Source organism: Kitasatospora sp. NPDC058162 (assembly GCF_042884005.1).
GTDB lineage: Bacteria > Actinomycetota > Actinomycetes > Streptomycetales > Streptomycetaceae > Kitasatospora.
The window spans coordinates 57,253-114,923 of the sequence record NZ_JBHVUS010000009.1; the positions used below are offsets into that span (position 1 = coordinate 57,253).

At 71.8% G+C, this 57,671-nt stretch carries 42 protein-coding genes (1 of these 42 running past the window's edge); 20 read left to right on the forward strand and 22 right to left on the reverse strand.

All coding sequences use genetic code 11. The features are described 5' to 3' along the window. Positions 1–156: 156 nt before the first annotated feature. Positions 157–600, reverse strand: a complete 444-nt coding sequence (gene mce, locus ACFVXG_RS19470) for a methylmalonyl-CoA epimerase (RefSeq protein WP_387929075.1) — start codon at positions 598–600, stop codon at positions 157–159. A gap of 268 nt (positions 601–868) precedes the next feature. Between mce and ACFVXG_RS19475 the strand changes: the two genes are divergently transcribed. Then, a complete protein-coding gene (locus tag ACFVXG_RS19475; protein ID WP_387929077.1) occupies positions 869–2,077 on the forward strand; it encodes an acetyl-CoA C-acetyltransferase in 1,209 nt (402 codons plus the stop codon). Between the two features lie 117 nt (positions 2,078–2,194). Further along, entirely contained in the window at positions 2,195–3,151 is a 957-nt protein-coding gene (gene meaB / locus ACFVXG_RS19480; protein ID WP_350504353.1) for a methylmalonyl Co-A mutase-associated GTPase MeaB, read from the forward strand. A 68-nt stretch (positions 3,152–3,219) separates the two neighbouring features. Here meaB and ACFVXG_RS19485 read toward each other — a convergent pair whose 3' ends face one another. From ACFVXG_RS19485 to ACFVXG_RS19505, 5 genes are all read right to left on the reverse strand, one after another. Further along, positions 3,220–3,735: a MarR family winged helix-turn-helix transcriptional regulator gene (locus ACFVXG_RS19485; protein ID WP_387929079.1), complete on the reverse strand. Its 516-nt coding sequence runs from the start codon at positions 3,733–3,735 to the stop codon at positions 3,220–3,222. 40 nt (positions 3,736–3,775) lie between these two features. Continuing rightward, positions 3,776–4,576 carry an AIM24 family protein gene (locus tag ACFVXG_RS19490; RefSeq protein ID WP_387929415.1) on the reverse strand — a complete coding sequence of 267 codons (801 nt, stop codon included), beginning with the start codon at positions 4,574–4,576 and terminating at the stop codon, positions 3,776–3,778. 218 nt (positions 4,577–4,794) lie between these two features. Continuing rightward, positions 4,795–5,445, reverse strand: coding sequence for an AIM24 family protein (locus tag ACFVXG_RS19495; RefSeq protein WP_387929081.1), 651 nt, complete (start codon positions 5,443–5,445; stop codon positions 4,795–4,797). Next, positions 5,445–6,083 carry an AIM24 family protein gene (locus tag ACFVXG_RS19500; RefSeq protein WP_387929083.1) on the reverse strand — a complete coding sequence of 213 codons (639 nt, stop codon included), beginning with the start codon at positions 6,081–6,083 and terminating at the stop codon, positions 5,445–5,447. Before ACFVXG_RS19500 ends, ACFVXG_RS19495 begins: the two co-directional genes overlap by 1 nt. A 75-nt stretch (positions 6,084–6,158) precedes the next feature. Next, positions 6,159–6,956 (reverse strand): DUF2127 domain-containing protein, encoded by a 798-nt coding sequence (locus ACFVXG_RS19505; protein ID WP_387929085.1) that lies wholly within the window; start codon positions 6,954–6,956, stop codon positions 6,159–6,161. A gap of 259 nt (positions 6,957–7,215) precedes the next feature. Here ACFVXG_RS19505 and ACFVXG_RS19510 point away from each other — a divergent pair, with 259 nt between their 5' ends. Continuing rightward, complete coding sequence (locus ACFVXG_RS19510; RefSeq protein ID WP_387929086.1) at positions 7,216–7,527, forward strand: DUF3817 domain-containing protein; 312 nt, start codon at positions 7,216–7,218, stop codon at positions 7,525–7,527. A gap of 102 nt (positions 7,528–7,629) precedes the next feature. Here the strand turns inward: ACFVXG_RS19510 and ACFVXG_RS19515 are convergent, their stop codons facing one another. Next, positions 7,630–9,261, reverse strand: a complete 1,632-nt coding sequence (locus ACFVXG_RS19515) for a M4 family metallopeptidase (protein WP_387929088.1) — start codon at positions 9,259–9,261, stop codon at positions 7,630–7,632. Between the two features lie 404 nt (positions 9,262–9,665). Beyond that, on the reverse strand, positions 9,666–11,285 hold the full coding sequence (locus tag ACFVXG_RS19520) for a M4 family metallopeptidase (protein WP_387929090.1): 1,620 nt from the start codon (positions 11,283–11,285) through the stop codon (positions 9,666–9,668). A 497-nt stretch (positions 11,286–11,782) separates the two neighbouring features. Between ACFVXG_RS19520 and ACFVXG_RS19525 the strand changes: the two genes are divergently transcribed. The 3 genes from ACFVXG_RS19525 (at position 11,783) to ACFVXG_RS19535 (ending at position 14,669) form a co-directional block, all read left to right on the forward strand. Next, entirely contained in the window at positions 11,783–12,319 is a 537-nt protein-coding gene (locus ACFVXG_RS19525; RefSeq protein ID WP_387929091.1) for a MarR family winged helix-turn-helix transcriptional regulator, read from the forward strand. Positions 12,320–12,395: 76 nt separating this feature from the next. After that, positions 12,396–12,734: a DUF3817 domain-containing protein gene (locus ACFVXG_RS19530; RefSeq protein WP_350504344.1), complete on the forward strand. Its 339-nt coding sequence runs from the start codon at positions 12,396–12,398 to the stop codon at positions 12,732–12,734. Positions 12,735–12,983: 249 nt separating this feature from the next. Then, positions 12,984–14,669, forward strand: a complete 1,686-nt coding sequence (locus tag ACFVXG_RS19535) for a methylmalonyl-CoA mutase (RefSeq protein ID WP_387929093.1) — start codon at positions 12,984–12,986, stop codon at positions 14,667–14,669. A gap of 200 nt (positions 14,670–14,869) precedes the next feature. Here the strand turns inward: ACFVXG_RS19535 and ACFVXG_RS19540 are convergent, their stop codons facing one another. Beyond that, positions 14,870–15,421: a TetR/AcrR family transcriptional regulator gene (locus ACFVXG_RS19540; RefSeq protein ID WP_387929417.1), complete on the reverse strand. Its 552-nt coding sequence runs from the start codon at positions 15,419–15,421 to the stop codon at positions 14,870–14,872. 534 nt (positions 15,422–15,955) lie between these two features. Here ACFVXG_RS19540 and ACFVXG_RS19545 point away from each other — a divergent pair. The 4 genes from ACFVXG_RS19545 to ACFVXG_RS19560 all read left to right on the forward strand — a co-directional run bounded on the left by ACFVXG_RS19545 (position 15,956) and on the right by ACFVXG_RS19560 (position 20,647). Further along, positions 15,956–16,948 carry a tetratricopeptide repeat protein gene (locus tag ACFVXG_RS19545; protein WP_387929095.1) on the forward strand — a complete coding sequence of 331 codons (993 nt, stop codon included), beginning with the start codon at positions 15,956–15,958 and terminating at the stop codon, positions 16,946–16,948. A 742-nt stretch (positions 16,949–17,690) separates the two neighbouring features. After that, positions 17,691–18,362, forward strand: a complete 672-nt coding sequence (locus tag ACFVXG_RS19550) for a DUF6230 family protein (protein ID WP_350504341.1) — start codon at positions 17,691–17,693, stop codon at positions 18,360–18,362. Between the two features lie 135 nt (positions 18,363–18,497). Then, complete coding sequence (locus ACFVXG_RS19555; protein ID WP_387929097.1) at positions 18,498–19,199, forward strand: DUF6114 domain-containing protein; 702 nt, start codon at positions 18,498–18,500, stop codon at positions 19,197–19,199. Beyond that, positions 19,196–20,647 (forward strand): hypothetical protein, encoded by a 1,452-nt coding sequence (locus ACFVXG_RS19560; RefSeq protein ID WP_387929099.1) that lies wholly within the window; start codon positions 19,196–19,198, stop codon positions 20,645–20,647. The genes ACFVXG_RS19555 and ACFVXG_RS19560 overlap by 4 nt, the downstream gene beginning before the upstream one ends. An 86-nt stretch (positions 20,648–20,733) precedes the next feature. Here ACFVXG_RS19560 and pyk read toward each other — a convergent pair whose 3' ends face one another. From pyk to ACFVXG_RS19595, 7 genes are all read right to left on the reverse strand, one after another. Beyond that, entirely contained in the window at positions 20,734–22,161 is a 1,428-nt protein-coding gene (gene pyk, locus ACFVXG_RS19565; protein ID WP_387929101.1) for a pyruvate kinase, read from the reverse strand. 94 nt (positions 22,162–22,255) lie between these two features. After that, positions 22,256–23,479 (reverse strand): acetate kinase, encoded by a 1,224-nt coding sequence (locus tag ACFVXG_RS19570; protein ID WP_387929103.1) that lies wholly within the window; start codon positions 23,477–23,479, stop codon positions 22,256–22,258. Beyond that, positions 23,476–25,605, reverse strand: coding sequence for a phosphate acetyltransferase (gene pta, locus ACFVXG_RS19575; protein WP_387929105.1), 2,130 nt, complete (start codon positions 25,603–25,605; stop codon positions 23,476–23,478). Before pta ends, ACFVXG_RS19570 begins: the two co-directional genes overlap by 4 nt. A gap of 254 nt (positions 25,606–25,859) precedes the next feature. Next, positions 25,860–28,355: a 1,4-alpha-glucan branching protein GlgB gene (gene glgB / locus ACFVXG_RS19580; RefSeq protein ID WP_387929419.1), complete on the reverse strand. Its 2,496-nt coding sequence runs from the start codon at positions 28,353–28,355 to the stop codon at positions 25,860–25,862. Beyond that, the gene (locus ACFVXG_RS19585; protein ID WP_387929107.1) at positions 28,352–29,842 is read right to left on the reverse strand and encodes a maltokinase; all 1,491 of its coding nucleotides are present in this window, start codon (positions 29,840–29,842) and stop codon (positions 28,352–28,354) included. Before ACFVXG_RS19585 ends, glgB begins: the two co-directional genes overlap by 4 nt. Before the next feature lie 253 nt (positions 29,843–30,095). Further along, positions 30,096–31,820, reverse strand: a complete 1,725-nt coding sequence (gene treS / locus ACFVXG_RS19590; RefSeq protein ID WP_387929109.1) for a maltose alpha-D-glucosyltransferase — start codon at positions 31,818–31,820, stop codon at positions 30,096–30,098. After that, positions 31,817–33,772, reverse strand: coding sequence for an alpha-1,4-glucan--maltose-1-phosphate maltosyltransferase (locus ACFVXG_RS19595; RefSeq protein ID WP_387929421.1), 1,956 nt, complete (start codon positions 33,770–33,772; stop codon positions 31,817–31,819). Before ACFVXG_RS19595 ends, treS begins: the two co-directional genes overlap by 4 nt. A 1,073-nt stretch (positions 33,773–34,845) precedes the next feature. Here ACFVXG_RS19595 and glgP point away from each other — a divergent pair. Then, a complete protein-coding gene (gene glgP / locus ACFVXG_RS19600) occupies positions 34,846–37,539 on the forward strand; it encodes an alpha-glucan family phosphorylase (protein WP_387929111.1) in 2,694 nt (897 codons plus the stop codon). A 103-nt stretch (positions 37,540–37,642) separates the two neighbouring features. Continuing rightward, entirely contained in the window at positions 37,643–38,542 is a 900-nt protein-coding gene (locus ACFVXG_RS19605; RefSeq protein ID WP_387929113.1) for a hypothetical protein, read from the forward strand. A 103-nt stretch (positions 38,543–38,645) separates the two neighbouring features. Here the strand turns inward: ACFVXG_RS19605 and ACFVXG_RS19610 are convergent, their stop codons facing one another. Then, positions 38,646–40,502, reverse strand: coding sequence for an ABC transporter ATP-binding protein (locus ACFVXG_RS19610; RefSeq protein ID WP_387929115.1), 1,857 nt, complete (start codon positions 40,500–40,502; stop codon positions 38,646–38,648). Then, a complete protein-coding gene (locus tag ACFVXG_RS19615; RefSeq protein ID WP_387929117.1) occupies positions 40,499–42,331 on the reverse strand; it encodes an ABC transporter ATP-binding protein in 1,833 nt (610 codons plus the stop codon). The genes ACFVXG_RS19610 and ACFVXG_RS19615 overlap by 4 nt, the downstream gene beginning before the upstream one ends. A 233-nt stretch (positions 42,332–42,564) precedes the next feature. On the opposite strand from ACFVXG_RS19615, the gene ACFVXG_RS19620 reads away from it, so the two are divergent. Next, positions 42,565–43,992, forward strand: a complete 1,428-nt coding sequence (locus ACFVXG_RS19620; RefSeq protein WP_387929119.1) for a family 2B encapsulin nanocompartment shell protein — start codon at positions 42,565–42,567, stop codon at positions 43,990–43,992. Here ACFVXG_RS19620 and glgX read toward each other — a convergent pair. Beyond that, complete coding sequence (gene glgX / locus ACFVXG_RS19625) at positions 43,985–46,192, reverse strand: glycogen debranching protein GlgX (protein WP_387929121.1); 2,208 nt, start codon at positions 46,190–46,192, stop codon at positions 43,985–43,987. The genes ACFVXG_RS19620 and glgX overlap by 8 nt on opposite strands. A 471-nt stretch (positions 46,193–46,663) precedes the next feature. Here glgX and ACFVXG_RS19630 point away from each other — a divergent pair, with 471 nt between their 5' ends. From ACFVXG_RS19630 to ACFVXG_RS19645, 4 genes are all read left to right on the forward strand, one after another. Beyond that, positions 46,664–47,890, forward strand: coding sequence for an Ig-like domain-containing protein (locus tag ACFVXG_RS19630; protein WP_387929123.1), 1,227 nt, complete (start codon positions 46,664–46,666; stop codon positions 47,888–47,890). Between the two features lie 150 nt (positions 47,891–48,040). Beyond that, positions 48,041–49,297 (forward strand): Ig-like domain-containing protein, encoded by a 1,257-nt coding sequence (locus tag ACFVXG_RS19635; protein ID WP_387929125.1) that lies wholly within the window; start codon positions 48,041–48,043, stop codon positions 49,295–49,297. Positions 49,298–49,460: 163 nt separating this feature from the next. Continuing rightward, positions 49,461–50,702, forward strand: coding sequence for an Ig-like domain-containing protein (locus ACFVXG_RS19640; protein ID WP_387929127.1), 1,242 nt, complete (start codon positions 49,461–49,463; stop codon positions 50,700–50,702). Between the two features lie 290 nt (positions 50,703–50,992). Further along, positions 50,993–51,409, forward strand: coding sequence for an ATP-binding protein (locus tag ACFVXG_RS19645; protein WP_387929129.1), 417 nt, complete (start codon positions 50,993–50,995; stop codon positions 51,407–51,409). A 268-nt stretch (positions 51,410–51,677) separates the two neighbouring features. Here ACFVXG_RS19645 and ACFVXG_RS19650 read toward each other — a convergent pair whose 3' ends face one another. From ACFVXG_RS19650 to ACFVXG_RS19660, 3 genes are all read right to left on the reverse strand, one after another. After that, positions 51,678–52,550: a hypothetical protein gene (locus tag ACFVXG_RS19650; protein WP_387929130.1), complete on the reverse strand. Its 873-nt coding sequence runs from the start codon at positions 52,548–52,550 to the stop codon at positions 51,678–51,680. A 215-nt stretch (positions 52,551–52,765) separates the two neighbouring features. Next, positions 52,766–52,957, reverse strand: coding sequence for a DUF397 domain-containing protein (locus tag ACFVXG_RS19655; RefSeq protein WP_387929132.1), 192 nt, complete (start codon positions 52,955–52,957; stop codon positions 52,766–52,768). After that, a complete protein-coding gene (locus ACFVXG_RS19660) occupies positions 52,954–53,766 on the reverse strand; it encodes a helix-turn-helix domain-containing protein (RefSeq protein ID WP_387929134.1) in 813 nt (270 codons plus the stop codon). Before ACFVXG_RS19660 ends, ACFVXG_RS19655 begins: the two co-directional genes overlap by 4 nt. Positions 53,767–53,929: 163 nt before the next feature. Here ACFVXG_RS19660 and ACFVXG_RS19665 point away from each other — a divergent pair, with 163 nt between their 5' ends. The 3 genes from ACFVXG_RS19665 to ACFVXG_RS19675 all read left to right on the forward strand — a co-directional run. Beyond that, entirely contained in the window at positions 53,930–54,385 is a 456-nt protein-coding gene (locus ACFVXG_RS19665) for an ATP-binding protein (RefSeq protein ID WP_387929136.1), read from the forward strand. 332 nt (positions 54,386–54,717) lie between these two features. Then, positions 54,718–56,685 carry an RICIN domain-containing protein gene (locus tag ACFVXG_RS19670; RefSeq protein WP_387929138.1) on the forward strand — a complete coding sequence of 656 codons (1,968 nt, stop codon included), beginning with the start codon at positions 54,718–54,720 and terminating at the stop codon, positions 56,683–56,685. A gap of 240 nt (positions 56,686–56,925) precedes the next feature. Then, positions 56,926–57,671 carry the 5' portion of a DMT family transporter gene (locus ACFVXG_RS19675; protein ID WP_387929140.1) on the forward strand. 193 nt of this gene lie beyond the right edge of the window, so 746 of the gene's 939 nt are visible here — the first part of the coding sequence; it begins with the start codon at positions 56,926–56,928; the stop codon falls past the right edge of the window.

Sequence of the window (57,671 nt, forward strand, 5' to 3'; positions counted from 1 at the left end):
TCGCGCACCTGGGCATTGTAGTGGGCCCGCACCGCGGGGGAATGGCCGCGTGGGGGTTTTCCGGCTGTCGGACCAGGTTACTGACGGGTCGCTATGGGCTCAACTCCTGTGTGCCGCCCGGGAGCGGGCGGCACCGGGGGTGGTTCCGAGGTCGTTTCAGTGCTCTTCGTGCTCGCCGGGCTGGGCCGAGGTGACCAGCTCGGTCAGGACGCCGCCGCAGTCCTTGGGGTGCAGGAAGGTGATCCGCGAGCCCATCGAGCCGATCCGCGGCTCCTCGTACAGGACCCGGATGCCCTTGTCGCGGATGGCTTCGGAGTCGGCGTCGACGTCGGCGGTGCCGAAGGCGATGTGGTGCACGCCCTCGCCGTTCTTCTCCAGCCACTTCGCGACGGTGGAGTCCGGGCGGGTGGGCTCCAGCAGCTGGAGGTACGAGGCGCCGCCGTCGTCCGTCCCGTTGATCCGGAGCATGGCCTCGCGGACCCCCTGCTCCTCGTTGACCTCGCTGTGGAACACCTCGAAGCCGTAGGTGGCGCGGTAGAACTCGACCGTCTTGTCGAGGTCTCGGCAGGCGATGCCGATGTGGTCGATACGGGTCAGCACGGCGACCTCCAGGGCGGTGGACGGAAAGTGGCACCCAGTGCAGCGTATGGCCCTCGGGCGGCGCCAGTGCCCAACGTGCGAGCCTGCTCACACGCCGCTCGCACGCCGGGAGATGTCCGGACGTTCACCCGGACCGCGTTGACACGGTGTTGACTGGACTGTGCCAGTGCGCTCGATCACACCGTCGCTCCGGTGACGGGCGGAAAACGGGTCAGTACCCTGAGCGCATCCTCACCACCTGGCCACGACGTGCGAAGGGGCCCGTCCCATGACCAACACCACCTCTGTGATCGTTGCCGGTGCGCGGACCCCGATGGGTCGCCTGCTCGGTTCCCTCAAGGGCTTCTCCGGCGCCGACCTCGGCGGCTTCGCGATCAAGGGCGCGCTGGAGCGGGCCGGCATCACGGGTGAGCAGGTCCAGTACGTGATCATGGGCCAGGTGCTGCAGGCCGGCGCCGGCCAGATCCCGGCCCGCCAGGCGGCCGTCAAGGCCGGCATCCCGATGAACGTCCCGGCGCTGACCATCAACAAGGTCTGCCTCTCCGGCCTGGACGCGATCGCCCTGGCCGACCAGCTGATCCGGGCCGGCGAGTTCGACATCGTGGTGGCCGGCGGCCAGGAGTCCATGACCAACGCCCCCCACCTGCTGCCGAAGTCCCGCGAGGGCTACAAGTACGGCGCGGTCGAGGTGCTCGACGCGATGGCCCACGACGGTCTGACCGACGCCTACGAGAACATCCCGATGGGCGAGTCCACCGAGAAGCACAACACCCGCCTGGGCATCCCGCGCGACGTGCAGGACGAGATCGCCGCCGCCTCCCACCAGCGGGCCGCCAAGGCGCAGGCCGACGGCGTCTTCGAGGCCGAGATCGTCCCGGTCGCCATCCCGCAGCGCAAGGGCGAGCCGGTGCTGTTCAGCCAGGACGAGGGCATCCGCGCCGACACCACCGTGGAGGGCCTGGCCAAGCTGCGCCCGGCCTTCACCAAGGACGGCACGATCACCGCCGGCACCTCCTCGCAGATCTCCGACGGCGCCGCCGCCGTGGTCGTGATGAGCAAGGCCAAGGCCGAGGAGCTGGGCCTGACCTGGATCGCCGAGATCGGCGCCCACGGCAACGTGGCCGGCCCGGACAACTCGCTGCAGTCGCAGCCGTCCAACGCGATCAAGCACGCGCTGGGCAAGGAGGGCCTGGAGGTCTCCGACCTCGACCTGATCGAGATCAACGAGGCCTTCGCGGCCGTCGCCCACCAGTCGATGAAGGACCTCGGGGTCTCCGCCGACATCGTCAACGTCAACGGCGGCGCGATCGCGCTCGGCCACCCGATCGGGATGTCCGGCGCCCGCGTGGTGCTCACCCTCGCGCTGGAGCTGCAGCGCCGCGGCGGCGGGGTCGGCGCGGCCGCGCTGTGCGGCGGCGGCGGCCAGGGCGACGCGCTGATCGTCCGGGTTCCTCAGGAGAGCAGCCCCAAGGCCTGACCACTCTGACGTGACCTCGGGGCTGCGGACCGCCACAAGTGGTCCGCAGCCCTTCGGCATCTGCCGATAACCGCCGGAGCTGCCGACAACCGCCGGCATCTGCGCAAGGAGATCCTGATGATCGATGTCGCCACGCTGGTCGAGCAGGCCCGGGAGGGCCGGCCGCGGGCGGTCGCCCGGCTGATCACGCTGGTCGAGAACGCCGCCCCGCAGCTGCGGGAGGCGATGGCCGCGCTCGCGCCGTACACCGGGCAGGCGTACACGGTGGGCCTGACCGGCTCGCCCGGGGTCGGCAAGTCCACCTCCACCTCCGCGCTGGTCTCCGCCTACCGGCGGCTCGGCAAGCGGGTCGGGGTGCTCGCCGTCGACCCGTCCTCGCCGTTCTCCGGCGGGGCGCTGCTGGGCGACCGGGTCCGGATGCAGGACCACGCGACCGACCCCGAGGTGTTCATCCGCTCGATGGCCACCCGCGGGCACCTGGGCGGGCTGTCCTGGGCGGCGCCGCAGGCGCTGCGGGTGCTGGACGCGGCGGGCTGCGAGGTGATCCTGGTCGAGACCGTCGGCGTGGGCCAGTCCGAGGTGGAGGTCGCCGCCCAGGCCGACACCGCCGTGGTGCTGCTGGCGCCCGGGATGGGCGACGGAATCCAGGCGGCCAAGGCGGGCATCCTGGAGATCGGCGACGTCTTCGTGGTCAACAAGGCCGACCGGGACGGCGCCGACGCCACCGCCCGGGAGCTCAACCACATGTTGGGCCTCGGCGAGGCCCGCGGGGCGGGGGACTGGCGCCCGCCGATCGTCAAGACCGTCGCGGCCCGCGGCGAGGGCGTGGACGAGGTGGTCGAGGCGCTGGAGAAGCACCGCGCCTGGCTGGAGGAGACCGGCGAACTGGCGGCGCGCCGCCGCCGTCGGGCCGCCCAGGAGATCGAGGCGATCGCGCTGGCCGAGCTGCGCGCCCGGATCGGCGACCTCTCCGGCGACCGCCACCTGGCCGGCCTGGCCGAGCGGGTGGCCACCGGCGGGCTGGACCCGTACGGCGCGGCCGACGAGCTGGTGGCGGGCCTGACCACGGGCTGAGCGTTGCGCGCAGGGCCCCGGACCGGCTGGGCGGTTTCCAGCGGTCCGGGGCCCTGCGCGTTCGGGTGCTACGAGCGGCCGCGCAGGCCGCGGAGGTGTTCGGCGACGGGGGCCAGGGCCTCGTACATGGCGTCGAGCTGCTCCGGGGTGAAGCGGTCGATGAAGTGGGCCCGGACGCTGCGCACGTGGTCCGGGGCGACCCGCTGCATGGTCTCCCAGCCCTGCTCGGTGAGGTGGGCGTAGAGGCCGCGGCGGTCGCCGGGGCACTCCTGGCGCAGGACCAGGCCCGCGTTCTCCATCCGGGTGATCTGGTGGGAGAGCCGGCTCTTGGACTGCAGGGTGGCGGTCGCGAGGTCCGTCATCCGCATCCGGTGGTCCGGGGCCTCGGAGAGCACGACCAGGATCTCGTAGTCGTTGATCGCCAGGTTGTGGGGCTGGAGTTCGCGGCTGAGCTGGTAGTCCAGCAGCTTGGCGACCTCCAGATGGGCGCGCCACATCCGCTGCTCCCGGGCGGTCAGCCAGGGGGTCTCCTCCCCGGGCTGCGGCGGTGGGTTGTCCGCAGAGTCGAGCGTGTGCGTATCCATGGGATCCAGCATAGCCGTTTTAGTTCAATCTTGTACAAGTTTACAGGCCGAAACGCCGACCGAGTTCGCCCAGGTTACCGAGGCCGGGCGCGTTGGGGTGGTCGCCGCCGTGGCCCGGCTGGTTCGGCACCCCGCCGCCCGGGACCCCGGCCTCGGCGTCCACCCGGCCGACCGACCGCTCGGCCATCAGCGTCTCGCTGGACTGCACCAGCACCTGACCCGCGCCGATGAACTCGAACTGGTGCTCCTCGCCGGAGGCGCCGCCGATCCCGGTCAGCCGACGAAGGCCGCCGACCACCCCGTGCAGGTAGTCGTGGTCGTAGTGGTGGCACGGCGCCGGGCAGTCCGCCCAGCCGACCAGGGCCTGCGGGTCCACCCGGACCGGCGGCTCCACGAAGTGCACCGGCCCGTTGGAGGCGGCGACGAACCGGCCGGTGCCGATCAGGGTCAGGAAGCCCGGGATGATCGACTGCTTGAGCCGCAGCGTCGGGTCGAAGGCGAGCAGGTTGCCGGAACGGACGGTCAGGTTGCCGTCGTCCAGGTCGTAGGAGTTCAGGTCGAAGGCGCGGTCGGCCAGCAGCAGCCGGCCGCTGCCCTGGGCGACCACCCAGTCCGACGCGTGCAGCGGCGAGTTGAAGTGCTGGCCGAGCACCCGGTCGACCATCCCGGCGCCGACGCCGCGGAAGGAGATATCGCCGTAGTAGGCGATCATCTTGCCCTTCTGCAGGAAGTAGGAGCCGTTCAGCTGGACGGCGAAGGCGTACGGGTTGACGTTGTCGTCGGCCGGCAGGGTGTACGCGTCGTACACCACCGGGCCGGTGCCGCCGTGGGTGGTCGGCAGCGGGGCCTGCGGGCCGCCGAACTGCTCCTGGGCGTAAGCCTGTTGGGACTGCTGCGACTGCGGCTGTGACTGCGGCTGGTAGGACGGCGGCGGGGGAGGCGGCGGCGGGTAGTCCGCGGAGCGGCCGTAGGACGGCGGCACCGTGAAGCCCGGCTGGGTCGGCTGGTCGTGCGGCGACTGCCCGTACGGCGGCTGCGGCGGCTGCGGCGGGTGGGACATCAGAGCTTCTCCTCGCTCGCCTGGACGTACACCGCGCCCTGCCCGGACAGCTCCAGCTGGAACGCCTCGCCCGAGCCGCGGCCGATCATCTCGCGCCAACCGATCGCCGTGGACAGCTTGTTGCGCACCTCGCCGCGGTGCGCCACGTACGCCTGCGGGTCGACGTGCACCGACTGGCCGGGGGTGATCGGCAGCTCGAAGACGCCGCCGTGGGCCATCACCGCGACCGAGCCGTGGCCCTCCAGTCGGGTGGTGAACAGGCCCTGCCCGCTGACCTGGCCGCGGACCATGCCCATCACCCCGCCCTGCGAGCCGAGGAACACGGTGGACTGGCGCAGGGTGCCCTCGAAGGCGAGCAGCCGGTCCGCCTCGACGAACAGGGTGTCGCCGACCAGGTCGATCACGTGCACGTGGTGGCCGCCGTGGCCGAACATCACCCGGCCCTGGCCCTCGACCGTCATCAGCGGGGTGTCCTCGTTGGCGACCCGCCGGCCGATCATCGACATCACCCCGCCCTGGCCGCCGGTGATGTTCGGGGTGAAGCGGACGTCGCCGGTGTACCCGAGCATCGCCCCGCGCTGGCTGAACAGCCGTTGGCCGGGCACCACCTGGGCCTCGACCATCTTGCCGTTGATCCGGGTGAAGCCCATCAGACGTCACCCCCGACGGTGACCTTCTCCGAGGGCTGGACGTACACCAGGCCCTCGCCGGTGAACTCGACCTGCACGGCCTCGCCGCCGCCCTCGCCGATCACCGTGGTCCAGCCCGCGCCCGACTTGACGCTGCGGTGCAGGTTGCCGGTGTGCGCGACGTACGCGCCCGGGTCGACCCGCAGCGGCATGTCCTTGCCGACCCGCAGGATGACGGCCGGCCCGTTGGAGGTGACGGCCGCCCAGCCGTGCCCCTCCACCTTGGTGGTGAAGAAGCCGTTGCCCGAGGAGACGCCGTTCAGCCCGGTGAAGCTGGTGCCGGTGTGCAGGCCGGCCTCGGTGCAGAGCAGGTTGTCCGCCTCGACGTAGAGCGTCTCCCCGTCGAGGCGGACCAGGTTGATCTCGGTGGCCCGGTCGGCGAAGTAGCAGGTGCCCTGCCCCTTCACCTCCATGACCGTCATCCGCTCGCCGGTCAGTCTGCGGGCGACCATGCCCCGCAGCCCGTCCCCGCCGCCGGTCAGCTTCTTGAAGGTCATCTGGCCGGTGTACGCGACCATCGAGCCGTGCCGGGCCTTGACGGCGTCCCCGCCCAGCTCGACGGCGAGTACGCGCGATCCCTGGAGTCTGAACTGTGCCACGGCCGCAATCTAGCTGGCGCGGCCGTGGCGGGGGAGAGGGCGTGGACGAACTGCTACCGGTTCGGGACAAACGGGTCAGTGCCGCGCGTGCGCCCCGTGGGCGGCGCGCGGGACGGTCCCGGCCGCCTCCTCGACCTCCAGCAGCGAGGCCGAGTGGCGCTCCGCCTCGAAGGCGACCACGCCGCCGCGCAGGCCGAACAGCCGCTTGGAGAGCATGATCCAGAGCACCGCGGCGATGTTCAGCAGCAGGGTGCAGATCTTCACCGCGCTGACGTGCTCGTGCAGCTCGTAGGCCTCCAGCGGGAGGAAGGCGGCGGTGGCGACCACGGTCAGGTACTCGGCCCAGCGCTTGCCCAGCCAGAGGCCGACCGCCTCGACGATCTCGATCAGCGCGTAGGCGATCATCGCGCCCGCGACGATCAGCAGGGTCTTCTTCTGGTAGCCGAAGGTCTTGCGGATGGTCTCGACGATCGGGGCGTGGTTGAGGTCCCAGTGGAAGTGGTCGGTGACCGGCTTGAAGATCGTGAGGTCGTCCTCGAAGATCCGCTGCACGGCCTCCTGGCTGTTGGAGAACTTCCAGACGCCCCAGGCCATCAGGATGATGATCACGCCGCGCAGTACCCGCTCGACGGCGAGGAAGCGCAGGATGAAGAGGTCCCGCAGCGCCTTGCCGCGCGGCACCAGCGGGGCGTCCGCCGCCGGGCCGGAGCCGTGCGGGGCGCCGAGCGCGAAGTCGCCGCAGCGCAGGCAGCGCCAGGCGTCGCCGACGGCGGTGGCGGCGTGCAGCCGGGTGGCCAGCTCGGGCTCGGTCGGCGCGTAGGTGATGTGGCCGCGCTTGGCGCAGGTCCTGCGGTCCCAGTCACGCTTGAACATGTGGTGGCTACCCCCGTGTGTGTTGCCCCGTGTGTGCTGCCGCGGCGCCCGGTTCGGTGGGCGCGCGGGCAGCAGGATAGGGGGTACGGGCGACGTACTGCTGCGTCCGGCGGCGTTCCGGCACGCCGTTGTGACATCCGGCACGGTGGCCACCCCCGGCCCGGGAGTCGGACATGTGCTCGGTGATAATGGCCGGAAGGCTTGTGAGTCGCTTCACAAGCGTGCCCACGCCTCCGACCCCCGTATTGAGGTATCCAACGTGAACAGCAGCGCCGTCCACCGCCTGCGCCTGATCTCCGCGCCCGAGGGGATCTCCTTCGTCCTGCTGCTGATCTGCTCGGTGCTGAAGCGGACCACCTCCTTCGACGCGGTGCCGGTGATGGGCATGGTCCACGGGGTCCTGTTCATCTTGTACGTGGTCTTCTGGATCCAGGCCTGGCAGGCGCAGAAGTGGGACGCCAAGCGCGGCGTGCTGCTGTTCGTGCTCTCGGTGCTGCCCTTCGGCGGCTTCTTCGCCGAGCGGATGCTCGGCCGGGAGGAGCGCGGCGAGCTGCAGCCCGCCACCGCCTGATCCCGCTCCGCGTGGACGGTCGACAGGCTGCCACGGCCTCCTCTCCCAAAGGGCCGCGGCAGCCTGTCGCCGTTTCTTACCGGGAGTGGCTCCAGGCTTGGGTCAGTTGACGTTGACCCCGCTCCAGGCCGCCGCCACCGCCTTGTACTCGGCGCCGTTGGCGCCGTACAGGTCGGCCGCGGCCTTGAGGCTCGCGGTGCGGGCGGCCTTGTAGTTGGTGGTGGAGGTGAAGTAGACGGTCAGCGCGCGGTACCAGATCGCCGCGGCCTTGTCCCGCCCGATGCCGGTCACCTTGGCGCCGTTGGAGGTCGGGCTGTTGTAGCTGTAGCCGTTGATGCTCTTGGCGCCGCTGCCCTCGGCGAGCAGGTAGAAGAAGTGGTTGGCGACCCCGGACGAGTAGTGGACGTCCAGGTTGCCGACGCCGGAGTACCAGGAGTCCGCGGACCGGCCGTCCAGTGAGGGCTTGTCCATGTAGCGCAGCGGCTTGCCGTTGCCGAAGATGTTGATCTTCTCGCCGATCCAGTAGTTCGGCGGGTTCGCCGGCAGGTTGGCGTACCACTCGACCATGGTGCCGAAGATGTCCGAGGTGGCCTCGTTGAGGCCGCCGGACTCGCCCGAGTAGTTGAGGCCCGCGGTGGCGGAGGTGACGCCGTGGGTCATCTCGTGGCCGGAGACGTCGATCGCGGTGAGCGGGTTGGTGTTGCCGTTGCCGTCGCCGTAGGTCATGCAGAAGCAGCCGTCGTCCCAGAACGCGTTGACGTAGTTCGAGCCGTAGTGCACCCGGCTGAGCGCACCCACGCCGTTGTTCTTGATGCCGTTGCGGCCGAAGGTCTTCTTGTAGAAGTCCCAGGTGGCCGAGGCGCCGAACTGGGCGTCCACGGCGGCCGACTGGCGGTTGGAGGTGAGCCCGTTGCCCCAGCTGTTGCTGGTGCTGGTGAACAGCGAGCCGTTGCCCGAGGTGCCGCCCTTGAGGTCGGTGGTGGACTGGCCGCCGCGGGTGGCGTCCTTGAGCGAGTAGGTCGAGCCGCTCTGGGTGGTGGTCAGCGGGACGGTGCCGACGTGGACGCCCTTGCCGCTGCCGACCGCGGTCTCGACCTCCTCGTGGGTGGCGAGCAGTTCGCCGGTGGCCGCGTCGGTGACCACCTGCTGGCTGCTCGGGGTGCCGTCGGCGCGCTCGCCGCGCACCACCGTGCGGTGGGCGAGGCGCGGGCTGCCGTCGGCGGCCCAGACCACCAGCTCGGTGCGGTCGGTGCCGTCCACCCGGCTGAGCGCGGCCTCGTCGTCGTCGGCGGCCAGGCCGACGGTCGCCCGCACCGCGTCGGTGGCCCGCTCGGCGGCCTGGTCGGCGGAGAGTCCGGGGGCCAGGCCGTCCGGCAGGGCGAGCCGGCCGGTGAAGGCCCGGTCCACCGAGGCCACCGAGCCGTCGGGGCGCTGGTGCACGACCAGGTCGCCGCCGAGGACGGGGAGTCCGGCGTAGGTGCGCTCGTAGCGCAGGTGCCGGGTGCCGTCGGCGTCGACCACGGCGTCCTTGACGACGAGCCGCTCCTGGGCGCCCAGGGTCAGGGCGGCGGCGAGCGGGGCGCTCTGGTCGGCGGCCAGCGCGAGCGGCGCGGTCTGCGGCGCGGTCTGCGGCCGGTCCGCCGCCTGGGCGGCGGGGAGGGCGGCGATCTGGACGACGCCGGCCAGCAGGGCGGTGGCGGAGAGTACGGCCGGGAGGGTCAACTTTCGCTTCACGTGGGGCTGTTCCTTCCACGAGACCCGCGGGTGCCTGCGGGTGCGCCGCGTACCGGGGCGCCGGGGGTGGCGCCGTTGGGGCGGTAGGGCGCGGACGTGCGGCTCCCGTGCGGCTGCTGACGCCCTGTCGGTCGGGTGGGGGGAGACAGGGGATCGGACGAGAGCTTGGTCATAAGCATGACAATCCAGGGCAGCGAAGGACAGGGCGCCTCCGCGGATTGGCCAGGAGTCGCCAGCGCCGGTGCGGATGGTTCGGCTGCCGTCCACTGTCCGGAATCCGCGGTTCGTCCCGGCTGGCGGAACCTCGCCATTCGGACCCGCTTGACAGCGGTAGGACGCGGACGGACGCCCGGGGCCTGCCCTCCAACGGGGCCCCGGGCGTCCAGCTCACCTTCCGCCGTACGTCAGTTGACGTTGACGGCGGACCAGGTCGCGGCGACGGCGTTGTACTCGGTGCTGCCGGAGCCGTACAGGTCGGCCGCGGCGCTGAGGGTGCCGGCGCGGGCCGCCGAGTAGTCGGTGGTGGAGGTGAAGTAGACGGTCAGCGCGCGGTACCAGATCTGCGCGGCCTTGTCCCGGCCGATGCCCGCGAGGGAGGAGCCGTCGAAGGTCGGGCTGTTGTAGCTGAAGCCGTTGACGGTCTTGGCGCCGCTGCCCTCGGCGAGCAGGTAGAAGAAGTGGTTGGCCACGCCGGACGAGTAGTGGACGTCCAGGTTGCCGACGTTGGCGTCCCAGTAGTCGGCCGAGCGGCCGTCCTTGGAGGGCTGGTCCATGTAGCGCAGCGGCTTGCCGTCGCCGCGCAGGTTGATCTTCTCGCCGATCAGGTAGTTCGGCGGGTTCGAGGGCAGGTTGGCGTACCACTCGACCATGGTGCCGAAGATGTCCGAGGTGGCCTCGTTGAGGCCGCCGGACTCGCCCGAGTAGTCGAGGCCGGCGGTGGCGGAGGTGACGCCGTGGGTCATCTCGTGCCCGGCGACGTCGATCGCGGTGAGCGGGTGGGTGTTGCTGGCGCCGTCGCCGTACGTCATGCAGAAGCAGGTGTCGCTCCAGAACGCGTTGACGTAGTTGGTGCCGTAGTGGACCCGGCTGACGGCGCCGACGCCGTCGTTCCTGATGCCGCTCCGGCCGAAGGTCTTCTTGTAGAAGTCCCAGGTGGCGGCCGCGCCGTACTGGGCGTCGACGGCGGCGGACTCCGGGTTGGAGACCAGGCCGTTGCCGAAGCTGTTGGTGGTGTTGGCGAACAGGGTGCCGGAGCCGGAGGTCTTGTTCTTCAGGTTGTAGGTGGCCTGGCCGCCGCGGGTGGCGTCCTTGAGCTGGTACGAGCTGCCGCTCTGGGTGGTGGTCAGCGGGACGCTGCCGACGAAGACGCCCTTGCCGCTGCCGGAGGCGGTCTGCACCTGCTCGTGGGTGGAGAGCACCTGGCCGCTGGCCGCGTCGGTGACCAGCAGCTGGCTGCTCGGGGTGCCGTCGGCGCGCAGGCCCTCGACGGTGGTCCGGTACGCGAGGCGCGGGCTGCCGTCGTTGGCCCAGACGACCAGCTCGGCCTTGCCGGTCTGGTGCACCTCGGTCAGCGGGGCCTCGTCCTCGTCGACGGTGATGCCGACGGTGGACCGCACGGCGCCGGTCGCCTGGGCGGCGGCCTGGTCCGCCGGTATCTGCGGGCTGAGGCTGGGCAGCGCGAGCTTCGCGCCGACGGCCTTGTCCACGGCGGTGGTCGAGCCGTCCGCCTTCTGGTGCACGACCAGGTCGCCGCCGAGGACGGGGAGTCCGGCGTAGGTGCGCTCGTAGCGGAGGTGGCGGGTGCCGTCGGCGTCCACCACCACGTCCTTGGCCACCAGTTGCTCCTGGCCGCCCAGGGCCAGGGCGTGCGCGACCTTGCCGGCCTGGCCGTTGGCCTGGGCGATCAGGTCGACGTGCTGCGGGGCGTGCGGGGCCGGGCCGGCCTGGGCCGCTCCGGCCTGGACGACACCGGTGAGCAGCGCGGTGGCGGAGAGTACGGCGACTGCGGCGAGCTTTCGCTTCACGGACGAGTCCTTCCGGGAAACCGCGTGTGGGCGCGGTCGCGCCGCGTCCCGGGGGCCGGGTTCGGCACCTTCGGGGCGGGACGGGCGCTGACGTGCGAGGACCCCGAACGGTCGTGCGGCTGCCACCGGTGGGGTGGGGGTGGTGGCGGTCGAACGGGGTTGGCCGAAAGCATGACAATCGAGCAAATCAAATGACAGGTCTTCCTCATGAATTGGCCAAGTCCCGCCAAGACGAGGGAATGTGAACGGAGGGACGAAACGGATCTTTTACCCCGACTTTCAGCGGGTTTCGATCCGAACCGAGGCCTGATACCGGGGTGTTCGGGCGTTCGGCGGCCAACCCCGCTGCGCCGGGCGGCTGTTGCCCGCCATTCACACCGACGCAATGTCCAGGTATGGACCTGGCCGTCCGATTGGCGGGATCCCGCCACGCGTCGCGCTTGTCCACCATCAGGACGGCTGGTAGCACACGTCCGGTCCGCCGGTACGGTAAGGAGGTGGCCAAGCCCCTCGCACTCGACTTCGACCCGATCGCCCGCGCCGACGAACTGTGGGCCCGCCGTTGGGGCACCGTGCCCTCGATGGCGGCGATCACCTCGATCATGCGCGCCCACCAGATCCTGCTCTCCCGGGTCGACGCGGTGCTCAAGCCGTACGGGCTGACCTTCGCCCGGTACGAGGCGCTGGTGCTGCTGACCTTCAGCCGGACCGGCGAGCTCTCGCTCTCCAAGATCGGCGAGCGGCTGATGGTCCACCCGACCAGCGTCACCAACACCGTCGACCGCCTGGAGCGGGCCGGCCTGGTCGCCCGCCGCCCCAACCCGCTGGACGGCCGCGGGGTGCTCGCCGCGATCACCGGGCGCGGCCGCGAGGTGGTCGAGGAGGCCACCCGGGAGCTGATGGCGATGGAGTTCGGGCTGGAGGAGTACGGCCCCGACCAGTGCCGGCAGGTGTTCGAACTGCTCAAGCCGCTGCGGATCGCGGCGGGCGACTTCGCCGAGCCGGGCGAGGGGGCTGCGGAGGAGCGGCCGTGAGGACGGCTACCCTCGTGGGGGCGGTGCGCGGATCCGGGCGTACCCGCTGAAACTGCCGAGCGAGGCGAGGAAGAGAATGAAGGCGACCCCCCTGCTGGGCTGGTACCGCGGCCTGGCCATTGCGACCGGCGTGGCGCTCCTGGTGTTCTGCGGCTTCATGGTGGCGAAGTACGGCTTCAGCACCGCCGAGGACCTGACCACCTACGTCGCGATGCTGCACGGCTACCTGTACATCGGGTACTTCGTGGTGACCTTCATGCTCGGGCAGAAGCTGAAGTGGCCGCTCGGCCGCCTGGTGCTGACCCTGGCGGCGGGCTGCATCCCGTTCCTCTCCTTCGTCTTCGAGCGCCGGGTGGCCCGCGAGGCCGCCGAGCAGCTCCCGGCGGGCGGCGCCCGCCAGCCGGCCGGCGTCTGAGCCTGTAGCTCCCGCGAGGGCGCCCCTTCCCCGGTTGGGGGAGGGGCGCCCTCGGCGTTTCCGGCCGCGGCCGCCGCCGATTCCGCGGGAGGGCCGGTCGCCGCCGATTCCGCTGGAGGGTCGGCTGCCGCCGATTTCCCGGGGCGGGTCTCCATCGACAATTACTAGGACGTCCGAGTAAATTAGTAGGACGTCCTAATAGCTGTGCCGCCCGGTGCCGTGGCGGCCGTACGGAGCGGAGTTCGGCCCATGGACGCCGAGGAGATCGAGCGCGGACGCCAGCGCTGGCAGCAGCGGTACGACAAGGCCCGCAAGCGCGACGCGGACTTCACCACCCTCTCCGGCGACGAGGTCGAGCCGGTCTACGGCCCCGCCCCCGGGCAGCCCGTCGAGGGCTTCGAGCGGATCGGCTGGCCGGGCGAGTACCCGTTCACCCGCGGCCTGCACCCCACCGGCTACCGCGGCCGCACCTGGACCATCCGCCAGTTCGCCGGCTTCGGCAACGCGCAGCAGACCAACGAGCGCTACCGGATGATCCTGGACGCGGGCGGCGGCGGCCTCTCGGTCGCCTTCGACATGCCCACCCTGATGGGGTACGACTCGGACGACCCCAAGTCGCTCGGCGAGGTCGGCCACTGCGGCGTCGCCATCGACACGGCCGCCGACATGGAGGTGCTGTTCGCCGGCATCCCGCTCGGCGAGGTCACCACCTCGATGACGATCAGCGGCCCGGCCGTCCCGATCTTCTGCATGTACCTGGTCGCCGCCGAGCGCCAGGGCGTGGACCCTGCGGTGCTCAACGGCACCCTGCAGACCGACATCTTCAAGGAGTACATCGCCCAGAAGGAGTGGCTCTTCGCCCCCGAGCCGCACCTGCGCCTGATCGGCGACCTGATGGAGCACTGCGCCCAGGGCATCCCGGCGTACAAGCCGCTCTCGGTCTCCGGCTACCACATCCGCGAGGCCGGGGCGACGGCCGCGCAGGAACTGGCGTACACCCTCGCGGACGGCTTCGCCTACGTCGAGCTGGGCCTGTCCCGCGGCCTGGACGTGGACGTCTTCGCGCCCGGCCTGTCCTTCTTCTTCGACGCCCACCTGGACTTCTTCGAGGAGATCGCCAAGTTCCGCGCCGCGCGCCGGATCTGGGCCCGCTGGATGCGCGACCGCTTCGGCGCCAAGACCGACAAGGCGCAGTGGCTGCGCTTCCACACCCAGACCGCCGGCGTCTCGCTCACCGCGCAGCAGCCGTACAACAACGTGGTGCGCACCGCCGTCGAGGCGCTCTCCGCGGTGCTCGGCGGCACCAACTCGCTGCACACCAACGCGCTGGACGAGACCCTGGCGCTGCCCTCCGAGCAGGCCGCCGAGATCGCGCTGCGCACCCAGCAGGTGCTGATGGAGGAGACCGGCGTCACCAACGTGGCCGACCCGCTGGGCGGTTCCTGGTACGTCGAGGCGCTGACCGACCGGATCGAGCAGCAGGCCGAGGCGATCTTCCAGCGGATCCTCGACAAGGGGCGCGAGGACCACGAGATCGGCCCGATCACCTCCGGCATCCTGCGCGGGATCGAGGAGGGCTGGTTCACCGGGGAGATCGCCGAGGCGGCCTTCCAGTACCAGGTGTCGGTGGAGAAGGGCGACAAGCGCGTGGTCGGCGTCAACTGCCACCCGCGCAGCGTCACCCCCGACCTGGAGATCCTGCGGGTCAGCCACGAGGTCGAACGCGAGCAGGTGCGGGTGCTGCGCGAGCGCAAGGCCGCCCGGGACGAGGCGGCGGTGCGGGCCGGGCTGGACGCCATGCTGGCGGCGGCCCGCTCGGGCGCGTCGATGATCCCGCCGATGCTGGACGCGGTGCGCGCCGAGGCGACCCTGGGCGAGATCTGCAACGCGCTGCGGCAGGAGTGGGGCACGTACCAGGAGAACGCCCAGTTCTGATGCGGAAGCGCCGCCCCGCCGCCCCGCCGCCCCGCCGCTCCGAGCCGAAGGGGCGCGCCGGTGCCGAAAGCGAGGAGCGACAAGCGAGGGACGAGCGCCGGAGCGACGACCGTCGGCACCGGGTCCGAGCGCCCCGGAGGCGAGTGGGCGAGTAGCAGAAGCCGCCGTACGGAGGTCCGTACGGCGGCTTCGCCGTGCCGTCAGCCGACGATCAGCGGGCCGAGCAGCAGGTCGATGAAGCGGCGGGTCCACGCGGGGGTGATCGGCTCGCCGCTGACCAGGACCCGGTGCTCGACGGTGCCGGCGATGGTGTCGAAGATGATGTCGACCTCCTCGCAGGCCGACGCGGTGTCGGTGTCCGCCTCGAGTTCGCCGCGCGCCTGGGCGGCCGCCCGGCCCTGCCGGACCAGCCGCTTCTGCGGGTCGACGATGGCCTCCCGGATCCGGCGGCGCAGCTGCGGGTCCCGGGTGCCCTCGGCGAACAGGGCGAGCAGCGCGGCCTGGGTCTCGGGGCGGGCCAGCAGGTCGGCGAACTGGCCGACCACGGCCTCGATGTCGGCCCGCAGGCTGCCGAGGTCGGGCATCACGAGTTCGTCGAAGATGCTGGCGACGGCGTCGACCACGAGTTCGTTCTTGGAGGGCCAGCGGCGGTAGAGCGTGGTCTTGGCGACCCCGGCCCGGCTCGCGACGTGGCCCATCGTCAGTCCGCCCCAGCCGAGTTCGGCGAGGGCTTCGCGGGTGGCGTCGAGGATCGCGAGGTCGGCGGCGGCGCTGCGCGGGCGGCCCTTGGCCCGGGACGCGTTGGCGCCCTCCTGGACGCCGCCGGCCCGGAGTTGGACCGTGCCGTCCCGGACGGCGCTGCTGTGGACGGCGTCGTCCGGGCTCGCGGCGGGCTGGGCGGCCGGCACCGGGCCTCCTTGCGATCTACTGGTAAGTAACCTGGGTGGGGCTGGTAACGGTAGCGACTGTTCGCCGATTCGGGCAGCCGGGCGGGCCGGGAAAGTGGGGCAGCTCACGTCCCCGAACCGCCGGTGGGGCTTGCGGCCGGGGCACCGGCTCCAGTTACGCTACGACCTGTAGCGAAAGCAGTGACAACCAGGCGCCGGACCCCGTGGGACGGGGCGGCGCGGGTGCGGGTGGGGATCCGCGCCGAACGGTTCAGGCTACCGGGGGAAGGGTGCACCGACCGCCAGCCCGCACCGCGCAATCCGCACCGCGCAGCCCGCGCGGAGCGACTTTCCGGAGGTTGGTGCCCGCCAGCAGTGCGGACGGGGGAGGATGGTGCCATGCAGCCACGGAATTCGCGTCTCAACAGCTCCTCCCTGCGCGGTGCGGTCGACCTCGCCGCGGTGAAGGCGGCCGGCGAGGCCGCCCAGAAGGCCGAGCAGGCCCGGGCCGAGCGGGCCCGTCAGGCGGCCGCCGCCGAAGCGGACGGAGTCGCCGCCCCCCAGCCCGCCTACCCGCTCGTCATCGACGTCACCGAGGACACCTTCGAGACCGAGGTCGTCCAGCGTTCCGCCGAGGTGCCGGTCGTCATCGACTTCTGGGCCGAGTGGTGCGGGCCCTGCAAGCAGCTCAGCCCGATCCTGGAGGGCCTGGCCGAGGAGTACGCCGGCCAGTTCGTGCTCGCCAAGATCGACGTGGACGCCAACCAGCTGATCGCCCAGCAGTTCGGCATCCAGGGCATCCCGGCCGTGATGGCCGTGGTGGCCGGCCAGCTGGTGCCGCTGTTCCAGGGCGCGGAGAGCGCCGCCAACGTCCGCAAGGTGCTGGACCAGCTGATCCTGGTCGCCGAGCAGCGCTTCGGCATCTCCGGTGGCGCGGTCGTCGCGGGCGAGGCCGCCGACGCCGCTCCGCAGCGGCCGGAGGACCCGGCGCTGTCCGCCGCGCACGACGCGCTGGACGCCGGTGACCTGAGCGGCGCCATCCAGGCGTACAAGAACGTGCTGGTCGACCAGCCGGGCAACACCGAGGCCAAGCTGGGCCTGGCCCAGGCCGAGCTGCTCCAGCGGGTCGAGGGCCTGGACCTGCAGTCGGTCCGGGCGGCGGCCGCCGCCGACCCGAAGAACGTCGGCATCCAGCTGCAGGCCGCCGACCTGGACCTGGTGGGCGGTCACGTCGAGGACGCCTTCGGGCGCCTGGTCGACACCGTCGGCCGGACCTTCGGCGAGGACCGGGACACCGCCCGGCTGCGCCTGCTGGAGCTGTTCGAGGTGATCGGCCCGGAGGACCCGCGGGTGGTCGCGGCCCGTACGGCGCTGGCCCGCGTGCTGTTCTGAGCCGCGCGCTGTTCTGAGTAGCACTGTCGGCGGTCCGGACCCGGACCTGGCACCGAGTGCCTGGCACAGCGGATGACCTGCGGTGTCGCCTGGTGATTTGGCGACAATCCGGTCAACCGGACAGAGGTTTACCAAATCTTGATTTCACCCGTGGGTGGTCACGTTCAGTGACCACCCACGGGTGTTTCGCTGCTGTTTCCGGCAGATTTCCTCGTCACGATTCCTTCAACACGTCACGCACGGTGCAACTCGGGTCAATTCCATGATCAATGCCACCTGGTGTTGCATTACCCGTCAGTAAGGCACCCCTTGTGCTTCGCCCGGGATTCAAGCACGATCGGCCACGCCCGGTCCCAGACTCCACACCCGCCGACAGCCGGTCGGCCGAGCGGAGCGCGGGATCCCCACCGGGTGATCCGTCGGCCCCAGGCCGGCGGTAGGGAGGGCAGGGGGGTATCCGCGGTCCCACGGCGGTTCCTGTCCTCGACCGGCCGCGCGGCCCTGCGCGGTCGCTGGTTGTCGCTCGGGGGTGATCGCCGATGTCGTCGATCCGACCCGTCGTCCCGCAAGGACGGCCGGTTTCGGGACGGGAGTGCCGCAGTACGCAGGCCGCTCCCGCGTCCGACGACGCCCAAGGCGCTCTCCGCTACCGAGGACGTAGCTCTCTCCCATCCCAGGCCCCCACCGGCGCGGGACGCGCCGCCGGGAGGCCGGAGATGTACGTCCTAGAAGGAGGACTCGCATGTCCAAGACCTACGGCAAGACCCGCTGGAAGCGCTTCGCCCTGGTGATGGTGCCGAGCGTCGCGGCCACCGCGATGGTCGGCGTCTCGATCGCCAACAGCGCGCTCGCCGCCTCGTTCAGCATTTCCGGCCAGCAGTTCAAGGTCAGCACCGACCAACTGCACGGCACCAACTTCGCCCAGTTCGGCTCGGTCGACATCGAGGCGAACGGCAAGCCGCACCCGGTCGCGGTCTCGGCCTTCGACCACGCCGACATCACCAACCTGTGCCAGTCGGTGGTGACGGACCTGTCCGCGTTCGGCCTGGGCAAGATCACGCTCCAGCTGCACGCCGGCACCGAGGCGGGCAAGCCGGTTCAGGCCGACAACCTGCTGATCGACCTGGAGCAGCTGAAGGCGGACGCGACCTTCACCCAGATGAACATCGGCCAGGACGCCTCCACCCTCTCGGGTACGGCCACCCAGGGCTGGGCCCCGCACGCGGGTGTCACCAAGGCGGGCGGCGGCGCCGGCCTGCCGTCCGGTGCGACCGGGTTCGCCCAGTCCGCCAAGACCGCCGACCTGAGCGGCGTTCAGCAGACCGCGCGGGCCACCTCGGCCGGCACCTTCAAGCTGAACGGCCTGAACCTCGCGCTGAAGAGCGGCGACGGCGCGGGCAACGAGTGCTTCTGAGCCTCGTCTGACGGCATGCCGACCGGCGTGCCCCGATGACGCGGTTCGACCCGGGGCCGGGGGCGGCGGGCAACCGCCGCTTCCGGCACCCCCCTTTTCTGTTCTTCCCTCGTAGCGACGTCGAGGAGTTGCACCATGTCCAGCGCAACGGTCGAGACGCGGCCCCGTCAGCAGAACCCCATCGGGTGGCTCTGGCGGCACTTCCGTGAATTCCGCCGCTCCAGGCCCTTCTGGGGCGGCCTGCTGGCCATGATCGCCGGCGTCCCGATCCTCTACTTCCCGTACGCGCACCTGACGTTCGGTGGTCTGACCATCGCGATGTCCACCACGGCCGGCGCCGGGTCGCTGATCATCGGGGTGCTGATGATCATCCTCGGGCTGACCGCCTGGTTCCAGCCCGCCGTACGGGTCTTCGCCGGCATCGCGACCATCCTGCTGACGCTGGTCTCGATCCCGGTCTCCAACCTCGCGGGCTTCGGCCTGGCCCTGCTGCCCGGCCTGATCGGCGGCGGGCTGATGGTCTCCTGGGCGCCGCTGCCCGAGCCGTCCACCGCGCCCGCCAAGGGGCGGCGCGCACGCCACGGCAAGCAGGCGGACAACGCCGTGGCGGAGAGCGTCGCCACCGGGCCCGCCACCGCTGAGCCGACCGCCGCCGAGCCCGCCGCCGAGCCGACCGCCGCCGTCGCCGAGAGCGCCGTCGCGAAGGCCGCCGAGGCGCCCGCCACCGCCAAGCTGCCCGCCCAGGGCGCGCCCGCGGAGCCGGCCGCCGCGGCCCCCGCCGCCGAGGCCGTCGTCCCGAAGCAGGGCACCGCCGGGGAGCAGGAGGAGGCGCGGTGACCGGGCCGGCCGAGCAAGCAGAGGGCACGGCCGTCCCCGCGCAGCGCTCCGGCCGGCACGCCGCGCCGCGCAAGCCGGTCCGGGTCCGGTTGAGAGGCCGCGCCCTGGCGATGGCCGCGGTGCCGACCGCGCTGCTGATGGCCGCCGCCTACACGCCCAACCCGGCGGTCGCCGAGTCCGCCGCGGGCAAGCCCTGCGGCAACGCGCCGGTGACCGTGCCGGACGTGGCGCCGATCGAGACGCCCGTCCCCAAGAGCGAGCTGCCCGAGCCGCCGCCCGCGCCGACCGGCACGCCCGGAAGCCCGACGACGACGCCCTCGACCGGCCCGGGCTCGGCTCCGACCACGGCTCCGAGCACCGCGCCGACCCAGCTGCCGAGCACGGCCCCGACCACCGCGCCGGTGAAGCCGCCGACCACGACGGCCACCCGGTCCGCCGTCCGCTCCGACGCCACCGGCGGTTCGGGCGCGGTGAGCGCGGTCTACCAGGGCAGCGACAACGGGACGGCCACCGCGAGCCCGGCCGGGCTGATCGACGACATCGTCGGCGGCATCAACCACCTGCTGAACCCGGGCGGTTCGGCCACTCCGACGCCGAGCGCGACACCGAGTGCCACCCCCCAGGGGCCGGCCGCGCCCGCCCCGCGGGTCGGCACCCCGGCGCAGCCCGCCCAGCCGCAGGCCCCGGCCGCCGGCACCCAGCAGGCCGCGCCGCCCGCCGCCCAGTCGTCCGGCACCCAGTCGTCCGGTGACCAGTCCTCCGCCGCCCAGCCCTCGGGCGGGCAGCCCTCGCCGGGCGCCACCGCCTCCGGCGGCAAGTCGGCCGCCAAGGCGACCCCGTCGGCGGGCGCTTCGGCGAGCTCCTCGGCCACCCCGACCCCGTCCGGCTCGCCCACCGCGAACCCCAACTGCACTGTGGACGCCCGGAACCTGACTGCCGGTGCGGCCTCCTCCGAGCAGGTCGTCCCGGAGCAGAACTGGACGCTGCAGACCAGCCGGCTCGGTCTGCACGGCGCGGCCTTCCACGGCGTCTACGACGTGAGGACCCCGACCGGCACCAAGCGGGTGCTGAAGTTCGTGGTCAACAGCGTGGACATCGAGAACCTCGACATGTCGACCCTGGAGGGCAACGGCGTCACCTTCCACGTCCAGGGCGCCCCGGGCTCGACCTCGACCATGCGCGACGGCCAGGTCACCATGTACGTGGAGCGGCTGTCCGGCCACCTGTCCAAGCTCCTCGGCCTGCCGATCCCGATCGACCTGGGCGAGATCACCCTCACCCCGGACACCCTGCCGCGCTGGCTGTACGACCTGATCGGCGCCGTCCCGATCCCGCTGGACATCGAGCTGACCGGGGTCACCGCCAAGCAGGCCGGCCAGTTCGGCGGCACCCTGCACATCCCGGGGATGCACCTGTTCAACGACAACGCGCCCTACAGCGACAAGTAGGCGGCGACCGGCGGACGCCGTAACGCCGGTGGGGCGGCCCTCCCGTACAGGAGGACCGCCCCACCGGCGTTCGTACTACCGGGATGTCACTCGCCGTGGCTGCCCAGGCGGTGCACCTGCACCATGTTGGTGGTGCCGGGGATGCCGACCGGCACACCGGCGGTGACGATCACGGTGTCGCCCTCGCTCAGCTCGCCCAGCTTCAGCAGCTCGCGGTCGACCTGCGCGACCATCGCGTCGGTGGTGGCCACCTGCTCGGTGACGTACGACTCGACGCCCCAGCTCAGCGAGAGCTGGTTGCGGGTGGCCGAGTCCGGGGTGAACGCGATCACCGGGATCGGCGAACGGTAGCGGGACAGCCGGCGCGCGGTGTCACCGGACTTGGTGAACGCGATCAGCGCCTTCCCGTTCAGGAAGTCGCCCAGCTCGCACGCGGCGCGGGCGACGGAGCCGCCCTGGGTGCGCGGCTTGCGGCCCGGGTTGAGCGGCTGCAGGCCCTGGGAGACCAGCTCCTCCTCGGCCTTCTCGCAGATCCGGCTCATGGTGCGGACGGTCTCGACCGGGTACTTGCCGACGCTGGACTCGGCGGAGAGCATCACCGCGTCGGTGCCGTCCAGGATGGCGTTGGCGACGTCGGAGACCTCGGCGCGGGTCGGCCGCGAGGCGTGGATCATCGACTCCATCATCTGGGTGGCGACGATGACCGGCTTGGCGTTGCGGCGGGCCAGGGTGATCAGCTGCTTCTGGACCAGCGGCACCCGCTCCAGCGGGTACTCGACGGCCAGGTCGCCGCGGGCGACCATGATGGCGTCGAAGGCGAGGACGATCTCCTCCATGGCCTCGACGGCCTGCGGCTTCTCGATCTTGGCGATGACCGGCACCCGGATGCCGACCTCGTCCATGACCTCGTGGACGTCCTTGATGTCGTCCGCGTTGCGGACGAAGGACAGGGCGACCATGTCGACGCCCAGGCGCAGCGCGAAGCGCAGGTCGTCCTTGTCCTTCTCGGACAGGGCGGGCACGTTCACGGCCGCGCCGGGCAGGTTGATGCCCTTGTTGTTCGAGAGCACGCCGCCCTCGACCACCACGGTCTTCACCCGCGGGCCGTCGACGCTGACGACCTCCAGGGCGATGACGCCGTCGTTGATCAGGATCGGGTCGCCGGGCTTCACGTCGCCGGGCAGGCCCTTGTAGGTGGTGCCGCAGATGTGCTGGTCACCGGGGACGTCCTCGGTGGTGATGGTGAACTCGTCGCCGTTGTCGACGGTCACCGGGCCGTTGGCGAAGGTCGCCAGACGGATCTTGGGACCCTGGAGGTCGGCCAGGACGCCGATGGCCTTGCCGGTGTCCTCCGAGACCTGGCGGACCTTCCGGTACCGCTCCTCGTGGTCCGCGTGGTTGCCGTGGCTCATGTTCAGTCGGGCGACGTTCATGCCCGCCTCGACGATGGCCTTCAGCTGTTCGTAGGAGTCCGTGGCCGGACCCAGGGTGCAGACAATTTTCGCTCGGCGCATATGGGTCAGTCTATCCGTTCGTGTTATCGGTGCATTCGGCACGAATCGTGGGAAATCGCCGACGAAGGATCCCGAGGAGCGAGACAATTCCGTGTCAGTCCTCGGACTGTTCACCTTCCCGGTGCACCAGGGCGAAGGCCTGGCGGGCGATCTCCAGCTCCTCGTCGGTCGGCACCACCGCGACCGCCACCCGGGAGAACTCGGGCGAGATGATCCGGGCCGCGCCCGAGCGCACCGAGTTCAGCTCCGGGTCCACGGCGATGCCCAGCTCCTCCAGCCCCGCGGTGGCCGCCGCGCGCACCGGCGCCGCGTTCTCCCCGACGCCCGCGGTGAACGCGATCGCGTCCACCCGGCCGAGCACCGCGTAGTAGCCGCCGATGTACTTGCGCAGCCGGTGGACGTACGCGTCGAAGGCGAGCCGCGCGTCCGCGTCCCCCTCGTCGGCGCGGCGCATGATCTCGCGCATGTCGTTCTCGCCGCACAGGCCGCGCAGCCCGCTGCGGCGGTTGAGCAGGTCGTCGATCTCGTCGACGGACAGGCCGCCGACCCGGTGCAGGTGGAACACCACGCCCGCGTCGATGTCACCCGAACGGGTGCCCATGACCAGGCCCTCCAGCGGGGTGAGGCCCATCGAGGTGTCCACGCAGCGGCCGCCGCTGACCGCCGAGGCGGAGGCGCCGTTGCCCAGGTGCAGCACGATCACGTTGACCTCGGCCGGGTCCTTGCCGAGCAGTCGGGCGGTGGCCCGCGAGACGTACTGGTGCGAGGTGCCGTGGAAGCCGTAGCGGCGCACCCGGTGCTCGTCGGCGACGGCCTTGTCGATCGCGTACCGGGCCGAGTACTCGGGCATCGAGGCGTGGAAGGCGGTGTCGAACACGGCCACCTGCGGCAGGTCCGGCCGTAGCGCGCGGGCCACCTCGATGCCGGTGATGTTCGCCGGGTTGTGCAGCGGCGCGACCGGGATCAGCCGGCGGATCTCCCGGAGCACCTCGTCGGTGATCACCGTCGGCTCGGTGAACCGCTTGCCGCCGTGCACCACCCGGTGGCCGATCGCGGCCAGCTCGGGGGAGTCCAGCCCGACGCCGTCGGCGGCCAGCTCCTCGGCGACGGCCTTCAGCGCGGACGAGTGGTCCGGGAAGGCCTGCAGCTGCTCGCGCCGCTCGCCGGTGCGCGGGGTGTGCACCAGCCGGCCGCCCGCCTCGCCGATCCGCTCGACCAGCCCGGAGGCCAGCCGGGCGCCGTCCAGCATGTCGATCAGCTGGTACTTCACCGACGAGGAGCCGGCGTTGAGAACGAGCACACGCGTTCCGGCGGTCATGCCTGCGGCTCCTTGCGGTCCTGGGACTGGATGGCGGTGATCGCGACGGTGTTGACGATGTCCTCCACCAGCGCGCCGCGCGAGAGGTCGTTGACGGGCTTGCGCAGCCCCTGCAGCACCGGGCCGACCGCGACCGCGCCGGCCGAGCGCTGGACGGCCTTGTAGGTGTTGTTGCCGGTGTTGAGGTCCGGGAAGATCAGCACGGTGGCCCGCCCGGCCACCGGCGAGCCCGGCAGCTTGGTGGCCGCGACGTGCTCGTCCACCGCCGCGTCGTACTGGATCGGGCCCTCGACCAGGATGTCCGGCCGCAGCGCGCGGACCAGCTCGGTGGCCTTGCGGACCTTGTCGACGTCCGCGCCCGAGCCGGAGGTGCCGGTCGAGTACGAGAGCATCGCGACCCGCGGCTCCACCCCGAACTGGGCGGCGGTGGCGGCCGATTGGATCGCGATGTCGGCCAGCTGCTGGGCGTCCGGGTCGGGGTTGACCGCGCAGTCGCCGTACACCAGCACCTTGTCGGCCAGGCACATGAAGAAGACGCTCGACACGATGGACGCGCCCGGGGAGGTCTTGATCACCTCGAAGGCGGGCCGGATGGTCGCCGCGGTGGAGTGCACCGCACCGGAGACCATGCCGTCGGCGATGCCCTCCTGGACCATCAGGGTGCCGAAGTAGGAGACGTCGGTGACCACGTCCAGGGCCAGCTCGACGGTCATCCCCTTGTGGGCGCGCAGCCGGGCGTACAGCTCGGCGAACTGGCGGCGCAGCGGGCTGGTGCTCGGGTCGACCACCCGGACCTGGGCGCGGTCGGCGCCCGTGTCGTCCTGCGGGAGGACGATGCCCAGGCTCGCGGCCTTGCGGCGCACCGCGTCGACCTCGCCGAGCAGGGTGAGGTCGCAGATGTTGCGGCGCAGCAGGATCTCGGCCGCCCGCAGCACCCGCTCCTCGGTGCCCTCGGGCAGTACCACGTGCCGGCGGCCGGCCCGGGCGCGCTCCAGCAGCGCGTGCTCGAACATCATCGGGGTCACCCGCTCGGACCGGCCGACCTCGATCCGGTTGGTCAACTCGGCGGTGTCCACGTGCAGTTCGAACAGTCCGAGGGCGATCTCGGCCTTCCGGGGGCTGGCCGCGGTGAGCTTGCCCTCCAGGTGGGTCAGGGTGGCGGCGGTGGGCCAGCTGCCCTCGGGGACGACCGCGACCGGGGTGCCGGGGGCGAGCCGGGCGGCCAGCGCCATCACGTTCGGGCCGGGGTGCTGGCCGAGGGTCAGCAGCACGCCGGCGATCGGCGGGGCGCCGGCCGCGTGCGCGGCCAGCGAGCCGATCACCAGGTCGGCGCGGTCCCCGGGGGTGACCACCAGGGCGCCCTCGGTCAGCGCGTCCAGGAAGGTGGGCAGCATGGCGCCGCCGAAGACGAAGCCGCGCACGTCCCGGGCCAGGCCGGCCGCGTCGCCGAGCAGCACCTCGGCGCCGGTCGCCTCCACCAGCTGGGCGACGGTCGGCGCGGCCAGGGCAGGCTCCTCCGGGATCACGTACGCCGGGATCGGCAGCTTCTCGGTGAGCGCGCGCTGGATCCGCTGCTTGGCGCCCGGGGCGGTCCGGTTGGCGATCATCGCCAGGGTCTCGCAGCCGAGGTCGGTGTACGCCCGGTGGGCGTTGCGCACCTCGGCGATCACGGCCTCCGGGTCCTTGCCCTGGCCGCCGACCACCGGCAGCACGGCGGCGCCGAACTCGTTGGCGAGCCGGGCGTTGAAGGCCAGCTCGTCCGGGATGTTGGTGTCGGCGAAGTCGGTGCCCAGCACCAGCACCGCCTGGCAGCGCCGCTCCAGCGCGCGGAACCGGTCGACCAGCGCGGAGACCAGCTCGTCCTGCCCCTGGGCGGCCTGCAGCGCGGCCGCCTCCTCGTAGGTGAGCCCGTACAGCTCGGAGCCCGGCAGGTCGATCCGGTACCGCCCGCGCAGCAGCTCGACGACGTGGTCCGACCCCGACCCGCCGGGCGCCGCCGCGTGCACCAGCGGACGGAACACCCCGACCCGGTCCACCTGACGGGTGAGCAGTTCCATGACCCCGAGTTCGACGGCCTGCCGGCCGTCCCCCCGGTCGATCCCGGTCACGTACACGCTGCGCGCCACGCGGATGTCTCCGTCCCGTCGCCTCGGAAGCTGGCCATATCGACCATACCTTCGCACCGCGAACGCCCGTCCGCGAGCAGAGCGGCCGGGCGGACGCAAGGGACGAAGGTCACGCCGGGTGGTGCGGCAGTGCTCAGCGGCCGGCGGGCTCGGAGCGGAGGGCAGGCCGGTGAGGGTGCGGGAGCAGAACTCGGAGCCGCAGTGGCAAGCCCCCCGCCCGTTGACGATCAGTCCCGGGCGGGGAGCCTGCGGGCTCAGGCCGGGCGGAGCCAGAGGGTGGCGAGCGGGGGGAGGACCAGTTCGGCGGAGCGGGGCTGGCCGTTCCACTCGACCGGGTCGGCCTTGATCGGGCGGGAGTTGCCGGTGCCGCTGCCGCCGTAGGTCTCGGCGTCGGTGTTCAGCAGTTCCTCCCAGAGCTGCTCGCGGCCGTCCAGGGCGGGCAGGCCGACCCGGTGGCCGTGGCGGACCACGGGGGAGAAGTTGCAGACGGCGACCAGCGGGGTGCCGTCGGCGGCGTGGCGGACGAAGGAGAGCAGGTTGTCCTCGGCGGAGCCGCCGTCGAGCCAGCGGAAGCCGTCCGGGGTGGTGTCCAGCTCCCAGAGGGCGGGGGTGTCCCGGTAGATCCGGTTGAGGTCGCGGACGAGGCGGCGCACGCCCTCGTGGTCCCGGTGGGCGGGCCACTGCTCGTCGAGCACCCACCACTGCGGGCCCTGCTCGTGGTCCCACTCCGCGCCCTGGGCGAACTCCTGCCCCATGAAGAGCAGTTGCTTGCCGGGGTGGGACCACATGAAGCCGAGGTAGGCGCGGTGGTTGGCGCGCTGCTGCCACCAGTCGCCGGGCATCTTGGAGACCAGGGCCTGCTTGCCGTGGACGACCTCGTCGTGGGAGATCGGCAGGATGTAGTTCTCGGAGTAGGCGTACACCATCGAGAAGGTGATCTCGTTGTGGTGGTACTTGCGGTGCACCGGCTCCTTGGACATGTAGACCAGCGAGTCGTGCATCCAGCCCATGTTCCACTTCAGCCCGAAGCCGAGGCCGCCGGCGTCGGTGGGCCGGGTGACGCCGTCCCAGGCGGTGGACTCCTCGGCGATGGTGATCACGCCGGGGCAGCGCCGGTAGACGGTGGCGTTCATCTCCTGGAGGAAGGCGGCGGCGTCCAGGTTCTCCCGGCCGCCGTACTGGTTGGGCGTCCAGGCGCCGCCCTCGCGGGAGTAGTCGAGGTAGAGCATCGAGGCGACGGCGTCGACCCGCAGGCCGTCGATGTGGAACTCCTCGCACCAGTACACGGCGTTGGCGACCAGGAAGTTGCGCACCTCGGTGCGGCCGTAGTCGAACTCCAGCGTCCCCCAGTCGGGGTGCTCGGCGCGCAGCGGGTCGGCGGGCTCGTACAGCGGCTCGCCGTCGAAGCGGGCGAGGGCGAAGTCGTCCTTGGGGAAGTGCGCGGGCACCCAGTCGACGATCACGCCGATGCCGTGCCGGTGCAGGGTGTCGACCAGGTGCCGGAAGTCGTCGGGGCCGCCGAGCCGGGCGGTGGGGGCGAAGTAGCCGGAGACCTGGTACCCCCAGGAGCCGCCGAAGGGGTGCTCCATCACCGGCATGAACTCCACGTGGGTGAAGTTCAACTCCTTGAGGTAGCGCGGCAGTTCCTCGGCGATGGCGCGGTAGGAGGTGAGCTCGGGCCGCCAGGAGGCCAGGTGCAGCTCGTACACCGACATCGGGGCCCGGTGGTGCGCGGTGCGGGCCCGGCGGGCCATCCACTCGCCGTCCTGCCACCGGTAGGCGGAGGAGGTCACCACCGAGGCGGTGCCGGGCGGGCACTGGGCGGCCCGGGCGAGCGGGTCGGCCTTGTCGAGGACCCAGCCCTGCCGGGTGTGGATCTCGTACTTGTAGGTGGCGCCCTCGGCGAGGCCGGGGACGAACAGCTCCCAGATGCCGGAGGAGCCGAGCGAGCGCATCGGGTGGCCGGTGCCGTTCCAGTGGTTGAAGTCGCCGATCAGCCGCACCCCGACGGCGTTGGGCGCCCAGACCGCGAAGGCGGTGCCGGCCACGCCGTCGACGGTGCGCACGTGCGAGCCGAGCGCCTGCCAGAGCTGCTCGTGCCGGCCCTCGGAGATCAGGTGCAGATCGAGTTCGCCGAGGGTGGGCGGGCTGCGGTAGCCGTCGTGCTGGCGCTGCGGTTCGCCGTCCGGGTAGTCCACCAGCAGGGTGTAGTCGGGGAGTTCGCCGCCCGCCAGCAGGCCGGTGAACAAACCGCCCTGCTGGTGGGTGAGTTCGGCGGGGCCGTGGGCGGTCTCCACCACCACCCGGTCGGCGAACGGGCGCAGCACCCGGATCGCCGTCCCGCCGTGCACCGGGTGCGCGCCGAGCAGGGCGTGCGGGTCGTGGTGCTGCCCGCTCACCAGCCGGTCCACCTCGGCCGGCGGCAGCGGCGCATCGGGGAGCCGGAGGGCTGTGACTCGCCCGCTCGCCTCCGGGCGCTCTTGGTCCGACGCCGACGGTCGGCGCTCCGTCGCTCCTGCGTCGCTCCCTCGCTTCTCCCTTTCGGCGTCGGCGCGCCCTTCGGCTCGGGGCGGGTGGGGCTCGCCCCGTTCGGGGGCCCCGGCCAGGAAGGTGGCCGGAACGGGGCGGGTGGGGCGGCCGGTCGGGTCGAGCGGCGTCACGGCGTGGTCCTCCAGCGGCGGGGGTGGGCGAACTCGTGGCGGGCGGGCGGGCGGGCAGGCGGGCGGGCGGGACGGGGATCGCGGGGTCAGACGGACAGGGCGAGCCGGTTGATCGCGGCGAGCGGGATCGGCAGCCAGCTGGGCCGGTGCCTGGCCTCGTACACCACCTCGTACACCGCCTTGTCGATCTCCAGGGCCCGCATCAGCTCCGGCGAGGCGGCCGGGTCGGCGCCGCCTCCGGCGGTGTAGCCGGCGCAGAAGGCGGTGCGGTTGCGCTGGGCCCAGGCGGCGGCGAGGTGGGCCAGCTCGGGGTCGACCGGGCCGCCGGCCAGCAGGTGGGCGGCCGCGTAGTCGAAGGAGCGCAGCATCGCGGCGACGTCGCGCAGGGCCGGCTGGGGTTCGCGGCGCTCGTTGACGGATTTGGCCGGCTCCCCCTCGAAGTCCAGCAGCACCCAGCCGTGCGGGGTGCGCATGGCCTGGCCGAGGTGGAGGTCGCCGTGGATGCGCTGGACCGGCAGGCCGTCCGGGTGGGCGTCGGCGAGCTGCTGGAAGGCGGTGCGCAGGGCGGCGCGGAAGCGCAGCAGTCCGGGGACGGCGGCGACGGCGCTGTCCAGCCGGTCGGCCATCGCGGTGGCGAGCCGGCCGGTCTGGGTGCGGTCGAGCCGGGCGACGGGCATGGAGCGGGCGAGCACCCGGTGCACCTCGGCGGTGGCCCGGCCGAGCCGGTGCGCCTCGATGGCGAAGTTGCCGGGGGAGCGGTCGCCCTTGAGCCGGCCGACCTGGTCGAGGGCGAGCTCCCAGCCGTCCTCGGCGTCCGGCAGGTAGCGCTGGAGGAGTCCGAGGGTGGCGGGCTCGGCGCGTTCCATCCGGCTCTCGAACCAGGCGGCGACCCGGGGGATGCGGGTGGAGCCGGCCCGGGAGAGGGCGAGCGAGAGTTCCAGGTCGGGGTTGGTGCCGGGGTGGATGCGTCGGAAGAGTTTCAGGATGTACGAGGTGCCGTAGATGACCGAGCTGTTGGACTGTTCGGCGGTGGAGGCGCGGCCGGGGAGGTTGGCGGGGAGTCCGGAGCCGGGGGTGCGGCGGAAGGACAGCGAGCCGAACCGGTCGCCGGTGGCCAGGTGTTCCAGCAGGCGTCCGGTGAGTTCGGGGTCGTGCACGGCGTCGTAGAGGGCGGCGCCGTCGTACGGGCCCTGGTTGAGCAGGCCGAGCACGGCGCCGGGTTCGATGCCCGCGGGGCCCTGGGAGCGGATGCCGAGCAGGAGTTGGTAGGTGTCGCCGTGCGGGAGGCCGGCCGTGGTGGCGTGTTCGACCCGCAGCAGCAGGTGCAGCAGGGCGGGGTCGCCGACCTGCAGCGGGGTGCCGACCACCGGCACGAGCCCGGTGATGGGGCGTCCCTTCCCGGCGTACCAGCGCTGGGTGGGGAGCCACTCGGCGATCAGCGGCAGGGCCGCCTGGACGAGCTCGCTGACCCCCAGGGCGGTTCTCCGGGCCCCGGTGCCCCGCGCGCCCGGGTGCGCGGCGGAGCCGGCCGGGGCGTCGTGCTGCACATGGGCTTGAGAACGGGAGGTTTCGGACATGACTCCCTTTCCCCGGAAGCACGCGGAGGGCCCGACGGGTCGTGGCCGGGGTCCGTCAGTCTTCCGGATTTCGGCGGCGCGGCGGTCGCGGCACGCGAGCACGGCTCGGGTGTCACGCCTTCGTGTGGGTAGCCGTTGGGCTGTTCTCCGTACGCGGTGGTGCAGAGAACTCCGGGGGCGCAGGGGTCAACTCGCGCCCCCGGAGGGTCTGGTGGTGCCGTGCGGGCCGCTGGTGGCAGGGCGCGGCGGATCGTTACTTCGATCGCCTGGTTCCGCTCGGGCGCGGGGGCTGCCGGAGTTGGAACCAGTAGAAGCCGTGCCCGGCCAGCGTGAGCAGGTAGGGCCACTCGCCGATCGACGGGAAGCGCACTCCGCCGATCAGCTCGACCGGGTACCGCCCGCCGTACTGCCGCAGGTCCAGCTCGGTCGGCTGCGCGAACCGCGAGAAGTTGTTCACGCACATGACCAGGTCGCCCTCGTGCTCGCGCACGAAGGCCAGCACGGCGGGGTTGCTGGACGGCAGTTCGGTGTAGGTGCCCAGGCCGAACGCCGGGTTGAGCTTGCGGATCTCGATCATGCGACGCGTCCAGTGCAGCAGTGAACTCGAACTGCTCTGCTGCGCTTCGACGTTGGTCACCTGATAGCCGTACACCGGGTCCATGATGGGCGGCAGACTGAGCCTGCCCGGGTCGGCGGAGGAGAAACCCGCGTTGCGGTCCGGGGTCCACTGCATCGGCGTGCGCACGCCGTCCCGGTCGCCCAGCCAGATGTTGTCGCCCATGCCGATCTCGTCCCCGTAGTAGAGCACCGGCGAGCCGGGGAGGGAGAGCAGCAGGGCGGTGAACAGCTCGATCTGGTTGCGGTCGTTCTCCAGCAGCGGGGCGAGCCGGCGGCGGATGCCCACGTTGGCGCGCATCCGCGGGTCCTTGGCGTACTCCGCGTACATGTAGTCGCGCTCCTCGTCGGTGACCATCTCCAGGGTCAGCTCGTCGTGGTTGCGCAGGAAGATGCCCCACTGGCAGCCGCCCGGGATCGCCGGGGTCTTGGCCAGGATCTCCGACACCGGGTACCGGGACTCCCGGCGCACGGCCATGAAGATCCGCGGCATCACCGGGAAGTGGAACGCCATGTGGCACTCGTCGCCGCCCGCGGTGAAGTCGCCGAAGTAGTCGACGACGTCCTCGGGCCACTGGTTGGCCTCGGCGAGCAGCACGGTGTCCGGGTAGTCGGCGTCGATCTCCTTCCGGACCCGCCGGAGGAACTCGTGGGTCTCCGGCAGGTTCTCGCAGTTGGTGCCCTCGCGGGCGAACAGGTACGGCACCGCGTCCAGCCGGAAGCCGTCGATGCCGAGGTCGAGCCAGAACCGCAGCCCGGCGATCATCTCGTCCTGGACGCGGGGGTTGTCGTAGTTGAGGTCCGGCTGGTGCGAGAAGAACCGGTGCCAGTAGTACTGCTTGCGCACCGGGTCGTAGGTCCAGTTGGAGGTCTCGGTGTCGACGAAGATGATCCGGGCGTCCGGGTACTGCTTGTCGTCGTCGGCCCACATGTAGAAGTCGCCGTACGGCCCGTCCGGGTCCGCCCGGGAGGCCTGGAACCACGGGTGCTGGTCGCTGGTGTGGTTCATGACGAAGTCGATGATGACGCGCATGCCGCGGGCGTGCGCGGCGTCGGTGAACTCCATGAAGTCGGCGAGGTCGCCGAACTCCGGCAGCACCGACTTGTAGTCGGCGACGTCGTACCCGCCGTCGCGCAGCGGCGAGGCGAAGAAGGGCGGGAGCCAGAGGCAGTCGACGCCGAGCCACTGCAGGTAGTCGAGCTTGGTCGTGAGCCCCTTGAGGTCCCCGATCCCGTCGCCGTTGCTGTCCTGGAAGGACCGCACCAGCACCTCGTAGAAGACCGCCCGTTTGAACCACTCCGGGTCCAGGTTCTTCTTCGAGGTCTCCGGGAAGGTGTCGGGGACGGGCTCGTTCACTGTCACGCTGGGTTCCTCCGAACCGTGAGGAGGTGAGCCGGCTCGGCTGAGGGATCGAGCCGGACGTAGTTGTGTCGGCCCCAGGTGTAGACGGCGCCGGTGAGCTCGTCGTGCACCGCGTGGGGCCCGTCGCCGTCGAGCGTGACGGTGGCCTCCTGGACGTGGTGCGGGTCGAGGTTGACCACCGTGATCACCCGGTCGGTCAGGCCCTCGGGGGTGGTCGCGGTCTTGGAGTAGGCGAGCACCTGCTCGTTGTCGGTCGGGTGGAAGCGCAGGTCGCGCAGCTGCTGGAGGGCGGGGTGGCGCCGGCGCAGCCGGTTCAGCACGGTGAGCAGCGGGGCGAGGGTGTCGGTGCGGTTCCAGTCGCGGGGGCGCAGCTCGTACTTCTCCGAGTGGAGGTACTCCTCGGAGCCGGGGTGGGCCGGCTCGTTCTCGAACAGCTCGTAGCCGGCGTAGACGCCGTAGCTGGGGGAGAGGGTGGCGGCGAGCACGGCGCGGATCGCGAACGCGGCGTGGCCGCCGTGCTGGAGGTAGGCGTGCAGGATGTCCGGGGTGTTGGCGAAGAAGTTGGGGCGCATGTAGGCGGCCGCGTCACCGGTGAGTTCGGTGAGGTATTCGGTGAGTTCGTTCTTGGTGGTGCGCCAGGTGAAGTACGTGTACGACTGGTGGAAGCCGATCTTCGCGAGGGTGTGCATCATCGCGGGGCGGGTGAAGGCCTCCGCCAGGAACACGACATCCGGGTCGGTGCGGGCGATGTCGCCGAGCACCTTCTCCCAGAACACCACCGGCTTGGTGTGGGGGTTGTCGACCCGGAAGATCCGGATGCCGTGGGCCATCCAGAACCGGAGGATCCGGACGGTTTCCTTGACGATTCCGTCCATGTCCTGGTCGAAGTTGACCGGGTAGATGTCCTGGTACTTCTTCGGCGGGTTCTCGGCGTACGCGATGGTGCCGTCCGCGCGGTGGCTGAACCATTCCGGGTGCTTGTTCACCCACGGGTGGTCGGGGGAGCACTGGAGGGCGAAGTCCAGCGCCACCTCCAGGTGCAGCGCCTTGGCCTCGGCGACGAAGTGGTCGAAGTCCTCGATGGTGCCGAGGTCCGGGTGGACGGCGTCGTGGCCGCCCTCCGGCGAGCCGATCGCCCAGGGCGAACCGACGTCGTGCGGACCGGCCGTCAGGGTGTTGTCCGGGCCCTTGCGGTAGGCGCGTCCGATCGGGTGCACCGGCGGCAGGTAGACCACGTCGAAGTCCATCGCGGCGACCGCCGGCAGCCGCTCGGCGGCGGTGCGCAGGGTGCCCGAACGCGGCGGCTCGACCCCGTTCGGGTCCACCACCGCGCCCTCCGAGCGCGGGAAGAACTCGTACCAGGAGCCGAACAGCGCGCGCTCGCGGTCCACCTGGAGCGGCAGCGGGCGGGAGGCGCTGAGCAGCTCCCGCAGCGGGTGCCGGGCCAGCAGCTCCAGCACCTCGGGGGCGAGCGCGGCGGCCAGCCGGGACAGCGGGGGCAGGCCCGGGTCGCGCAGCGCGTCCGCGGCGGCCAGCACGTGGGCCCGGCCGTCCTTCTTCGGCACCCCGGCGGCGGCCTGCTCCAGCAGCCGGGCGCCCTCCTCCAGGACCAGCGCGGTGTCGATCCCGGCGGGCAGCTTCACCGCGGCGGTCTTGCGCCAGGTGGCGATCGGGTCGCTCCACGCCTCCACCAGGTACGACCAGCGGCCGGGCGCGGTCGGGGTGACGTGCGCCCCCCAGCGGTCGGTGCCCTCGGCGAGCTCGCGCATCGGCGTCCACGGGCCGCTGCGGCCGCGCGGGTCGCGCAGCACCACGTTGGCGTTGACGGCGTCGTGGCCCTCGCGGAAGACGGTCGCGGTGACCGGGAAGGTCTCGCCGACCACGGCCTTGGCCGGGCGGCGGCCGGCGTCGATCTGGGGGCTGACGTCCAGGACGGGGATGCGGCCGATCACGGTGTCGCTCTCTGTCGTCTTGCGGGCGGAGGGCTTGGTGGCGGGCTTGGCGGCGGTCTTGCGGGCGGCGGTCTTGCGGGCGGGGGCCTTGCGCGCGGGCGCCTTCGCGGCGGTGCCCGAGGACTCCGCGGGGGTGGTCCCGGAGCCGGCCTTCGCGGTGGCGGTGCTGCGGCGCGTGGTGGTGGTGCGCCTGCGCGGTGCCGCTGTCGGGCCCTCCTCGTCCCCGGGTTGTGGGGCGGCTGCGGAGGGCTGTGCTGCGGAGGGCTGTGTTTCGGACGATTGGGTACGGACGCCGCCGGACACCCTGGGCGACGGCATCGCCGGGTCTGTCCGAGTGTCAGAATCCATCCGTCCGGCGGATTCCGCGACCGCTGCGTCGACGGTGTCCGCCACCGGTGTGGACTGGTCCCGCGTGTCGCCGTGCATGCCAAACTCCTGCCCGAGATCAGCGGCAGCTCCCGCGGGCCGGGGGCGGGCCGGGGGAGTACCGGGAGGACTGCTGGGTGGGGTGGACGTGCGACCGGAGCCTGCCCGCGCCGCTGTCCCCGGCAACCTGCCCGGCGCCCGCCGAACCGGTGGCGGGGCGTCCCGGAACCGGTGCGCGTTCCGGCGCACGCCTCCGGGGGCGCGCCCCCGGACGGGCCGGTCGACCCGTGAACGAGCCGACCGTGCGCGAGGACACGCGCCGGTGCGCGAGGAGCGCCGAACGGGCTAAGGGAGAAGGGGAACGATCAACGCGAAAAGGATTCGGACGTGCTGCTCCACGGGGGACGGCCACCCGTCGTCGTTGTCCCCGCGGCATCAACGACCTTCGGCCATCCTCGCACCGGCGACAAGGTTTTCGCAGCGGTACGACAGTACTTTCGGGTTTTGTCCGGAGTCGGGGATCAGCCGGAAATGGATCTGTTCCGCAGAGTTCACGCATTGGTAGCGCGAAGCCCGGAAATGTGCGCCTCGCGCGCCCCCCGTGCAGACCAATGCGCCGAATGCGATCTCATCAATAGGCCGAACGGATGCCCAATAGTCCACTTGACCCGTAGTCAGACCGAGCGACGCGGCTACGCTTCACCGCTGTGAAGGCAATCCGCAGATTCACCGTCCGCACCGTCCTGCCCGAACAACTCCAGCCGTTGCACGAGCTGGCCCTCAACCTGCGCTGGTCCTGGCACCCCGAGACCAGGGACCTCTTCCGGTCCGTGGACCCGGAGGTCTGGGCCGCGACCGGCGAGGACCCGGTGCGGCTGCTCGGGGAGGTCCCGGCCGCCCGGCTCGCCGCGCTCGCCGCCGACCGGCGGTTCCTGCGCAGACTCGGCGACCTCGCCGACGACCTGCGCGAGTACCTCACCGGCCCGCGCTGGTACCAGGGCCGGCCGGACGGCGGAGCCACCCCGCCGCCCGCCGCCGTCGCCTACTTCTCGCCCGAGTACGGCATCGCCGCCGCGCTGCCCCAGTACTCCGGCGGCCTCGGCATCCTGGCCGGCGACCACCTCAAGGCCGCCAGCGACCTCGGCGTCCCGATCATCGGCGTGGGGCTGTTCTACCGGCACGGCTACTTCCGGCAGTCCCTCGACCGGGACGGCTGGCAGCAGGAGCGCTACCCCCTGCTGGACCCGGACGAACTGGCCGTCAGCCTGCTCCGGGAGGCCGACGGCACCCCCACCCGGGTCGACCTCGCCCTGCCCGGCGGCCGCACCCTCGCCGCGCACATCTGGAAGGCCCAGGTCGGGCGGGTCCCGCTGCTGCTGCTCGACTCCGACATCGAGGCCAACTCGCCCGCCGAGCGCGACGTCACCGACCGGCTCTACGGCGGCGGCAGCGAGCACCGGCTGCTCCAGGAGATGCTGCTCGGCATCGGCGGCGTCCGGGCCGTGCGCGCCTACTGCCGGCTCACCGGGCACCCCGCCCCCGAGGTCTTCCACACCAACGAGGGCCACGCCGGGTTCCTCGGCGTCGAGCGGATCCGCGAACTGGTCGCCGACCGGGCCGCCGAAGGGGCCGCCGGCTGTGACATCGAAGCCCTCGACTTCGCCGCCGCCCTGGAGTCCGTCCGGGCCGGCACCCTGTTCACCACCCACACGCCCGTCCCGGCCGGCATCGACCGCTTCGACCGCGAGCTGGTCGCCCGCCACTTCAGCGGCGACGCCGCGCTGCCCGGCGTCCCGGTCGAGCCGGTGCTCGCGCTCGGCGCCGAGACCTGGCCCGGCGGGGACCCGAAGCTCTTCAACATGGCCGCCATGGGCCTGCGGCTCGCCCAGCGCGCCAACGGGGTCTCCACCCTGCACGGCGAGGTCAGCCGCTCGATGTTCAACGGCCTCTGGCCCGGCTTCGACCCCGCCGAGGTGCCGATCACCTCGATCACCAACGGGGTGCACGCCGCCACCTGGATCGACCCGGCCGTGGTGCGCCTGGGCGCCGCCGAGATCGGCGCCGAACGCGCCGAGGAGGCGATGACCACCGGCGAGACCCAGCGCTGGACCGGCCTGGAGCGGATCGGCAACACCGAGATCTGGGACCTGCGCCGCAGCCTGCGCGCCCAGCTGGTCGACGAGGCCCGCCGCCGGCTGCGCGCCTCCTGGCGCCAGCGCGGGGCCGGCGAGGCCGAGCTCGGCTGGGTCTCCTCGGTGCTCGACCCCGACGTGCTCACCATCGGCTTCGCCCGCCGGGTGCCCTCGTACAAGCGGCTCACCCTGATGCTGCGCGACCCGGCCCGGCTGCGCGCCCTGCTGCTGCACCCCACCCGGCCGGTGCAGATCGTGGTCGCCGGCAAGGCCCACCCGGCCGACGACGGCGGCAAGCGGCTGATCCAGCAGATGGTCGCCTTCGCCGACGACCCGACGGTGCGCCACCGGATCGTCTTCCTGCCGGACTACGACATGGCGATGGCCCAGCACCTCTACCCGGGCTGCGACGTCTGGCTGAACAACCCGCTGCGCCCGCTGGAGGCCTGCGGCACCTCCGGGATGAAGGCCGCGCTCAACGGCTGCCTCAACCTGTCCGTCCTGGACGGCTGGTGGGACGAGTGGTACGACGGCCAGAACGGCTGGGCGATCCCCACCGCCGACGAGAGCGCCGGCGTACTCGACCCGGAGAGCAGCGAGGCCGAGCGGCGCGACGACATCGAGGCCGCCGCGCTGTACGACCTGATCGAGGAACAGGTCGCCGGCCGGTTCTACGACCGGGGCGACGACGGGCTGCCGCACCGCTGGATCGCCATGGTCCGGCACACCCTGGTCACCCTCGGGCCCAAGGTGCTGGCCGGGCGGATGGTCCGCGAGTACGTGGAGCAGCTGTACGCCCCGGCGGCGCTGGCCCAGCGGGAGCTGGCGGTCGGCGACCACGCGGCCGCCCGGGAGCTGGCCGGCTGGAAGGCCAAGGTCCGGGACGGCTGGCCGGGGGTGCGGGTCGAGCACGTCGAGGCGGACTGCCCGGCCGAGGCGCAGGAGCTGGGCAGCTCGCTGGCGCTGCGGGTCCAGGTCGCGCTCGGCGCGCTGGAGCCGGGCGACGTCGAGGTGCAGGTGGTCTCCGGCCGGGTCGACGAGACGGACGGCATCTCGGACGCCGCGGTGCTCGCCCTCAAGCCGGTCGGCGGACCGGACCTGGACGGCCGCACCCGCTACGAGGGCGCGCTGGAGCTCGACCGCACCGGCCCGTTCGGCTACACCGTGCGGGTGCTGCCCGCGCACCCCCGGTTGGCCTCGCCGGCCGAACCTGGGCTGGTCGCCCTCCCCGCCGAGTCGACCGGGATGGACGCCGGGCTGCTGCGCTGAGCCCCGGAACGGGTGACTGCCGTCCGCCGTCGCTGCGGGCGGCAGTCACCCGCTTGCCCCGAGTGGTGGGCGGCGAGTGGTGGGCGGGGGGAGCGTGAAGCTCATGATGCGAACCCTGCGCGCCGCCGCCCTGGCCGCGCTCTCCGTCCTCCTCACGGCCTGGCCGGCCCAGGCCGCCACCGCCCCCCTCGCGGCGCCACCGGCGACCGCGGCGCTGTCGCTGGAGGTCTGCCCGCCGCAGGACCCGGTGGTCCCGGGTGAGACCGGGACCCTGGAGGTGAAGGTCACCAACCGGGGCCCGGCCACCACCACCGACGACACCCTGGTGGTGGTGCACTTCTCCTCGCCGGGCGTGGTGCAGTCGGCCGATCCGGCCGTCGCCCTGACCTACTTCGGGACCGGCAGCTCCTACAAGATCCCGGCCGGGCTGGCGCCCGGGGCGAGCTCGGTCGAGCGGCTGGCGCTGTACGTCGCGCCGATCACCGAGTCCTTCCTCACCGTCAGCGGTGACGTCCAGGCCTTCTACCCGGGCGACCCGGACCAGTCCGGCCACACCACCCCGTACAGCCTCACCACCGCCGACACCCGGGCCCACTTCATGGTCGGCGCCTCCTCGGCCTGGCAGGCCGGGCACCCCGTCCCGCAGCCCGGCGACCTCACCGGCGCCCCCGGGGCGACCATCGACCTGCCGCTGTGGGTCTACAACGCCGGGCCCTCGTACTCGCGCCACCCGGTCGACCTGGCGATCACCGTGCCCGAGCACACCACGCTGACCGGCACGCCCCCGTACAACTGCAACGCCACCGGGCCGCGCACCCTGACCTGCCGTTACCCGAGCGGGCCGCGGTACCACGACGCGGTCTTCATCGACCCGGCCGTGGTGATCGACTCCTCGGCCGTCGCCGGGCAGGTGCTGCCGGGCGGCACGCTCGACGTGGTGGCCGCGGTGGAGGACCGCCCCTCGCCGGACTGGCACACCGACTACGTGGTGACCGTGAACTGACTCCGGGAATCGGCCCCGGCCTGGGAAAGGGAGAGGCCCGCCCGGGTGCGTGACGGCGCACCCGGACGGGCACAACTGTGCGGCCCTTCGGCCAGGCCCTTTCTTACACCAGGCTGTCCCGCCAAGCACGATGCAGGGTGGCGAAACGGCCCGCACCGTCGATCAGCTCCCGCGGGGAGCCGTCCTCGACGATCCGGCCCTGGTCCATCACCAGCACCCGGTCGGCGATCTCCACGGTGGACAGCCGGTGCGCGATGATCACCGCCGTGCGGCCGGCCAGCACCGTGCGCATGGCCCGCTGCACGGCCTGCTCGCCGGGCACGTCCAGGGAGCTGGTCGCCTCGTCCAGGATCAGCACGGCCGGGTCGGCCAGCAGGGCGCGGGCGAAGGCGACCAACTGGCGCTGCCCGGCGGAGATCCGGCCGCCGCGCTTGCGCACGTCGGTGTCGAAGCCGTCCGGGAGCGCGGCGATGAACTCGTACGCGCCGATCTCCCGGGCGGCCCGCTCGACCTCGGCGCGGCCGGCGCCGGGGCGGCCGATCGCGATGTTCTCGGCGACGGTGCCGGAGAACAGGAAGGACTCCTGGGTCACCATCACCACCCCGCGCCGCAGCTCCGGGGTGGCGAGGTCGCGCAGGTCCACGCCGTCCAGCCGGATCCGGCCCTCGGTCGGGTCGTAGAAGCGGGCCAGCAGCTTGGCGACCGTCGACTTGCCGGCGCCGGTCGCACCGACCACCGCGACCGTCTGCCCGGCCGGGATCAGCAGGTCGAAGGGCGGCAGCACCTCCTTGCCGGTGCGGTAGGCGAAGCGGGTCCGCTCGAACGAGACTTCACGGCCCTTGGAGGTGGCCCGGGGCAACGCCACCGGCTCGGCCGGCTCGGCGACGGTCGGCTCGTGGGCGAGCAGGCCGGCGATCTTCTCCAGGGCCGCGGCGGCGGCCTGGTAGCTGTTCAGGAACATCGCCAGCTGGTCGATCGGGTCGAACAGGCGGCGCAGGTAGAGCGCGAAGGCGGTCAGCACGCCCAGCTCCAGCGCGTCGTCGGCGACCAGGTAGGCGCCCAGCAGCACGATGCCGGTGAACCAGACGTTGGCGGTGGCGCGGGAGAGGCCGACGTACCGGGCGAGCTCCAGGAAGCCCTCCGCGTTGGCCGTCGAGGCCTGCCGGTTGACCACCGAGAAGGCGGCGTCGTTGGCCTTCTCGCGGCGGAAGGCCTGCACCGGGCGGATGCCGTTCATGGTCTCGGTGAACCGCACGATCATCGAGGCGGCGGCCGTCCGCGAGCGGCGGTAGACCCGGCGCGAGCGGGTGCGGAAGGAGTGGGCGATCAGCGCCAGCGGCAGGAAGGCCGTCAGCGAGGCCAGGCCCAGCCGCCAGTCCAGCACCAGCAGCAGCACCGAGATGTAGCAGACCGACAGGAAGACCGTCAGCAGCTCCTGGAGGCCCTCGGAGAGCAGTTCGCGCAGCGCGTCGATGTCGCTGGTGGCCCGGGAGATGATCCGGCCCGAGGTGTAGCGCTCGTGGAAGTCCAGGCTGAGCCGCTGGGCGTGCCGGAAGATCCGGCCGCGCAGGTCCAGCAGGACGTCCTGGTTCACCCGGGCGCTGATCTTGATGAACACCCACTGCAGCACCGGGCTGAGCAGGGCGCAGAAGAGGTAGCCGGCGACCACCGCGACCAGCGGCCCGGAGTCGTGGGCGCGCAGCGCCGGGATGCCGCGGTCCATCGCCACCGCGACCAGCAGCGGGCCGGACTGCAGGGCGGCCTGCTGGACCAGGATCACCACCATCGCGACGGCGATCCGGGCCCGGTGCGGGCCGAGCAGCGAGCGCAGCAGCGCCCGCGGCGCGCCGGGCGGGACGGGGATGTCCTCCTCGTCCGCCGGGGGCGGGGGCAGCTCCTCCTCGGCGGAGGCGCCGGAGGCGGCGGATTCGGCCTCGGTGGGCTCGACGGTGGTGGTCATCGAGAGGGCCCCTTCTCGAGGACGAAGCGGCCCTCGGGGACCAGGGCGGCCTCGCCCGACATCAGTTCGCGGTAGCGGGGGCAGTCCCGGAGCAGCTCCTGGTGGGTGCCGACGGCCTCGATCCGGCCGTCCGCGAGCACCGCGACCCGGTCGGCGAGCAGCACCGTGCTGGGGCGGTGGGCGACCACCAGGGCGGTGGTGGTGCCGAGCACCTCGCGCAGCGCCCGTTCGACCAGCGCCTCGGTGTGCACGTCGAGTGCGGAGAGCGGGTCGTCCAGGACCAGGAAGGGCGGGTCGCCGACCACGGCGCGGGCCAGGGCGAGGCGCTGGCGCTGGCCGCCGGACAGGCTCAGGCCCTGCTCGCCGACCTCGGTCTCCACTCCGGCCGGGAGCTTCTCGACGAAGCCGGCCTGGGCGGTGGCGAGGGCGGAGGCCAGCTGCCGGTCGTCCGCGCCGGGGGCGCCCATCAGGACGTTCTCCCGGACGGTCGCGGAGAACAGGGTGGGCTCCTCGAAGGCGACCGCGACGAGGGCGCGCAGCTCCTCCCGGGGCAGCTCGGCGATGTCCCGGCCGTCCAGGGTGATCCGGCCGCCGGTGGCCTCGTACAGCCGGGGGAGCAGCGCGGTGAGCGTGGTCTTGCCGCTGCCGGTGGCGCCGACCAGGGCCATCGTCTCGCCGCTGCGGACGTGCAGGTCGATGCCGGCCAGCAGGTCGGGGGTGCCGTCGGGGGCGTCGGGGTAGCGGAAGCGGACGCCGGTGAAGCGGATGCCGTCCGGGCCGGCGGACGCTTCGGAGGGCGCCCCGGCGGGGACCGGGTCGGCGGGTTCGGGCTCGTCGATGACCTCGAAGAACCGGTCGGTGGCGGTGGCGGCCTCGTTGGCGTAGGCGAGCAGCCAGCCGAGCGACTCGACCGGCCAGCGCAGGGCGAGCGCGGTGGATAGGAAGGCGACCAGGGTGCCGGCGCTCAGCTCGTCGTGGGCGACCAGGTAGGCGCCGACGGCCAGGGCGCAGCCCAGGGCGATCTCCGGCAGGCCGACGATCACCGCCCACAGGTTGGCGAGCTGGTGGGCCTTGCGCAGCTCGGTGCGGCGCAGCCGGTGGGACTGTGCGCGGAAGTGCTCGGCCATCGAGCGGTGCCGGCCGAAGGCCTTGAGGATGCGGATGCCGAGCACCGACTCCTCGACCACGGTGGCGAGGTCGCCGTTCTGGTCCTGGGCGAGCCGGGCGGTGACCGAGTAGCCGGACTCGAAGCGCCGGGTGAGCACCAGCAGCGGCGCGGCGGGCAGCAGGACGATCAGGGCGAGCCGCCAGTCCTGGGCGAACATCAGCATCGTGCCGGCCAGGAACGTCACCGAGTTGACGACCAGGAACACCAGCGGGAAGGCCAGGAAGAGCCGCATGGCGTTCATGTCGGTGGTGGCCCGGGAGAGCATCTGGCCGGAGCCCCAGCGGTCGTGGAAGGAGACCGGCAGCCGCTGGAGCTTGGCGTAGAGGTCGGCGCGCATGGCCGCCTCCAGCCGGCCCAGCGGGCGGGACAGGACCACCCGGCGGGTGTAGAACAGTGCGGCCTCGACCAGTCCGAGGAGCAGCAGCAGGCCGACCGGCGGCCACAGGGCGTGGAGGTCGTGGTCTGCGAGCGGGCCGTCGACGATCCGGCCGAGCACCACCGGGACGGCCAGGGTGCTCAGCATGGCGAGCGTGGCGGCCGACACCGAGAGCACGAGCCGGCCGCGGACGGCCCGGGCGTAGGGCCACAGGCGCAGCAGCGAGCGGACCGTGGAGTGGCGGCGCCCGGTCGTGCGGTCGGAGTCTTGTCTGTTCTCGGCCATCGCGGTGAGGGTAGGCAGAGAGCCCGTCATTTCTCATCCGGTTTTTCGCCCCTGTCAGTGACGGCCGCCGAGAACCGGCCACCCGTAAGGGCGGGGCGCGGGCGCGCTGCGGGGCGTGCGCTGCCGTTCGTGCAGGGAGGAGTGCGCCGCGCGCCTCTTGCGGGCGCCTGCCGAACGGCCGATTACATCTCCTGACGGATGCTCATTGACAAGCGAGTGACAGGAGTGTGGACATGACGGTCGACACCGAGCCCACGCCCGGCCCCGGCTCCGCAACCGTGCGGGTGAGGGCCCAGCTCAGCCTCAGCACCACCGCCGCCCGCAACCTGGCGACGACCACCAAGTCGAAGCCGCAGATGCAGGAGATCACCTCCCGCTGGCTGCTCAAGATGCTGCCCTGGGTGCAGGTCAGCGCGGGTACGTACCGGGTCAACCGTCGCCTCAGCTACGCCACCGGGCGGGGCCGGGTGGCCTTCGCCAAGACCGGTTCCACGGTGACGGTGATCGCGCCCTCGCTGACCGAGGTGCCGGCGCTGCGCGGATTCGAGGACGAGGAGGTGCTGGCCGAGCTGGCCCGCCGCTTCGTGCAGCGGGACTTCGGGCCGGGTGACGTCCTGGTGCAGGAGGGGACGCCGATCGCCGAGGTGTTCCTGATCGCCCACGGCAAGGTCGACCGGATCGGCACCGGCAAGTACGGCGAGGAGACCGTGCTCGGCACCCTCGCGGACGGCGACCACGTCGGCGACGAGGTGATCACCGAGCCCGGCGGCACCTGGTCGTACACCGTGAAGGCCGCCACCGCCGGCGTCGCCATGGCGCTGGACGCGGCCGGGCTCCAGGACCTGATCGACCGCTCCGCGACGCTGCGCGAGCAGCTGCTGGGCTTCGCCACCGACGCAGCCCAGGCGCAGAACGCCCACGGCGAGGCGGAGATCGACCTCTCGGCCGGCCACCAGGGCGAGTACGACCTGCCCGGCGCCTTCGTGGACTACGAGCTGGAGCCGCGCGAGTTCGAGCTGAGCGTCGCGCAGACCGTCCTCAAGGTGCACACCCGGGTCGCCGACCTCTACAACCAGCCGATGAACCAGACCGAGGAGCAGCTGCGGCTGACCATCGAGGCGCTGCGCGAGCGGCAGGAGCACGAGCTCATCAACAACCCGGAGTTCGGGCTGCTCAGCAACGCCGACTTCGACCAGCGGATCCAGACCCACTCCGGCGCGCCCACCCCGGACGACCTGGACGAGCTGCTCGCCATGCGCCGCGACACCGACTACCTGTTCGCCCACCCGCGGGCCATCGCCGCCTTCGAGCGGGAGTGCAACAAGCGCGGCGTCTACCCGGGCACGGTCGACGTCCTCGGCAAGCAGCGGCCGGTCTGGCGCGGGGTGCCGATCTTCAGCTGCGGCAAGATCCCGGTGGCGGACAACCAGACCACCTCGTTCATCGCGATGCGGGTCGGCGAGGACAACCAGGGCGTGGTCGGCCTCACCCAGGTCGGCATCCCGGACGAGGTCGAGCCGGGCCTGAACGTCCGCTTCATGGGGATCAACGAGCAGGCGGTCTCCTCCTACCTGGTGAGCGCCTACTTCTCGGCGGCGGTGCTGGTGCCGGACGCGCTCGGCGTCCTGGAGAACGTCGAGGTCAGCAACCCGTTCAGCTGACCTGGGAGGCCCGGGTGGGGGCGCGCAGCAGTTGCAGTGAGCGCGCGCCCAGCACCACCGCGCCCCGCGGGTACGGCTCGCCCGTGCCCGCGGCGGCGGTGTCCAGCACCGTCTCGTAGGCGGCCTCCGGTGCGGCCCAGGGTTCGCCGGGCAGGGTGAACGCGACCGGTTCGTGGCCCGAGTTGAGCAGCAGCAGGAAGCTGTCGTCGGCCAACGGGAGCCCGGCGTCGTCCCGTTCGGACATCGCGGTGCCGGACAGCAGCATGCCGAGGCAGGCCGTGGGGCCGAACCAGTCCGCCTCGGTCATCTCCTTGCCGAGCGGGGTGAACCAGGCGAGGTCCGGCTGCCCGCCGGGGACGGCGGCCCGGCCGGAGAAGAACGCCCGCCGGCGCAGCACCGGATGGGCCCGGCGCAGCCGGACCAGCCGGGCGGTCAGTTCGCACAGCCCCCGCCAGCGCGGGTCGTCCAGCAGCGACCAGTCCAGCCAACTGACCTCGCCGTCCTGGCAGTAGGCGTTGTTGTTGCCGCCCTGGGTGCGGCCCAGCTCGTCCCCGGCGGTGATCATCGGGACGCCTGCGGAGAGCAGCAAGGTGGCCGTCAGGTTGCGCAGTTGGCGCAGCCGCAGGGCGTTCACCTCCGGGTCGGTGGTCTCGCCCTCGGTGCCGTGGTTCCAGGAGCGGTTGTCGTCCGTGCCGTCCCGGTTGGCCTCGCCGTTGGCCTCGTTGTGCTTGCGGTCGTAGGACACCAGGTCGCGCAGGGTGAAACCGTCGTGCGCCGTCACGTAGTTGACCGAGGCGTACGGGCGGCGGCCGCCGCGCTGGTAGAGGTCCGAGGAACCGGCCAGCCGGTAGCCGAGCTCGCGCACGTCCGGGCGGGCGCCGCGCCAGAAGTCCCGTACGGTGTCGCGGTACTTGTCGTTCCACTCGGCCCACAGCGGGGGGAAGGCGCCGACCTGGTAGCCGCCCGGGCCGACGTCCCACGGTTCGGCGATCAGCTTCACCCGGCTGAGCAGGGGGTCCTGGGAGACCGCGGCGAGGAACGGGTGCTCCATGTCGACGGCGTCGCTCGCCCGGGTCAGGGCGGCCGCGAGGTCGAAGCGGAAGCCGTCCACGCCCATCTCGGAGACCCAGTAGCGCAGCGAGTCGGTGATCAGCCGGATCACCTGCGGGTGGCGGGTGTCCAGGGTGTTGCCGCAGCCGGTGTAGTCGGCGTAGCCGCGCGGGCGGTGCGGGGACAGGCGGTAGTAGGCGGCGTTGTCGATGCCGCGGAGCGAGAGTGCGGGGCCGAGTTCGGCGCCCTCGGCGGTGTGGTTGAACACCACGTCCAGGATCACCTCGATCCCGGCGGCGTGCAGGGCGCGGACCATCCGCTTGAACTCGCCGACCTGGCCGCCGCGGGAGCCCGAGGCCGAGTAGCCGGCGTGCGGGGCGAAGTAGCCGACCGTGTTGTAGCCCCAGTAGTTGACCAGGCCGCGGGCCTGGAGGTGGTCCTCGCTGGCGTACTGGTGCACCGGCAGCAGCTCGACGGCCGTCACGCCGAGGCGGGTGAGGTGGGCGATCGCGGCGGGGTGGGCCAGGCCGGCGTAGGTGCCGCGCAGGTGCGGGGGGATGTCGGGGTGGCACATGGTGAAGCCGCGGACGTGGAGTTCGTAGAGGACCGTCTCGGCCCAGGGGGTCTTCGGGCGGTGGTCGTCGTACCAGTCGTCGTCATCGTGGACGACCACGGATCTGGGTACGTACGGGGCGGAGTCGCGGTTGTCGCGGACGGTGTCGGCGACGTCGGCCTCCGGCCAGTTGCGGACGGCGGAGCAGGCCGCGTCGTGGGAGGTGTAGCAGCCGTCGACGGCGCGGGCGTACGGGTCGAGCAGCAGCTTCGCGGGGTTCCAGCGGGCGCCCGTCCACGGGTCCCAGCGGCCGTGCACCCGGAAGCCGTAGCGGGCGCCGGGGCGGACGCCGGGGAGGAAGCCGTGCCAGACCTGGAGGTCCTGCTCGGGGAGGCGGTGGCGGTGCTCGGTTCCGTCCTCGTCGAACAGGCACAGGTCGACGGCTTCGGCGCCGGGGGCCCATAGGGCGAAGTTGGTTCCTTCGCCTGTGCTTGTGCCTGTACCTGCGGCGCTTGGGCCGGTCGGGCGGAAGCGGGCGCCCAGGGGTTGCCAGCTGCCCGGCCGTGCCTCGGCTTCCGGCTCCTGACGTGAGGCCATGGTCGTACCCTCCCTGAACGGGGGGTCCCGGGCCCCGTTCACCTTTTCTTTCCCGGAATGTGGGACGGGGAAGCAGGCCGCTGCGCGGGGCTGGGGGCTTCGGGGGGCTCTCGGGAGGGTGGGTGACGCCGGGGGCGGTTCCGGGGGTGGCCGCTCCGGGGGCTGGATGATTTTCCGACCGCCGACTCTGTGGGGGAGTTGTTGGGCGCCGTTGGCGGTCTGAAAATCACCCGTTACGCCCCTCTCCGCAGCCACCCCCTCCACCGCCCCCTCCCGCAGCGCGTCCCTCTCGCCTTGGTCGGGTGGGGGAGGAGGTGGGTGGTGGGCGCGCGTGCGTTGCCCGCGCGCCGACGGAGGGTGGGGTGGTTCCTGTGGTGGGGGTGGTAGGGGCGTATCCCGGGGTGGTGCGGGGTCGTTGTGCCCGGAGTCCGGTGTTCCAGGCGTCGGACGTGAACAGTGGGAGGCCCCGGGATGCGGCGCCGAGTTGGGGTGTGGGCGCGGCGGGTGGCGGCGGGGGTGTGCTGTCTGGCCGTGGTGAGTGGGTGTGGGGGGTCGGTGGGGGTGCCGGCGGGGGATGCGGTGGGGGGTGGGGTGCGGACGCCGCCTCCGGCGCCGTCGCGGGCGGTGTTGGCGGCGTTGCCGGCGGACGGGGCGCAGGATGTGGCGCCGGAGGGGCCGGTGCGGGTGAGTGTGAGTCAGGGGCGTCTGGTGTCCGTGCGGTTGGCGGATGCGAAGGGGGTGGAGCTGCCGGGGGTGATCGGTGCGGACGGGGCCTCGTGGTCGCCGGAGGGGGCGTTGCCGTTGGGGACGGCCTTCACGTTGGACTCGGTCGCGGAGGACGACCAGGGGCAGCGGGCGGCCCAGCACTCGGAGTTCTCGACGGTGGCCCGGGCGCACACCTTCGTGGCGTTCTTCACGCCGGAGGACGGGGCCACGGTGGGGGTGGGGATGCCGGTCTCGTTGCGGTTCAGTCGTCCGATCGGCGACCGGGCGGCGGTGGAGCGGGCCGTGCGGGTGACCGCGGATCCGCCGGTGCCGGTGGCCGCGCACTGGTTCGGCAACCAGCGGCTGGACGTCCGCCCGCAGCAGTACTGGGCGGCCGGCACCAAGGTGACGGTGGCGCTGCGGCTCAAGGACGTGCAGGGCGCGCCGGGGGAGTTCGGGAGCCAGAACCGGGACCGGCACTTCACGGTGGGCCGGGCGCAGGTGTCCACCGTGGACCTGGACGCGCATACGCTGACCGTCCGGGCCGGGGCAGGCGGCAAGGTGGTGAAGGTGCTCAAGGTTTCCGGGGGCAGTCCCGAGCACTCCACCTACCGGGGGGTGATGGTGGTGTCGGAGAAGTACAAGTTGACCCGGATGAACTCGCAGACCGTCGGGATGGGCGACGAGTACGACATCAAGGACGTCCCGCACGCGATGCGGCTGACCACCTCGGGCACCTTCCTGCACGGCAACTACTGGGCCGACCCGGGGGTGTTCGGCACCGCCAACACCAGCCACGGCTGCATCGGCCTGGCCGACACCAAGGGCGGCACGGGCAAGGACACCCCGGCGGGGTGGCTGTTCGAGCACACCATCCCGGGGGACGTGCTGGAGGTGCGGGCCTCGGCCGGGGACTTCGTGCCGCCGTCGAACGGGTTGAACGGCTGGAACGTGCCGTGGGACCAGTGGGTGGCGGGGAGCGCGCTGCGGTAGGGCGGGTTCCCGTGGCCCCCCGGAGAGTCGCTCGGGGGGCCCGGCTATCCTGCTCCGGCGCGTCGGGCCCGACGCGAAAGATCGGGACCCGGTGCAACTCTTCGGGACGCCCATCGCGTCAAGTGAGTGAGTACCGCGAGGGGAGATTCCGTGAAGACGGGGAAGACGGTCGGCGCCGCGATACGCACCGGCGGGCGCAGGGGTGCGATGGCACTGGTCATGGGCAGCGTGCTGCTGCTCACCGCGGCGTGCAACGACGACAAGGGCAGCAGTTCGGGTGACGCGGCGGCGACGGCGCCGGCGTCGGCGGACGCGAACGGGACGGCCGCTCCGGGCGGCGGCGACGCCGCGCCGAAGACCTCGGCGGCCGTGCTCTCGGTGTCGGCGAAGGACGGCGCCCAGGACGTCGCGCCGAACGCGCTCCAGGTCTCCGTCTCCAAGGGCAAGCTGACCGCGGTCGAGGTGACCGACAAGAACGGCAAGCCGGTCGAGGGCGCGATCGCCCCGGACGGCACCGGCTGGAAGCCCGCGGCGGCGCTCGCCGTCGGCATGACGTACAAGGTGAACGCGCAGGCGAAGGACGACGCCGGGCTGGTGGCCGCGTCGACCACCTCGTTCACCACGCTGACGCCGGCGAAGAAGATCTCCACCAACGACAACATCGCCGACGGTGCCACCTACGGCGTCGGCATGATCGTTTCGGTGGACTTCAGCAAGGACGTCAAGAACAAGGACGCGGTGCTGAAGGGCATCACCGTCGAGGCCAGTGACGGCACCGTGGTCAAGGGTCACTGGTTCGACGACCGCCGGGTGGACTTCCGCCCGGAGAACTACTGGAAGCCGGGCACCAAGGTGACCGTCAAGTACCGGCTGAAGAGCGTCGAGGTGGCGCCGGGCGTCTACGGCGACGTGGACAAGGACGAACCGTTCACCATCGGCCGGTCGATGGTCTCGACCGCCGACGCCAAGACCCACAAGATGACGGTCGAGCGGGACGGCAAGAGCACCGTCCTGCCGGTCACCATGGGCGCGGACGCGACGCCGTCCTGGAGCGGGGTCATGGTGGTGATGTCCAAGGAGAAGGTCACCCACATGGACTCGCGCACCGTCAATCTGGGCGGCGAGTACAACATCCCGGACGTGCCGCACGCGATGCGGCTGACCACCACCGGCACCTTCGTGCACGGCAACTACTGGTACAAGGGCATGCCGTTCGGCAACCTCAACGGCAGCCACGGCTGCATCTCGATGCAGGACATGCAGGGCGGCAGCGACTCCTCGGTGGCCGGCAAGTTCTACAACGACTCGATGGTCGGCGACGTGGTGAAGGTCGTGAACAGCAAGGAGAAGACCGTCTCGCCCTCCAACGGGCTGGGCGGCTGGAACATCGGCTGGGCCAACTGGTAGGCCCGGAGTTCTGTACGGGCGGCCCGGACTCACCCGTTGGGGTGGTCGGGCCGCTCGGTTTTCGGGGCAGAAAGCCCCTCGAATGGCGCAACCTTTCCGATGGCTCGGCACATCTATGGGTCGGGTCCGTCGTGACCGCGGGGAGCAAGGGAGGGAATCGGCTTTGAAGTCGATACGCAGGGTGGTGGCCGTCGGTCTGGTCGGCGGGGCGATGGCGTTGACCGCCGCGTGCAGCGGTGGCAGCGGGGGTGGCAGCGGGAGCGGTGCCGCCAAGGCCGATCTGGGGGCCGGTGCGGGCGCTTCCGCGTCCGCGGCGCCGGGCGGTTCGGCGAGTGCGGCGGGTTCGGCGCCGAAGGTGTCCACGGCCGCGGTGAGCATCGAGCCGAAGAGCGGCTCGGTGGACGTCGCCCCGGGCGCGCTCAAGATCGGTGCGACGGGCGGCAAGCTGACCACCGTCAAGGTGAGCGACAAGACCGGCAAGGAGGTCCCCGGCACGATCGCCGCGGACGGCTCCAGCTGGACCCCGTCCGCAGGGCTCTCGGTGGGCACCGCCTACCAGGTCAGCGCGATGGCGGCGGACGCCAACGGCGCGGTCGCCGAGGCGGACAGCAGCTTCACCACGCTGACCCCGGCGGCGCTCGCCAAGGCCTCCGACAACGTGGACAACGACGCCACCTACGGCGTCGGCATGATCGTCTCGGTGGACTTCAGCAAGGACGTCAAGAACAAGGACGCGGTGCTGAAGGGCATCGTGTTCGAGGCCAGCGACGGCACCGTGGTCAAGGGTCACTGGTTCGACGACCGTCGGCTGGACTTCCGTCCGGAGAACTACTGGAAGCCGGGCACCAAGGTGACCGTGCACTACCACCTCAAGAGCGTGGAGATCGCCCCCGGGGTGTACGGCACGGACCGGGACGAGCCCTTCACGATCGGGCGATCGCAGGTCTCGACGGTTGACGCCGCCGCGCACAAGATGACGGTGGTCCGGGACGGGCAGTCGAGCGACATCGACATCACCTCCGGGTCGGACGCACACCCCACCTGGAACGGCACCATGGTGGTCATGGCCAAGGAGGACACGGTGCGGATGCAGTCCAGCACCCTGCCCGGCATGACCGGCTCGCCGTACGACCTGATGGTGCCGCACTCGATCCGGCTGACCACCAGCGGGACGTACGTGCACGGCAACTACTGGAGCGGCTCCGCCTTCGGCGAGGACAACGTCAGCCACGGCTGCGTGGGCCTGAAGGACGTCAAGGGCGGCAGCGAGTCCAGCTCGATGGGCAAGTTCTACGCGAGCACGCTGGTCGGGGACGTCGTGACCGTGAAGAACTCCGTCAAGAAGGAGACGCTCGACCCGGCGAACGGGCTGAGCGGCTGGAACCTGCCGTGGAGCCAGTGGTAACCCCCAGGTAGGGGCGGTTCGCTGTCAACCCGGGCTTGACTTCGGTCGGCCCGGGTTGACGCTTTTCGGGCGCAGGCTTGCACCGGGCATATGCCGACTCGGGGGAGATCGTTTGCTCATTGTCCGTACGCGGCCGCTTGCGTTCCGCAATGATGGACCGCATGGCGGGTTGGGGCGAAACAGATCAGTCATCGGTTCCCGCGGCCGGCAGGGTCGCGGAGGCGTCGTGGATCGACGTTCAGGGTGCGCTCTCGGCGTTGGAGCGGCTCAGTTCCGCGGAACTTCAGGAGATGTACTCCGGCAGACTGTGCGACCAGTCCGCGCCGAACGAGGTGCGGCTGCCGTCCCGGCCGGAGTCGGGCCCGGTGGCCCGTCGGCTGGTCCTGAACGTCCTGGAGTCCTGGGAGCTCCACCAGCACCTGGAGGCCGGTGAGTTGCTCACCAGCGAGCTGGTGGCCAACGCGGTGCGGCACGCCGCCGGGCGCACCATCGGACTGCACGTCAGCCGCAAGCCCGGGTGGCTGCGGATCGAGGTCCGCGACTCGTCGAGGGCGCTGCCCTGCATGATCCTGGCCGAGCCCCGGCCGGTGAACGAGCGCGGTCGCGGGTTGAAGATCGTCGACGACCTGGCGGACCGGTGGGGTGCGGACCTGCTGCCGCGGGGCAAGGGCGTCTGGTTCGAGCTGAAGGTCCGCGAGCGGGGCTGAGGCGGCTGGTTCCGGCCGCGGATACGCGCAGGGCCCCCGGTATCGCCGTGGTCGGCGGTGGGGGCCCGTGCAGGTCATCGCGCGGCCAAGGGGGTGCGTGTCGCGCGATGGGCGTCGGCAGTGCCAGGTCGGGCCCGCCGAAGTTCTCGATGTCTTGACTATTGCACGGATCTCAGCATGTGGGCAAACCGGGCGTCTTGGATTGCAAGGTTTGTAACCTAGTTCACCTTGGGATTTTGCATAGGTTCACGCTCCGGCCTGTGAATATTCACGATCGTGATGATGTGATCACTGCTTGGCGGACGCGGGCGGCATGTGCGCGAACGGCGGCCGGGGAGAGGCGCCGGTGTGGCGGCGGCGGGGCTGTGGGGGTGCCGCGGCAGGTGCGGCAGAGGCCGCCGAGGAGGGCGTGCGGGCGGCACGGGGTGCGGCAGTCGGTGCACTCGGCGATGCGGGCGGTGACGGGCGGGGTGGCCGGCGTGGGCGGGGCTGTGGGGCGTTCCGGTGGCAGCTTGTCGAGCAGGCGGCGGCGGGTGAAGGCCGCCGGGCTGTGGATGCCGTCCGGCGGGAGGCCTGCGGTGAGGGCGGCCGTGAAGAGGGCCGGGGTGGCGCCCCGGGCGAACCACTCGGCGGCGAGCGGTTCGAGAGCCGCGCAGTCGGCGGCGGAGAGCGGGAGACGGGCGTCCGCGATGCCGAGGCCGGCGAGGGCGGCGTAAGCGGGGGAGGCGGTGGGGCGGCGCTCTTCCGGGGGATCGGGTGCCGAATCCGTTGACGCCTCGGGGGGTTGGGGTGCCTGCGGCGGCTCACCGGTGGCGATGAAGTGGTTCCACCAGGCGTCGGAGCGGGGCGTCCGGGAGAAGTAGGTGCGGAACACCCACTGCGGACGGTCGGCGTTCACGCGCTCGCGGACGCGACGCAGGTGACCTGCGGTGGAGAGGTTGTTGAGGGCGGTGCGGACGGCCATCTGCCCGAAGAGGGGGTTGATGACGGCGAGGGTCTTGACGTCCATCGCGGCGCCGTCGGGGAGGTGGCTGATCAGGCTGGCGAGGTACGCCTCGCGGGCCGGGAGGTGCCCGAAGTCGTCAGCGGCCCGGGGGAGTTCCCCCGGGGCGGTCTGCTTGCCGTATCCGGGGGAGGCCATGGCGGTAGAGTCGTGGGTAGCCACAGGATCGAGTCCTAGTCAGTCGATCGAGGTGGTCAGACCCCCGTTCGGTGTTGGTAGCACCGGTCGGGGGTTGTTTCGTTAGTGGGCACGCTACACGGCGCGACGGGGTGTGGTGAAGTCGTGACGATTAGTCATATGTGCTGCGTGCAGGGGTGGTTGGAAGGTGGTTACCCACCCATTCGACTAAGGGGTCACTCGGCGTCGGCGGCTTGAGCTTCGGCGATGAAGGCGGCCCACGCCTCGGGGGAGAAGGTGAGGACAGGGCCGGCCTTGTCCTTGGAGTCCCGGACGTGGACGGCGGAGGGGGAGGGGGCCACCTCGACGCAGTTCCCGCCGTCGTCGTTGCTGTAGCTGGACTTGAACCACTCGGTTCCAGCGGTCATAGCTCCTCCGAGACTTTCCCGATGAACTGTACGGACTCCTCGGTGCTGAGGGCCTGCATGCGGATCATGCCATGCCGCTGCGTGATCACGTTGACCCTGTCCGGATCGGCGTGCAGCACGCCCGTTCGGTGCCCTTCCACGTACGCCAGTTGCTCATGGTCGGCCGTCTCCAGCAGGACGATAGGGCCGGTGAGGGCCGAGTATGCCGCACGGTTCGCGGGGAGCACCTGGATGGCGACGTTTCGCAGACTGTTCATCTCGACGATGTGCGAGAGCTGCTTCTTCATGAGGCTTGAACTACCCACCTTTGCGCGTAGCGCGGCTTCGTAGATCACGAAGCCGAACAGCACCGTCGGTGAGTTCGTCAGCTTCTCCTGGCGTTGCATTCGGCCTGCGACGCGAGCTTCGATCGTTTCGTTGTCCAGCGGCGGGCAGGCGTGGCTGATCAACTCTCGGGCGTACTCCTCGGTCTGGAGCAGTCCAGGGATGAGCAGGGCCTCGTATGTGTGGATCGCGATGGCGTCGGCTTCAGCGTCCGTGTAGCCCTGCAAGTAGGGCGGAAACTTCTCTGGCAGCAGGAAGTCCGTCGCTGCTACCAGCATCCCCTTCGCGTCGCACAACTCATCGGCAGCCTGCAGCAGTTTGAGCGACGGCCTCCTTCTCCCCGCCTCCATCGACCGCACGCTCTCGATGTCGTAGCAGGCCGCCTGGGCCAGCTTCTCCCGGCTCACGCCCGCGCGAGTGCGCCACCGCTTGAGCTGATCGCCGCAGTACTTCCAGGACATCGGGTTCTCCTTCGGCGTGCTCATCGCCCGGCGCCCCTCCCTGCCCTGGTCACAGGGCGGTTCAAGCTGTCGCTGTACATGCGGTGTTACTGCCGAGGCTATGCCCGTCTGCCGACCCTTGAAGGGTGAAATGGCCGAACTCAGCCCTTGCGAGTGACGCCGTCCGTACACCCCCCCAAGGATTCTGATGATCACTCAGCCTGGCGACGCCGTCGAGTGGACGCTCCCCCGCCACCCCCGCAGTGCGAGCCGTGCCCGGATCAGGCTCCTTCGGCAGGCCTTCGAGTGGGAGATCGACGTCGAGTCCGCCGAGACCGCCCTGCTCCTCCTCAGTGAGCTCGTCACCAACGCCTGCCACCACGCCCGCGGCCCGCGCGACCGCCTGATCGGTGTCCGCCTGCTCCTCCCCACCCCCACCCTCCTCCGCGTCGAGGTTTCCGACGCGAGCCCCACCCTGCCCGTGCCCCGGCACGCCGCTCCCGAGGACGAGTCCGGCCGGGGCCTCGAACTCGTCGCCGCCCTCGCCACCTCCTGGGGCGCCGAGCTACGCGGCGAGCGCTACATCGGCAAATCCGTATGGTTCGAACTCGCCCTCCCCTCGCCTGCCGGCCCTGCCTCGGGCGATCTCGTCGCATCGCGGTGATCGGGCCGACGCCTATGGGAAACGGTGCCGCGCTCAACGACGTTCTCCGGCGGCTTGGACCGGATGAGGACTTCGCGGCGGACGTGGCGTCCGCTCGCGCCCTGCACAGGAAGTCGGCGAGGCCGACTTCCTGTGCAGGCCCCAACAGTTTTGGCGCCCACACGGCGCCCGGAAGATATCAATTCGTGATAACCGTCTGGCACTTCCGGGGTGGCGCGTAAAAAATCTCCGGGAATTCCCGTCCGGGCCATATGGATATCGTCAACGGCGGCGCTGCGACGGGATTTCGGGCCATACCATCCGGCTTTACCGAGAAGAAGGATGGTCTTGACGTGCAATCCCTGTCCCGCCTGAAACGAGCCCTGGCCTGCGGGCTCGCCGCAGTCGCCGTTTCCGGCGGCCTCGCCGGTCAGGCCCCGACGGCGTCGGCGGCGCCCCCCGTGGACACGACCTGCGGAACCCCGGCCTCCGTGGGCGGCGGCAACTGCATGACGGCGCTGATCAATTCGGCCTTCGACATGATCCGGGGCATGCGGGCCGCCGCGAACAGCAACAAGCTGGACAATGCGGAGTTCACCCAGAGCACCGCGACGAAGTTGAGCCAGAAGTTCCCTGGGTTCAACGTCATGGTGTACAAGACGGTGGGCACCGACCTGTACGACACCGAGTGGTTCAAGGGTGAGTACAAGGCCGACATGAAGGGCGTGCTGCTCGACACCACGTACAAGCTCAACCATTTCCTGGACAAGGACAAGAAGGACCCCTCCGGCTACGACGTCTTCCGGATCTGGGTCTTCCAGGGCGACTCGACCTTCCGCAACCGCACCGACGGCGGCTTCATGAACTGGGCGTTCGTCGGCAACGACGGCGACAGCGTCAAGAAGGACTCCTGGACCTGCCGGTCGGGCACCGCGCGGCCGTACAAGTGCGACGGCGACGTGCGCAGCATCCACTTCCCCGGGCGCTCGGGCTACGGCACCAGGACCGGCAGCCTGACCCCCGACGTCAGCCGCGACCACCACGCCTGCCTGGACGTCAGCGGCAACGGCACCGCGAACGGCACCCCCGTGCAGATGTGGGAGTGCAACGGCGGCGACGCGCAGCGCTGGACCTACAACGGGTACCGGCTCCAGCTCGCCAACGGCAAGTGCCTGGACCTGCCGGCCAACAACACCACGCCCGGGACCAAGCTCCAGGTCTGGGACTGCCTGGACAACCCCGGGCAGCGCTGGAACATGTCCGCCAGCGGCGGCTTTCGGCACCTGGTGGACCAGGAGGACCGGTCCAAGGACGTCTGCATCGACGACTTCAACTCGCAGACCGGCAACGGCAGCCCGGTGGTGGCCTGGGGCTGCGGCTCCGAGGACAAGCGGGACGCGCCCAACCAGAACTGGGCCTGGGGCGGCACCCCGCCGACCACCACCCCGACCACGCCCGCCAATGGCGCCGATGTGACCCTCAAGCTCGACAACGGGCTGGGCGCCGTCCCGGTCAGCGGTTCGGCCGGCGCGTCGGTCGTCCCCGGCATCCGGGGTGGCACCGAGTCCAAGTGGAAGATCACCTCGGTGGGCGACGGTCGCTACCGGATCACCAGCTCGTACGGGCTGGAGCTCACCGAGAACAGCAACTACATGGCCGAGCTCCAGCCGTGGAGCAACGCCGACCGGCAGAAGTGGCAGCTCGTCCCGGTCGGCAACGGCAAGTACCAGATCCGGATCTCCGAGGACGACTGCCTGGCCCACGACGCCGACTTCAAGCAGCTCGGCGTGTGGACGTGCAAGTCGGGCTGGCAGCAGGAGTGGGTGCTGGAGGGCTACTCCGGCGGCGGGACCACGCCGACCAAGCCCAAGCCCGGCACCGGTGGCGGTACCGGCGGTGGTGGTACCGGCGGTGGCAGTGTCAGTGTCCCGACCGAGCGGCCGCTGTTCCTGAAGCTCGCCAACGGGCTGGGCGCGTCGGCGCCCACCGAGACCGCCAGCTGGGGTTCGCCGATCGTGGCCGGGTTCCTGGGGTACAAGGGGTCCCGCTGGACGATCAAGCCGCTGGGCGGCGACCGCTACCGGATCATCAACGACCTCGGGTACAACCTCACCGAGAACCCCGACACCTATGTCGCCGAGCAGCAGGCCTGGGGCGACACCTCCAACCAGAAGTGGCAGTTCAAGAGCGTCGGCGACGGGAAGTACCGGATCCAGATCGACGACGACAACTGTCTCGCCCACGACGCCGACTTCAAGCAGCTCGGCGTGTGGACCTGCAAGTCGGGCTGGCAGCAGGAGTGGACCTTCCAGCTCCTCTGATCGCTCGCTGCCGCCGCACGGGAAGTCGGCCCGGCCGACTTCCCGTGCGGTGCCGTGTCCGGCCCCGGTAGCATAGGGGGCGTGAACACTTACTGGCACGTCGCGTTGCCACCGCTCCGCGCCTGATCGGGCGCCCGCTCCGGTGACTTGATCCCCGCAGCCCCGTCCGGGGTTCGCGGCGCGCGCCCGTTCTCGGAAACCAGTCCCCTCGACGGTCTTCGACGACGGAAGTTCACGACTGTGCCGAATCGTTTGTCCGCGCCCGCGCGCGCTCGTTCCACCCCCGCTGCCCGCCCGGCCCGTCCTGGTACCGGGCCGCTGCCGATCCTCGCCTCCGCCCTGCTGTGGGGCACCACCGGGACGGCCAGCTCACTGGCGCCCGGCGGCGCCCCGGCGACCTCGATCGGGGCCGCCGCGCTGGTGCTCGGCGGGCTGCTGCTGTTCCTCACCGACCGCACCGCCTGGTCGCTGCCCCGGGTGTGCGGGGTGCGTGAGCGGTGGCTGCTGGTGGTCGGGGCCGTGGCCGTGGTCGGGTACCCGCTGACCTTCTACCCGGCGGTGCCCCGCACCGGGGTCGCCGTCTCCACGGTGATCGCGCTCGGCAGCGCGCCGGTGTTCACCGGGCTGCTGGGGTGGCTCACCCGGCAGGGGCGGCCGGGCGGGCGCTGGGCCGGGGCCACGGCGCTGGCCGTGCTCGGCTGCGGGGTGCTGGTGCTCGGGCCCGAACTCGCCGGGGGCGGGCGGGCGGTGGACCTCCTCGGGGTGCTGCTGGCGGCGCTCTCCGGGCTCTCGTACGCGGTGTACTCGCTGATCGCCGGGCGGCTGATCGCGGCCGGGCGGCCGTCCGCCGGGGTGATGGGCGCGATGTTCGGCGGGGCGGCGGTGCTGGTGCTGCCGGTGCTCGCGCTGGGGCCGGTGGGGTGGCTGCTCTCGCCGCGCGGGGCGGGCGTCGTCCTGCACCTCGGGGTGGTCACCACCTTCCTCGC

Bases quoted from the DNA above. Each gene is read 5' to 3' on its own strand.
- ACFVXG_RS19645 (WP_387929129.1), top strand. From the start codon at position 50,993: ATGTACTCCGGCAGACTGTGCGACCAGTCCGCGCCGAACGAGGTGCGG.
- ACFVXG_RS19610 (WP_387929115.1), bottom strand. From the start codon at position 40,502: ATGACCACCACCGTCGAGCCCACCGAGGCCGAATCCGCCGCCTCCGGC.
- ACFVXG_RS19630 (WP_387929123.1), top strand. From the start codon at position 46,664: ATGCGGCGCCGAGTTGGGGTGTGGGCGCGGCGGGTGGCGGCGGGGGTG.
- ACFVXG_RS19650 (WP_387929130.1), bottom strand. From the start codon at position 52,550: ATGGCCTCCCCCGGATACGGCAAGCAGACCGCCCCGGGGGAACTCCCC.
- ACFVXG_RS19605 (WP_387929113.1), top strand. From the start codon at position 37,643: ATGATGCGAACCCTGCGCGCCGCCGCCCTGGCCGCGCTCTCCGTCCTC.
- ACFVXG_RS19620 (WP_387929119.1), top strand. From the start codon at position 42,565: ATGACGGTCGACACCGAGCCCACGCCCGGCCCCGGCTCCGCAACCGTG.
- ACFVXG_RS19495 (WP_387929081.1), bottom strand. From the start codon at position 5,445: ATGGGCTTCACCCGGATCAACGGCAAGATGGTCGAGGCCCAGGTGGTG.
- ACFVXG_RS19550 (WP_350504341.1), top strand. From the start codon at position 17,691: ATGTCCAAGACCTACGGCAAGACCCGCTGGAAGCGCTTCGCCCTGGTG.
- ACFVXG_RS19530 (WP_350504344.1), top strand. From the start codon at position 12,396: ATGAAGGCGACCCCCCTGCTGGGCTGGTACCGCGGCCTGGCCATTGCG.
- ACFVXG_RS19660 (WP_387929134.1), bottom strand. From the start codon at position 53,766: ATGAGCACGCCGAAGGAGAACCCGATGTCCTGGAAGTACTGCGGCGAT.
- ACFVXG_RS19570 (WP_387929103.1), bottom strand. From the start codon at position 23,479: ATGACCGCCGGAACGCGTGTGCTCGTTCTCAACGCCGGCTCCTCGTCG.
- ACFVXG_RS19585 (WP_387929107.1), bottom strand. From the start codon at position 29,842: ATGTCCGAAACCTCCCGTTCTCAAGCCCATGTGCAGCACGACGCCCCG.
- ACFVXG_RS19485 (WP_387929079.1), bottom strand. From the start codon at position 3,735: ATGGATACGCACACGCTCGACTCTGCGGACAACCCACCGCCGCAGCCC.
- glgX (WP_387929121.1), bottom strand. From the start codon at position 46,192: ATGGCCTCACGTCAGGAGCCGGAAGCCGAGGCACGGCCGGGCAGCTGG.
- ACFVXG_RS19615 (WP_387929117.1), bottom strand. From the start codon at position 42,331: ATGGCCGAGAACAGACAAGACTCCGACCGCACGACCGGGCGCCGCCAC.
- ACFVXG_RS19655 (WP_387929132.1), bottom strand. From the start codon at position 52,957: ATGACCGCTGGAACCGAGTGGTTCAAGTCCAGCTACAGCAACGACGAC.
- ACFVXG_RS19505 (WP_387929085.1), bottom strand. From the start codon at position 6,956: ATGTTCAAGCGTGACTGGGACCGCAGGACCTGCGCCAAGCGCGGCCAC.
- ACFVXG_RS19665 (WP_387929136.1), top strand. From the start codon at position 53,930: ATGATCACTCAGCCTGGCGACGCCGTCGAGTGGACGCTCCCCCGCCAC.
- meaB (WP_350504353.1), top strand. From the start codon at position 2,195: ATGATCGATGTCGCCACGCTGGTCGAGCAGGCCCGGGAGGGCCGGCCG.
- ACFVXG_RS19535 (WP_387929093.1), top strand. From the start codon at position 12,984: ATGGACGCCGAGGAGATCGAGCGCGGACGCCAGCGCTGGCAGCAGCGG.
- ACFVXG_RS19555 (WP_387929097.1), top strand. From the start codon at position 18,498: ATGTCCAGCGCAACGGTCGAGACGCGGCCCCGTCAGCAGAACCCCATC.
- pyk (WP_387929101.1), bottom strand. From the start codon at position 22,161: ATGCGCCGAGCGAAAATTGTCTGCACCCTGGGTCCGGCCACGGACTCC.
- ACFVXG_RS19545 (WP_387929095.1), top strand. From the start codon at position 15,956: ATGCAGCCACGGAATTCGCGTCTCAACAGCTCCTCCCTGCGCGGTGCG.
- ACFVXG_RS19475 (WP_387929077.1), top strand. From the start codon at position 869: ATGACCAACACCACCTCTGTGATCGTTGCCGGTGCGCGGACCCCGATG.